At 37.6% G+C, this 57671-nt stretch carries 54 protein-coding genes (2 of these 54 cut by a window edge); 34 read left to right on the top strand and 20 right to left on the bottom strand.

The annotated features are described in order from the left end of the window. Positions 1-391: the final stretch of an ABC transporter ATP-binding protein gene (locus AB7942_RS03050; protein ID WP_369445726.1), read on the top strand. The gene continues 1625 nt to the left of window position 1, outside the view; the window shows 391 of its 2016 coding nt (coding positions 1626-2016); its start codon lies beyond the left edge, outside the window; the stop codon is at positions 389-391. 214 nt (positions 392-605) lie between these two features. Here AB7942_RS03050 and AB7942_RS03045 read toward each other — a convergent pair whose 3' ends face one another. Continuing rightward, on the bottom strand, positions 606-1226 hold the full coding sequence (locus AB7942_RS03045) for an NAD(P)-dependent oxidoreductase (protein WP_369445725.1): 621 nt from the start codon (positions 1224-1226) through the stop codon (positions 606-608). Between the two features lie 380 nt (positions 1227-1606). On the opposite strand from AB7942_RS03045, the gene fumC reads away from it, so the two are divergent. Then, the gene (fumC, locus tag AB7942_RS03040) at positions 1607-2989 is read left to right on the top strand and encodes a class II fumarate hydratase (protein ID WP_369445724.1); all 1383 of its coding nucleotides are present in this window, start codon (positions 1607-1609) and stop codon (positions 2987-2989) included. 76 nt (positions 2990-3065) lie between these two features. Here the strand turns inward: fumC and AB7942_RS03035 are convergent, their stop codons facing one another. The 9 genes from AB7942_RS03035 to AB7942_RS02995 form a co-directional block, all read right to left on the bottom strand. Next, a complete protein-coding gene (locus AB7942_RS03035) occupies positions 3066-3269 on the bottom strand; it encodes an alpha/beta-type small acid-soluble spore protein (protein WP_026566044.1) in 204 nt (67 codons plus the stop codon). 634 nt (positions 3270-3903) lie between these two features. Next, the gene (locus AB7942_RS03030; RefSeq protein ID WP_369445723.1) at positions 3904-5004 is read right to left on the bottom strand and encodes an ABC transporter ATP-binding protein; all 1101 of its coding nucleotides are present in this window, start codon (positions 5002-5004) and stop codon (positions 3904-3906) included. A 105-nt stretch (positions 5005-5109) separates the two neighbouring features. Next, complete coding sequence (locus AB7942_RS03025; RefSeq protein ID WP_369445722.1) at positions 5110-6021, bottom strand: PucR family transcriptional regulator; 912 nt, start codon at positions 6019-6021, stop codon at positions 5110-5112. 129 nt (positions 6022-6150) lie between these two features. Further along, positions 6151-6348 carry a hypothetical protein gene (locus AB7942_RS03020; RefSeq protein ID WP_335437833.1) on the bottom strand — a complete coding sequence of 66 codons (198 nt, stop codon included), beginning with the start codon at positions 6346-6348 and terminating at the stop codon, positions 6151-6153. A 75-nt stretch (positions 6349-6423) separates the two neighbouring features. Further along, on the bottom strand, positions 6424-6633 hold the full coding sequence (locus AB7942_RS03015; protein ID WP_088085981.1) for a YheE family protein: 210 nt from the start codon (positions 6631-6633) through the stop codon (positions 6424-6426). 85 nt (positions 6634-6718) lie between these two features. Continuing rightward, positions 6719-7765, bottom strand: coding sequence for a YheC/YheD family endospore coat-associated protein (locus AB7942_RS03010; RefSeq protein ID WP_369445721.1), 1047 nt, complete (start codon positions 7763-7765; stop codon positions 6719-6721). Next, positions 7762-9126, bottom strand: coding sequence for a YheC/YheD family endospore coat-associated protein (locus AB7942_RS03005; RefSeq protein WP_369445720.1), 1365 nt, complete (start codon positions 9124-9126; stop codon positions 7762-7764). The genes AB7942_RS03010 and AB7942_RS03005 overlap by 4 nt, the downstream gene beginning before the upstream one ends. Further along, entirely contained in the window at positions 9104-10207 is a 1104-nt protein-coding gene (locus tag AB7942_RS03000) for a YheC/YheD family endospore coat-associated protein (protein WP_369445719.1), read from the bottom strand. The genes AB7942_RS03005 and AB7942_RS03000 overlap by 23 nt, the downstream gene beginning before the upstream one ends. Position 10208: 1 nt before the next feature. Continuing rightward, positions 10209-11588: a YheC/YheD family endospore coat-associated protein gene (locus AB7942_RS02995; RefSeq protein WP_369445718.1), complete on the bottom strand. Its 1380-nt coding sequence runs from the start codon at positions 11586-11588 to the stop codon at positions 10209-10211. A 195-nt stretch (positions 11589-11783) separates the two neighbouring features. Here AB7942_RS02995 and AB7942_RS02990 point away from each other — a divergent pair, with 195 nt between their 5' ends. The 4 genes from AB7942_RS02990 to AB7942_RS02975 all read left to right on the top strand — a co-directional run bounded on the left by AB7942_RS02990 (position 11784) and on the right by AB7942_RS02975 (position 16090). Next, positions 11784-12131: a YlbF/YmcA family competence regulator gene (locus AB7942_RS02990; protein WP_168242412.1), complete on the top strand. Its 348-nt coding sequence runs from the start codon at positions 11784-11786 to the stop codon at positions 12129-12131. Between the two features lie 302 nt (positions 12132-12433). Continuing rightward, the gene (locus tag AB7942_RS02985; RefSeq protein ID WP_369445717.1) at positions 12434-13303 is read left to right on the top strand and encodes a Cof-type HAD-IIB family hydrolase; all 870 of its coding nucleotides are present in this window, start codon (positions 12434-12436) and stop codon (positions 13301-13303) included. Between the two features lie 221 nt (positions 13304-13524). After that, a complete protein-coding gene (locus AB7942_RS02980) occupies positions 13525-15144 on the top strand; it encodes a long-chain fatty acid--CoA ligase (protein WP_369445716.1) in 1620 nt (539 codons plus the stop codon). Between the two features lie 154 nt (positions 15145-15298). Beyond that, positions 15299-16090 (top strand): enoyl-CoA hydratase, encoded by a 792-nt coding sequence (locus AB7942_RS02975; RefSeq protein WP_369445715.1) that lies wholly within the window; start codon positions 15299-15301, stop codon positions 16088-16090. A gap of 37 nt (positions 16091-16127) precedes the next feature. Here AB7942_RS02975 and AB7942_RS02970 read toward each other — a convergent pair whose 3' ends face one another. Continuing rightward, positions 16128-16313, bottom strand: coding sequence for a YhzD family protein (locus AB7942_RS02970; RefSeq protein WP_335713274.1), 186 nt, complete (start codon positions 16311-16313; stop codon positions 16128-16130). A gap of 122 nt (positions 16314-16435) precedes the next feature. On the opposite strand from AB7942_RS02970, the gene AB7942_RS02965 reads away from it, so the two are divergent. From AB7942_RS02965 to AB7942_RS02940, 6 genes are all read left to right on the top strand, one after another. Continuing rightward, on the top strand, positions 16436-17335 hold the full coding sequence (locus AB7942_RS02965; protein WP_369445714.1) for an ABC transporter ATP-binding protein: 900 nt from the start codon (positions 16436-16438) through the stop codon (positions 17333-17335). Then, the gene (locus AB7942_RS02960; protein WP_369445713.1) at positions 17328-18581 is read left to right on the top strand and encodes an ABC transporter permease; all 1254 of its coding nucleotides are present in this window, start codon (positions 17328-17330) and stop codon (positions 18579-18581) included. Before AB7942_RS02965 ends, AB7942_RS02960 begins: the two co-directional genes overlap by 8 nt. A gap of 198 nt (positions 18582-18779) precedes the next feature. Beyond that, positions 18780-20000 carry a metallophosphoesterase family protein gene (locus AB7942_RS02955; RefSeq protein WP_369445712.1) on the top strand — a complete coding sequence of 407 codons (1221 nt, stop codon included), beginning with the start codon at positions 18780-18782 and terminating at the stop codon, positions 19998-20000. Between the two features lie 18 nt (positions 20001-20018). Continuing rightward, the gene (locus tag AB7942_RS02950) at positions 20019-23024 is read left to right on the top strand and encodes an AAA family ATPase (RefSeq protein WP_369445711.1); all 3006 of its coding nucleotides are present in this window, start codon (positions 20019-20021) and stop codon (positions 23022-23024) included. 50 nt (positions 23025-23074) lie between these two features. Beyond that, complete coding sequence (yhaM, locus tag AB7942_RS02945) at positions 23075-24019, top strand: 3'-5' exoribonuclease YhaM (RefSeq protein WP_088085995.1); 945 nt, start codon at positions 23075-23077, stop codon at positions 24017-24019. A 114-nt stretch (positions 24020-24133) separates the two neighbouring features. Continuing rightward, the gene (locus AB7942_RS02940) at positions 24134-24346 is read left to right on the top strand and encodes a sporulation YhaL family protein (RefSeq protein ID WP_088085996.1); all 213 of its coding nucleotides are present in this window, start codon (positions 24134-24136) and stop codon (positions 24344-24346) included. Between the two features lie 45 nt (positions 24347-24391). Here AB7942_RS02940 and AB7942_RS02935 read toward each other — a convergent pair whose 3' ends face one another. After that, a complete protein-coding gene (locus tag AB7942_RS02935; protein WP_088085997.1) occupies positions 24392-25264 on the bottom strand; it encodes a peptidylprolyl isomerase in 873 nt (290 codons plus the stop codon). A 207-nt stretch (positions 25265-25471) separates the two neighbouring features. On the opposite strand from AB7942_RS02935, the gene AB7942_RS02930 reads away from it, so the two are divergent. Both AB7942_RS02930 and AB7942_RS02925 read left to right on the top strand, forming a co-directional pair. After that, positions 25472-25558, top strand: coding sequence for a YjcZ family sporulation protein (locus AB7942_RS02930; protein ID WP_369445764.1), 87 nt, complete (start codon positions 25472-25474; stop codon positions 25556-25558). A 35-nt stretch (positions 25559-25593) separates the two neighbouring features. Then, positions 25594-25686, top strand: coding sequence for a YjcZ family sporulation protein (locus AB7942_RS02925; RefSeq protein ID WP_066251949.1), 93 nt, complete (start codon positions 25594-25596; stop codon positions 25684-25686). A gap of 94 nt (positions 25687-25780) precedes the next feature. Here AB7942_RS02925 and AB7942_RS02920 read toward each other — a convergent pair whose 3' ends face one another. Further along, entirely contained in the window at positions 25781-25960 is a 180-nt protein-coding gene (locus tag AB7942_RS02920) for a hypothetical protein (protein WP_088085999.1), read from the bottom strand. 242 nt (positions 25961-26202) lie between these two features. Between AB7942_RS02920 and AB7942_RS02915 the strand changes: the two genes are divergently transcribed. Further along, a complete protein-coding gene (locus AB7942_RS02915) occupies positions 26203-26538 on the top strand; it encodes a DUF1878 family protein (RefSeq protein ID WP_088086000.1) in 336 nt (111 codons plus the stop codon). Between the two features lie 7 nt (positions 26539-26545). On the opposite strand, the gene AB7942_RS02910 is transcribed toward AB7942_RS02915, so the two are convergent. Further along, positions 26546-27121, bottom strand: coding sequence for an HTH-type transcriptional regulator Hpr (locus AB7942_RS02910; RefSeq protein ID WP_369445710.1), 576 nt, complete (start codon positions 27119-27121; stop codon positions 26546-26548). A 337-nt stretch (positions 27122-27458) separates the two neighbouring features. Between AB7942_RS02910 and yhzF the strand changes: the two genes are divergently transcribed. Then, a complete protein-coding gene (yhzF, locus tag AB7942_RS02905) occupies positions 27459-27650 on the top strand; it encodes a membrane protein YhzF (RefSeq protein ID WP_369445709.1) in 192 nt (63 codons plus the stop codon). 57 nt (positions 27651-27707) lie between these two features. Here the strand turns inward: yhzF and AB7942_RS02900 are convergent, their stop codons facing one another. Next, entirely contained in the window at positions 27708-28235 is a 528-nt protein-coding gene (locus tag AB7942_RS02900) for a tryptophan transporter (protein WP_369445708.1), read from the bottom strand. A 148-nt stretch (positions 28236-28383) separates the two neighbouring features. Then, complete coding sequence (locus AB7942_RS02895; RefSeq protein ID WP_369445707.1) at positions 28384-28803, bottom strand: HIT family protein; 420 nt, start codon at positions 28801-28803, stop codon at positions 28384-28386. Positions 28804-29399: 596 nt separating this feature from the next. On the opposite strand from AB7942_RS02895, the gene AB7942_RS02890 reads away from it, so the two are divergent. The 3 genes from AB7942_RS02890 (at position 29400) to AB7942_RS02880 (ending at position 32168) form a co-directional block, all read left to right on the top strand. Next, positions 29400-30140, top strand: a complete 741-nt coding sequence (locus tag AB7942_RS02890) for an ABC transporter ATP-binding protein (RefSeq protein ID WP_335713565.1) — start codon at positions 29400-29402, stop codon at positions 30138-30140. After that, positions 30133-31344 (top strand): ABC transporter permease, encoded by a 1212-nt coding sequence (locus tag AB7942_RS02885; RefSeq protein ID WP_369445706.1) that lies wholly within the window; start codon positions 30133-30135, stop codon positions 31342-31344. Before AB7942_RS02890 ends, AB7942_RS02885 begins: the two co-directional genes overlap by 8 nt. 98 nt (positions 31345-31442) lie before the next feature. Further along, positions 31443-32168, top strand: a complete 726-nt coding sequence (locus AB7942_RS02880) for an EcsC family protein (protein WP_369445705.1) — start codon at positions 31443-31445, stop codon at positions 32166-32168. A gap of 16 nt (positions 32169-32184) precedes the next feature. Here AB7942_RS02880 and AB7942_RS02875 read toward each other — a convergent pair whose 3' ends face one another. Further along, positions 32185-33363: a M20 family metallopeptidase gene (locus AB7942_RS02875; RefSeq protein ID WP_369445704.1), complete on the bottom strand. Its 1179-nt coding sequence runs from the start codon at positions 33361-33363 to the stop codon at positions 32185-32187. A gap of 146 nt (positions 33364-33509) precedes the next feature. Between AB7942_RS02875 and AB7942_RS02870 the strand changes: the two genes are divergently transcribed. After that, positions 33510-34148 carry a phosphatase PAP2 family protein gene (locus AB7942_RS02870; protein ID WP_369445703.1) on the top strand — a complete coding sequence of 213 codons (639 nt, stop codon included), beginning with the start codon at positions 33510-33512 and terminating at the stop codon, positions 34146-34148. A gap of 39 nt (positions 34149-34187) precedes the next feature. On the opposite strand, the gene AB7942_RS02865 is transcribed toward AB7942_RS02870, so the two are convergent. Continuing rightward, positions 34188-35585 (bottom strand): hypothetical protein, encoded by a 1398-nt coding sequence (locus AB7942_RS02865; protein ID WP_369445702.1) that lies wholly within the window; start codon positions 35583-35585, stop codon positions 34188-34190. A 302-nt stretch (positions 35586-35887) separates the two neighbouring features. On the opposite strand from AB7942_RS02865, the gene hemE reads away from it, so the two are divergent. The 8 genes from hemE to AB7942_RS02825 all read left to right on the top strand — a co-directional run bounded on the left by hemE (position 35888) and on the right by AB7942_RS02825 (position 47202). Then, complete coding sequence (gene hemE / locus AB7942_RS02860; RefSeq protein WP_369445701.1) at positions 35888-36934, top strand: uroporphyrinogen decarboxylase; 1047 nt, start codon at positions 35888-35890, stop codon at positions 36932-36934. A gap of 171 nt (positions 36935-37105) precedes the next feature. Continuing rightward, the gene (gene hemH / locus AB7942_RS02855; RefSeq protein ID WP_369445700.1) at positions 37106-38038 is read left to right on the top strand and encodes a ferrochelatase; all 933 of its coding nucleotides are present in this window, start codon (positions 37106-37108) and stop codon (positions 38036-38038) included. Positions 38039-38068: 30 nt separating this feature from the next. Continuing rightward, positions 38069-39511, top strand: a complete 1443-nt coding sequence (gene hemY, locus AB7942_RS02850; protein ID WP_369445699.1) for a protoporphyrinogen oxidase — start codon at positions 38069-38071, stop codon at positions 39509-39511. A 393-nt stretch (positions 39512-39904) separates the two neighbouring features. After that, the gene (locus AB7942_RS02845; protein WP_483310829.1) at positions 39905-42268 is read left to right on the top strand and encodes a YhgE/Pip family protein; all 2364 of its coding nucleotides are present in this window, start codon (positions 39905-39907) and stop codon (positions 42266-42268) included. Between the two features lie 112 nt (positions 42269-42380). Further along, positions 42381-43115: an MBL fold metallo-hydrolase gene (locus tag AB7942_RS02840; RefSeq protein WP_369445698.1), complete on the top strand. Its 735-nt coding sequence runs from the start codon at positions 42381-42383 to the stop codon at positions 43113-43115. A 16-nt stretch (positions 43116-43131) separates the two neighbouring features. Next, on the top strand, positions 43132-44121 hold the full coding sequence (lplA, locus tag AB7942_RS02835; RefSeq protein ID WP_369445697.1) for a lipoate--protein ligase: 990 nt from the start codon (positions 43132-43134) through the stop codon (positions 44119-44121). Between the two features lie 151 nt (positions 44122-44272). Continuing rightward, positions 44273-45835 carry a fatty acid--CoA ligase family protein gene (locus tag AB7942_RS02830; RefSeq protein ID WP_369445696.1) on the top strand — a complete coding sequence of 521 codons (1563 nt, stop codon included), beginning with the start codon at positions 44273-44275 and terminating at the stop codon, positions 45833-45835. Positions 45836-45930: 95 nt separating this feature from the next. Next, a complete protein-coding gene (locus tag AB7942_RS02825) occupies positions 45931-47202 on the top strand; it encodes a M48 family metallopeptidase (protein ID WP_369445695.1) in 1272 nt (423 codons plus the stop codon). A gap of 161 nt (positions 47203-47363) precedes the next feature. On the opposite strand, the gene AB7942_RS02820 is transcribed toward AB7942_RS02825, so the two are convergent. Next, a complete protein-coding gene (locus AB7942_RS02820; protein WP_369445694.1) occupies positions 47364-47600 on the bottom strand; it encodes an IDEAL domain-containing protein in 237 nt (78 codons plus the stop codon). A gap of 192 nt (positions 47601-47792) precedes the next feature. On the opposite strand from AB7942_RS02820, the gene AB7942_RS02815 reads away from it, so the two are divergent. Next, the gene (locus AB7942_RS02815) at positions 47793-48368 is read left to right on the top strand and encodes a competence protein ComK (protein WP_369445693.1); all 576 of its coding nucleotides are present in this window, start codon (positions 47793-47795) and stop codon (positions 48366-48368) included. 21 nt (positions 48369-48389) lie between these two features. On the opposite strand, the gene AB7942_RS02810 is transcribed toward AB7942_RS02815, so the two are convergent. Further along, positions 48390-48755 carry a YhjD family protein gene (locus AB7942_RS02810; protein ID WP_088086020.1) on the bottom strand — a complete coding sequence of 122 codons (366 nt, stop codon included), beginning with the start codon at positions 48753-48755 and terminating at the stop codon, positions 48390-48392. 271 nt (positions 48756-49026) lie between these two features. On the opposite strand from AB7942_RS02810, the gene AB7942_RS02805 reads away from it, so the two are divergent. The 5 genes from AB7942_RS02805 to addA all read left to right on the top strand — a co-directional run. Further along, the gene (locus AB7942_RS02805) at positions 49027-49962 is read left to right on the top strand and encodes an LCP family protein (RefSeq protein ID WP_098932840.1); all 936 of its coding nucleotides are present in this window, start codon (positions 49027-49029) and stop codon (positions 49960-49962) included. A gap of 41 nt (positions 49963-50003) precedes the next feature. Next, the gene (locus AB7942_RS02800; protein WP_369445692.1) at positions 50004-50669 is read left to right on the top strand and encodes a TVP38/TMEM64 family protein; all 666 of its coding nucleotides are present in this window, start codon (positions 50004-50006) and stop codon (positions 50667-50669) included. Further along, entirely contained in the window at positions 50659-51213 is a 555-nt protein-coding gene (lepB, locus tag AB7942_RS02795; RefSeq protein ID WP_088086023.1) for a signal peptidase I, read from the top strand. Before AB7942_RS02800 ends, lepB begins: the two co-directional genes overlap by 11 nt. A 168-nt stretch (positions 51214-51381) precedes the next feature. Further along, positions 51382-54864: a helicase-exonuclease AddAB subunit AddB gene (gene addB, locus AB7942_RS02790; RefSeq protein ID WP_369445691.1), complete on the top strand. Its 3483-nt coding sequence runs from the start codon at positions 51382-51384 to the stop codon at positions 54862-54864. Then, positions 54861-57671: the 5' portion of a helicase-exonuclease AddAB subunit AddA gene (gene addA, locus AB7942_RS02785; RefSeq protein WP_369445690.1), read on the top strand. 975 nt of this gene lie beyond the right edge of the window; the window shows 2811 of its 3786 coding nt (coding positions 1-2811); the start codon lies at positions 54861-54863; its stop codon lies off the right edge, out of view. The genes addB and addA overlap by 4 nt, the downstream gene beginning before the upstream one ends.

Here is a 57671-nt window from a genome sequence, read left to right as displayed (position 1 = left end):
AGCAGAAAAGGTATTCAAAAATTTAGAAAATGGGTATGATGAACCTGTTCTTGAGAAAGGAAGCACCCTTTCGAGCGGGCAGCGGCAGTTAATTTCTTTTGCCCGCGCGCTTAGCTTTAATCCTGCGATTCTAATTCTTGACGAAGCCACTTCTAGTATTGATACAGAGACAGAAGCAGTGATTCAAGAGGCTATGGATGTCCTGAAAAAAGGGAGAACAACCTTTATCATTGCCCACCGGTTATCAACGATTCGAAATGCCGATCAAATTATTGTACTGGATCGAGGGGTGATTGTTGAAAAGGGCACACATGATCAATTGATGGAGAATAAGGGGAAATATTATCAGATGTATCAACTTCAGCAGGGCAGCACAGATCTAGCAGGATAGAAAAATGGCCTCTTAACGAAATTTGTTAAGGGGCCATTTTTTCACAAGATAAGTATAAGTTTTTGAATCTAGACAACTTTCTAGCTCCAGCGCCTAGTGTACTTCGCCCTTTTCCCTACGATAAGTCAACATCGGATCGCTAGCGCTCTCCGTGTTTCCTTTATCTCAGTCAAAGTGCTCAGACTACGCCGCTAAACGGGCGCTTGCACTTTTCTTAATAAGTAAGTCCCACTCGCGAGCCAATAAATTGATTGTTAAAAAGCTGCTTAAATACGAAATCAGCCGTATCATAAATCGAGATGGAAGAAGGATGATCAGGTAGAAAGTCTTTTTCATACCTGTAATCTCCTTTTCTTTCACCTACAGGTAAGTAGGTGGGACATACAACCGTCCAATCAAGTCCAGAATCTTTTAGCATTAAATAGGCTTTTAAGTGTTCCTCCGCATCACGAGTGCTTTTCCTTTTCGACTCAGATGATTGAAAACGATATAAATGTGGGGCAGAACGAGCCTGTAGAATTCCTGCTGTACCAATTGTAATAATTCGTTTTATTTCCTGCTCTTTCATATGTTTAATGATTAATGGCATCGATTCAGACAGTGTGGTGGTGCCATTTGTATTTAATGCACTAATAACCACGTCTGAACCGGTTAGGCTATTCGTAATGTCTGTTTCATTTAGGACATTACCTGTCTTAACCTTAAGACCTGCACCAATATTGTTTAGCTTTTTCATATCTCTCACTAGTGCAGTTACAGAATGTTGCTGGGACATAGCATTTTCTAAAATGATCGTGCCTACCCTGCCCGTTGCACCAAAAAGGCAAATGTTCACAAAATGTTCACCTCTTAGTCAATAATGTGTAATAATCATCACTTGTCAAACCCGCCGCTTGTGATATTTTAAAAATGTTTAAGTATTTAAATAATTTCGGGGTGGGATGTATATGTCAGAGTATTCAGTAGTACTATTGATCGGTAGTTTTTTAATCCTTTCTTATTATATCGGATATACAATCATTAAACATTAAATTATTAACTGCAGACAAGTGTCTGCAGTTTTTTTATACTCTTTGTAACTTGTCTGTCGATTTCCGCTCCAATCAACATAGTGCCAAAATCAACATGGTATTAATAATAGTAATTTGATTAATAAAATGGATAGGAATGGGTATATATATTGAAGTATACGAATTTGTGAGGTGTGGATGACACGTGGAGAATTATCGAATCGAAAAAGATACGCTTGGTGAGGTTCGTGTGCCAGTAGATAAATATTGGGGTGCGCAAACACAACGAAGTAAGGAAAATTTTAAAATTGGCACCGAAAAGATGCCATTGGAATTAATTTATGGTCTGGTTTTTATTAAAAAAGCTGCCGCAATTGTCAATTTTCAATTAGGAAAACTCAGCGAAAGGAAAATGAAAGCAATCATAAAAGTATGTGATTCCATTCATAACAGAGAGATAGATGAACATTTTCCATTGGTAGTTTGGCAAACAGGCAGTGGTACTCAATCCAATATGAACGTCAATGAAGTCATTGCCAATCGGGCGAATGAATATTTAAAAGAGCAAGAAGCCAATCTTGAAAAAATCCATCCGAATGATGATGTCAATATGTCGCAAAGCTCCAATGACACCTTTCCAACAGCAATGCATATTGCTGCCTATACAAAAATAGTTGAGGATCTCCTTCCTGCTATTTCAGAATTAAAAAACACGCTACTTGTAAAAGAGAAGGATTTTTCAAAAATAATCAAAATAGGGAGAACTCATTTGCAGGATGCAACACCACTAACGCTGGGACAAGAGATCAGCGGATGGAGGGTAATGCTTGAAAAATGTGAAAGGATGATAACAGAGGCAACCCAGTATCTGCTTGATTTGGCGATAGGAGGGACAGCGGTTGGTACAGGAATCAATGCTCCCTCACAGTTTGGAGACAAGGCTGCCGAGCAGATTTCCATGCTTACAGGTTATCCATTCCGTTCCTCTGGGAATAAATTTCACGCATTAACAAGTCACGATGAAATTGTTCATGTTCATGGGGCGCTAAAAGCTTTGGCAGCTGATTTAATGAAAATGGCTAATGATGTCCGCTGGCTTGCTAGTGGGCCGCGCAGTGGAATCGGTGAACTTAGCATTCCCGCAAATGAGCCAGGGAGCTCAATTATGCCGGGGAAGGTTAATCCTACTCAGAGTGAAGCGTTGACGATGATTGCGTGCCAGGTTTTTGGGAATGACGCCGCCATCGGTTTTGCGGCAAGCCAAGGGAATTTTGAGTTAAATGTGTTTAAACCAGTTATAATTAATAATTTTATCCAATCAATCAGGCTCCTTTCGGATGGAATTATTTCTTTTAATAAAAATTGTGCCTTAGGTCTCCAAGCAAATGAAGAAATGATCAAAGAGCATGTAAACCGATCTTTGATGTTGGTTACAGCGTTAAATCCTCATATTGGCTATGAAAAGGCAGCAGAAATTGCCAAACTTGCTTATAAAGATAATTGCTCATTAAGGGAAGCTGCCATAAAAATAGGTTATGTTACAGAAGAACAGTTTTCAAAATGGGTCATGCCTGAAAATATGATTTAAACAAAATGAAAGCCCCCTCCAAAAGGAGGGGGCTTAGCCATAATATTTATTTGTATTTACTGGGTTTTTCTAAAAATTAGCGTTGGAATCCGCCAAGTTGAGACTCTGCCATTGCTACAAGACGCTTTGTAATTTCTCCTCCAACAGATCCGTTGGCACGTGAAGTAGTGTCAGCACCAAGATTTACACCAAATTCTGAAGCAATTTCATACTTCATTTGACTAAGAGCTTGCTCGACGCCTGGTACTAGAAGTTGATTAGAGTTGTTGTTACTTGCCATAGTTGAATAACACTCCTCTTAATAAGTTTGGGGTCAGTATGGAATTGAACCATAATGGAGATTAAACCATTGCCGCCTTGGCCTAACCCATGTTATCAATATTACCTTTGATAAGCTTCTACAAATTGGAGATTCATTCATTGTCTTTTGTTTGGTTGGATGAGTCGGACTTGCACCGGCTATTACCCTTTTTGGTTTCATCCATCGTTGTAAGTAGGTGTTGCTTGCTTTGTAATACTTATTATGATTAAAACGGAAAGACTTATTCGAGAATTTAATTGGTAATTGATTCCATCACATATGGTTTGCAAGTTAACACAAACTAAGAATATCAACTAAACAAAAGGGTGATTTGTATGTCTGTATGCCCAATATGTAATGGTTTTCGGGAAGCTTACTTATTATGTACAAGTTGCGGTGAACCTATGATGGAGAGTGGACGTCTGATGGATTTTTATGATGATTATAGTCCATACATGGAAATAGATCTAATGAAGATGGAGGATGGGTATCCTGATACAAATTCAGGTCAAAAGTGTCCCCATGTGTATCGATGTCCTTCCTGTAATAAAGAAGAAGTATTCTTAATAAAAGAATAAGCCCCGTTTCGTAAACGGGGCTTATCGGTTCTTATTTATGGGCGGATTCTTGATTCTGTTTCAACATCAAAGAAGTGTGCTTTGTTCATATCAAAAGCTAGTTCTAATTTATCCCCAGGATGAATATCTCCACGGGAATCAACTCGGGCTACGAAATCTTGGCCGCCAATGCTTGAATAGATCATTAATTCTGCACCAGTTAACTCTGCAACATCAACGTTAGCATTAATTTTTGTACCTGCAGACGCATCAATGAAAACTGGCTCATCATGAATATCTTCAGGGCGAGTTCCAAGAATGATTGATTTTCCAATATAGCCTTGTTCACGAAGATATTTCATTTTTCCTTCTGGAACAGCTAAAGATGTTTTTCCAATCACAAATTTTCCATCTTCTAGTTTTCCGTTAAAGAAGTTCATTGCTGGAGAGCCGATAAAGCCACCGACAAAGACATTCTCAGGCTTTTCATACACTTCTTTAGGTGAACCAACTTGTTGAATGACACCATCCTTCATAACAACTAGTCGAGTAGCCATTGTCATTGCTTCAGTTTGGTCGTGCGTAACATAGATAGTAGTTGTATCTAAGCGGCGGTGAAGTTTTGCAATTTCAGCACGCATTTGAACACGAAGCTTTGCGTCTAGATTTGATAAAGGTTCATCCATTAAGAATACCTTTGCATCACGAACAATGGCACGTCCTAATGCTACACGCTGACGTTGTCCACCAGACAGAGCTTTAGGTTTACGGGTTAAGTAAGCCTCTAAACCAAGAATTTTTGCAGCATCTTGTACACGACGTTCAATTTCATCTTTAGGGAACTTGCGCAGTTTTAAACCAAATGCCATGTTATCATATACAGTCATGTGTGGATAAAGCGCGTAGTTTTGGAAAACCATGGCGATATCACGATCTTTCGGTGCTACGTCATTCACTCTTTTACCATCAATGTAAAAATCACCTTTTGAAATATCTTCAAGACCAGCAATCATTCGAAGAGTAGTAGATTTTCCGCACCCAGATGGTCCAACAAATACGATAAATTCTTTATCCTCAATATGTAAATTGAAGTCTTGAACAGCGGTTACTTTATTATCATAAATTTTATAAATGTGATCTAATTTTAACTCTGCCATTAGTAATTCCTCCCTTTATCTTGTTAACAATATTGTACAATTAGAGGGCGAAAATCAGTATGGACAGAGTGCACAAAGATTGAAAGCGCTTTTTTGGGCAGATTGTTACTTTTCTAGACTCTGCTCAAATAGTAAACACGCTAAAAACACTGTAAAGGCACCGTAAAAATCCTTTAATTGGATTCCAGATTTATCGATGAATTTATCGATCCGGTATTGAAGTGTATTTCTATGAATATACAATTTTTTTGCCGTTAAGCTGGCATTTAAATTATTCTCAAGAAAGACTTTTATTGTTGAATACATCTCTGTGTCTTCATTAAATACCCCAAAGATTACTTGATTGACCATTTGTTTTAAATCAGCCGGCAAGTGATAAGCTAAATAGGCTGGGAAAACACGCTCAAATGTAAAGATATTCAAGTGGTTCACAAGATTCGCAATCCCAAAAGAGAAGTATTCTTTCTCCTGAAGATATTTTGCGCGGAGTTGATTGGAAAAAGGATGGAACTTTCCGAAAAAAATAGAAATTTTTACATAAAAATCGCTTTCTAATGTTTCAGTCATTGAAATCAAATCTTCTTCTGTCAGAGCAATTGCGCTGCCTGCTTCAATGACAATACCTCGATTGCTGTTTTCCCAGATGACTATGACTTCTTCAGAAAAAAAACCTTTTAAGGCAGACTCAATTTCGCTTTGATTCGTATCATCGCTGTTAAATTGAAACTGAATGAAACGAAGATACGTCTCAGGTTTATACGTCGGGAGAGGACCATCCAATAATAAATAGGTATCCCATCCCTTCGCAGCGGAATTACTCGCAGGATTTTTATATTCAACTAATTGGTAAATTGTTTTAAGAAGGGTTAATTCCTTTTCAGTTACCACAGCTTTAGGAATAGCGATCCATTCGTTTTCAATCTCATTATAGAAGAAATAAAATTGTTCAGAGGGATTCACTGGCTTATCTGGAAACAAAATGGAATTCTCATAAATAGACAATAATTTTTTTAACATGGTTGATTTCCCCGTTTTTTAATATTTACTTGATTCATTTATTATACAGTAGTTGATAAAAGCAAGAAAATAATAAAGGCTAGCCATTGTTAATGCCGGCTAGCCTATCATATATGGTGGTAATATAGATTAGTCGCATTCATAGGGTGGTTGTTCTTCAAGAAACTCATGGGCTTCTTCGATATTAGTTGTATCATGGCGGGAATGAACGGAACCACCAGACATGCCTTCGTTAATCATACGGTCCACATCCATGAACACCTTATCTCTGCCTTCATAAGCCGAACCTAAATCCGTTACCTTGTCTTTTCCTTTATCCAAAACCATCATCCCTTTCCGTAAACTATTTCTAGTTTGTGGAAAAGGTGAGTTTTCATACACTTTAAAGATCCCGGCATTACATTATTCATAAACATGGTAAAGCATCAGCTCATGGATTTGGCTTGATAATGCCTCGATCTCATCTCGTTCAGGCACATTTGTTGTCCATTCTATATTCCCTGTTTGATGATAAATTCCGGTGACTCTTTGCTTTTTATGATAAAAGGAAAAATTCCATCCCGGAATATTTTTATTTTCAAATAATGGCTTGAATTGAAAGTGCATTAACATCGTGAAATCCCCCTTTTAATTTACTTACTATTAGCTTAACTTGTTTGGGAGATTTTTTAAATAGAATTTTCTGTCAATTTTTTCATTAGATCTGAAAATTTGAGAGTTGGAAGAATAAGCGGCAAAGTTGCTCAATTTTCTTTTCTTCTATTTCGTGTTCGTCAAAGCTCATGGGTTTGGAATTTACCTCGTAAATATAGTACTGCCCCGTTTTACTTACCCCAGCGTCGATGGAAAATTCACCGAAATAGCCAAATCGGTCAGATAATGCCCTTCCAATATAAGGGATAATTGTTTCGATAAATTGATCATGCTTTTCAGAATGCAAAATTTCATAGGGCAAGAGCCTCCCACCGGAGGGTATATGAGTAGTAATTCCTTGTTCTTGTGATTGCCTAATCCCAATCCCAGTTAAAATGTACTTACCTTCATCTGCGTGGGCAAGGATACGAAAGTCGAAACGATTACCTTCGTATTCAGCTGATGTTATTTCCTCTTGGGCTAGGTAGTTTTTCTCAAGTAGCTCCTTGCCCCAGATAGCCCAAAAATGATTAAAGGATTTATAAATTTCCTGAAGATTGATTCCTTCTAATTGAACCTTGGAAGAACCCATCAACTTTAAGCGGAAAATCCCTTTTCCTTTCGATGATTGCGCAGGTTTTAAATATATGCTTATTTGCTTCTGCAGAAAAGTGATCAAGTCCTTTTTTTGCTGGATGAGGATTGTTTGCGGCAAAAAGGTTTGCAAAAACGGATGGGTTTTAAGTAATTCATATAACTCAAATTTATCGATAAAACATGGATTGAAAAAAGGGATATTTTTCTCCTTTAAAACCGAAAAAAAACGTTGGTATTGCTCATTTTGTTCTGACTTTCTGAAAGGAACCCGATTATAAACCAGGTTTGGATAAGGGAATATTTCCTTAACCCAGTGATTTTTATCAGGTGAATAGGTATAGCCAGTAATATGATCTGTATCTACATCTTCCGGAGTAAAGACAAAGCTTATTCCATCAAGTGAAATAAGCTTCTTTTGTAATGCTATAAAAAGCGGGCCATTACCCGCAATAGAACCATTTGATTTTCTCGCTGACATAATACCAATCAGTGGCCCTGCTTGATTGGCTTTCATGTGAATAACTCCTCTGGGTGTAATAATGATTGCTCGGTAAGAAAGACAGCAAACGCAATGGACAATTTACGTGTTAGCAAATCAAAATCTTTCAATTCGGGATGAGAAAAGATGGTCCTTCCAGGTTTGGAATTTGCTTCAAAGAGCCAAACATCTCCATTTCGGTCGATACCTAAATCAAAACCAATCTCACCAATAATGCCTTCTACATTCCTATCCAAAGAACTGCTTAAAAGAAGGGCGGCATGAGAGAGTCTTTCTTTATACAAAGTACGTTCATCCCCTGAGAATATTTCTTCGAGCGTTTTAACAGCACCACCGCTTCTTTTATGAGTGGTTACGCTGCCAGGGCCAGCAATTTTCGCTGCAATCGCTGATACATGCCAATTTCCCAGATCATCTTTATTCGTGTGGACGCGAAAATCAATTGGTCTTGATTCGCTTCTGAGTAAATTAATGCCCTGCTGTACCAACATTTTTTCAAGTGATTGATTGGCGAATACGATACCCATCAATCGTTCTAAACTTGAAAATCTTCGCAAACGATTTACACCACTTTCATCTTGGTAGCGGCAAAAATAATCATCGGTGTGCTTGTCATATATTATTTGGTGAACACCTAAACCAAGACTGCCATTTTTAGGTTTAATAAAAACATGGCCATGGGTAGAAAGCATAGTCTCGATTGAGGAGAAGGATGTAAATGGCAGTGTTTCTGGTAGGAAGCTTGCAACTATGTCATCTTGAATAAGCCTTTCATGAATATCAAGCTTATTAAAAAATCCAGGATTATACCATGGAATAAGGTATTCCTTTTGCAAGCGGTCACGCACCTTAATTAATTTTGGGTTATTTTCACTTCTCCGATTGGGCAGCCGATCATAAATAACATTAGGAAAAGGCACTTCAAGCGTCTCCCATGCATTATTTTGAAAAATGTACCCTTCTATGATTCCTTGGTCCCAATCAATATGCTGTTCTCCAAATACAAAAGGTAAAGCACCCACCATTTTATTAACGGATAGAAGTTTTGAAAAGAACAATGTTCTTTCACCAATAGGTTCCAAAGGCAGTGAGGTAAATCCCGCTGTGAAAATACCTACAAGTGGACCGATAATAAGACTATGGTTATTGAAAAAGACATGAAGTGGAGTGTTGAGATTAGGAAAATGGAGTGCTTTTTGAATTTTTCTGCTTATCGAAACCCGGTCATCCTTATCAGGATGAGGAATAAAATCAACTTCTATGGATCTCGAACCAAAGGCAATCCTTGTGATCTCTTTATCTTTAAGAAATGATGGAGGACAGAAAACAACTAATTGATCATTTTGAGCAACTTCAATGAGATAATGTTTTCTCATAATAGCTCTTCCTTTCTTTTGAATCTATCAGGGTTAAGTGTTTCCCGTAAAGCAATGGGGCTAGGTTCAGAGAATCTTTAAGGTCTGGTTGAGTTTGCAAGAGCACTTTTCGCCCTGGTTTCGAATTTACATCCAAAATCCAGATTGAACCATTTTTCGCGATGCCAATATCTACTCCGAGTTCAAATAATGGTAAAAATGCATTTTCAAGAAGTGGAGGAAGATTGGTGAGAATGTATGCTAATTCTTGATTAATATATTCCCTAGTAGCAGGTGGGAGAGAAGGTGACCAATCGGCAAAGGGGAGGACGGTCCCACCAGCACTTAAATTTGATAAAATACCGCCAGTATTTCCTCTACGAATCCCTCTTCCTAATTCGCTCCATTTCCCATCCATATTTTTTTGCAGTAGGACGCGAATGTCGAAGGGCTGCAGTTGATTATTTGATAATTCAAGATATGGTTGCAGTAAGTATTGACGATTACAAATGAGCGATTGTAACCACTGGGTTAGCTTCGTTTCATTTGGGAAAATCCGTGAAATAATCTTCTTTTGTTTTTCAGTTTTAACATGAAAGGATTTTTCATTTTTTTTCAAATAGTAAATGCCATTCCCTTGCGATCCGTTAATGGGCTTTAAAATAATCCTTTTCTTTGTTGTTAATTCATTTAATACGATGTTAGTATCGGAAACAGATTGAGTTACAGGTAAGTAAGCTGATAAAACTGTTTTTCTTAATTCTTCATAGAGTTCTAGTTTATTTGGCAGCCCATATCCTAAAAAGGTTATGTCAGTTCTGGTCTTTAGCCAAGATACAATCGGAATGCATTGTTTGGAATGCTCATCATCACCGTAAAAACAACGGTCATAAATAATCGTTGGAATGTGAAATTCACTGTCGACCCAGGATTTTGTAGTTAAATTAAATTTTTCCCCTTTTACTTGAAGTGTCAGCGGATCTATTTTTGAAGGGATGAAGCGGTAGCATTCCATCCCACAGGATTCTGCAAGGTTCGCGATTTCGTTTATATAGGACTGTTCACTTTCCATGCTAACTGTCATTATTCCAAATGCAATCAATTTAATGATCCTCCTTTACAATTGTAGATTCAAATGCAAGCAACGTACAAAATTGGATGAGCGCCTTAGCTGACGGCCTTATTTTTCCTAACCCATCCTCAAAGTTTTTAGAAGGTTTAGAGTTTACTTCTATTATCCACAGCTGTCCCTCTTGATCGACCCCGATGTCGATCCCTAATTCTCCGGTTATCCCTGTTGAAGAACCACTAATAGTCGAAGCCGTTTCAAGCGCTAATTTCTTCATAAGTGCAAACACTTCTACAGATTTTTTTTGGTCGAAACAGGTACGTAGAACATTTAAGGGTTTGAGGATTCTCCCGCCCCTAGCGATGTTGGAAACGAACTCATCTTCCGCTGCGACCCTTGCCACAATCGAGGTAACTTGCCAATGGTTGTTTAGATTTTTGTGACACAAAACTCTAAAGTCCATGGCACAGGATTCATAAGTAACTAACTCTATCCCCTGTTGAATTATATAAAAACGATTATGAAGTATTTGCTTTATAAGTTGGTGGACTTCATCTAAAAGATAATTATTTCTAGATCTATCGTTAAGAGCAGCGATAGAGGTTTGTAAAGAGAATTGGCTATCTTCTTCCTTTTTCAATTTCATAATATTTCTGCCTTGACTGCCATGAACTGGCTTGATAAATACCGTTTCAAATTCTTGAGTAAGTTCATATAAGTGTTCTTTTGTATAAATTTTGGTTTTTGGTAAAAACGGAAAAAGATGTTTCTCATGAAATATTTGATTATATACTTCCCATTTTGAAAGAAAGCGTTCATTAAAAAGTGGGATCAGCAAGGCTTCAAGTTTATTACGGAAATGCTTGAATGGCTCAGAGTGTTCAAGTTTGCGGGAATGGATTCGATTGTAAATTACATCTGGCAAGGGATGTTCAAAAGGACTCCATTTCCCATTTATAAGGTAATACCCACGATTTAAAAATTGATCATAGGAAAAAACATAAAAAAAGCCGCCAATCTCGGTAATTCCATGATGAAGCTCCTCGCAAAAAGCGTGAATAGAACGAAAATGGGGTTCCTCTTCCATATTTGAAGGGAAATCAGTTAATAGTCCAATCACAGGCCCAAGCTCAAGTGTAAGTAAATCAGGATGATAGATAGCCTGAAATTTATATTCCTGAATGGGGAGACAAAAATCTTTTAAGATATTTTCGGGTATAAGCATCATATTTGGGTCCATTTCAATCGTTTTGACTTTTGTTTTTATCGTCTTGTGTCCTAATTTGATATTTAAGTCAAGGTTATGATTCACTAGTAAATTGGTAAACAATTGGTTAGACATTTGCACAAAGCAGTCATTTTTATTTTTTTGTTTCCTTGGTTTAATCGTTATTGGAGTTATTGGAAAAAACATAAGCATTCCTCAATTTCTACCTAGAGCTTATAGGCATTAGTTGATATAGTAATGTATGTAACATTAATCTAGATGGTGATATTAACATTCTCGCATTTAAGTGAATAGTTTGTTATAGTTGATTCAGAATAGAAAAGCGGAAGCGCCCGTTTAGCGGCGCTGGAGCTAGACATCATTAAAAAGGAGTGGATAACAATGGCAGTTAATTTATATGATTCCGCCTATGCGTTAGAAACAGCCATTCGTCAAAGTGAAGAATATACCCAACTACAGCAAGCTTATAAAGAGGTAAATGCTGATCCAGCAGCAAAACAGATGTTTGATAAGTTCCGTCAAATCCAAATGGACCTGCAGCAGAAACAAATGATGGGGCAGGATATATCAGAACAAGAGGTCCAACAAGCACAATCAACTGTTGGACTCGTTCAGCAAAATGAAAAAATTGCTCGGCTTATGCAAGCAGAACAACGGATGAGCATGGTTATTGGGGAATTAAACAAAGTGATCATGAAGCCATTAGAAGACCTTTATGGAAAAATGTAAACTCAGTTAGAAAAGCCTTGGGAAAAGTAACCGAAGGCTCAGGTTGTCGAAAAACTTTCGATAGCCTTTTCTTTTATTCCCCTTCTTTAATAATTCACCGCGTTAATTTGTAATAATAATATATAGGATTATCAATAGGCCAGTTAGCAGGGACAATCAATTAATAATTTCACCCCTACCTAACGACTATGCTTTGGTCAATATGCCTGCAAGGTAAAGCTTCCGCTTTTCTGTTCTATAAATGCCTAAAAAATCATAAAAGTGATATAAAGGCTAATTCACCAAGAACAGGGGGCAACGTAATGATTTATCGCTTGCTTGCTTTAAATATTGATGGCACACTTCTCCAAACAAATGGTAAAATCCATAGATCAACAAAAGAGGCAATCGAATATGTTCAACAAAAAGGGATCTATGTCACACTCGTAACATCAAGGAGTTTTCCTTCTACAAGGAAAGTAGCGAAGGCCTTAAAAATAAAATCACCATTAATCACTCATCAAGGCGCTTTTATTGCCAGTTCAGAGGACAAACCAATTTATGTGAAAAGGATAAATGAAGATATAACCTACGATACAGTAAGCTTCTTAGAGGCCCTGCCATGTCAAATACGTCTAGTCCACGAACAATTTTCATTAGCAAATAAATTAAAATTAAATAATAATTTGTTGGCTAAAACCGTTTTTACCTCAGGAGATCCAGTCTTCTATTCGCAGCAATTTGTTTCATCACTATCTGAATATTTACATGACCAACCAGTGAGCCCCCCTAAGATTGAAGTATATTTTGAAGAAGAGAGTGACCTTCAAGATGCCAAAAAGGCACTTAGAAAAATGTTTACGGAGATTGAATTGATTGAGCTTGACTCGTTACGGTTAGATATTGTACCCGTGGGTGTTTCAAAGTTATCAGGGTTATCCTACCTAGCGAGCCAACTTGGAATCCATCGAAAAGAAATGGTCTATATCGGTGATGGTCTAGATGATATTCCATTGCTTGAAGCCGTAGGTCTTGGAGTATCAATGTGGAATGCCGATTTCGAAGTAAAGAGAGCATCCGATTGGGTTACCAGGTCAGAGAATGAACATGGTGTAGCTTATATGGTCAAAGAACATTTTAGAAAGCAGCAACCAATTGAGTTTTTAAGAAGGATGAACATTATTAAAAAATAACCCTTGTAAAGATATCAGTGGCAGTGCCGTTGATATCTTTTTTGTTTTGAATTATTTATCCAGAATAACTTCTACTATATGAATTTATTTTATGGGATTTTTCGTGTAATCTCGTTTCTTATAAAGGAATAATCTATCGTAATGACGAATAATTTATAAAGTTGACCATATTTTTTGTATTCATTTAGGTAAACGCTTTCATATTTGGAGGGGATATATCTATGATGCAAACCGCTTTAACGATGACACAAATGATGGAAAGGGCAGAAAAGTATTTTCCAAAGAAAAAAGTTATATCAAGGACTGCAAGTGGCATCCATACATTTACTTACAAACAAATTGCTGAAAGAACAAGAAGGCTTGCAAGCAGCTTGGTAAAGTTAGGCGTATCAAAAGGCGAACGGATCGGAACACTGGCATGGAATCATCACCGCCACCTAGAATCTTATTTTGCTATTCCGTGTATGGGGGCTGTTTTACATACAATAAACCTTCGCCTTTCCACACAGCATATTTCCTATATTATTAATCATGCAGAAGATAAAATTCTCCTCGTTGATTCGGACATCCTTCCATTGCTTGAAAAATGTGCCTCTGAATTGAAAACCGTTAAAGCTTTTATCATTATGACCGATGAAAAAGAACTACCTAAAACAACACTCTCCCCAGTCTATCATTATGAAAGTCTATTATCCGAAGCCGATTCTACTTTCCAATACCCTGTTGATATTGATGAAAATGATCCGGCTGGAATGTGTTATACATCGGCTACTACTGGTAATCCAAAAGGAGTGGTATATTCGCATCGAGGTATCTTTCTACATAGTATGGCGCTTGGACTTGCCGACAGCGCAGCTTTAAGTGAAAAGGACATTGCACTCCCAGTGGTCCCAATGTTTCATGTCAATGCATGGGGGATGCCATTTGCAGCGGTCTGGTTTGGAACATCGCTTGTTTTGCCAGGCCCATATTTCACACCTAAATTGATTGCAGAACTCATTGAACAGGAACGAGTAACAATAACGGCTGGGGTTCCAACCATTTGGCTTGGATTATTAAAAGAGCTAGATGAAGGATCCTATGATATGAGCAGTTTAAGAGGGGTATTATGCGGTGGGTCTGCAGCACCTAAAGGAATGATTAAATCCTATGAACAACGGCATAATATCCCATTCATGCATGCCTATGGGATGACAGAGACTAGTCCCTTAGTTGTTATTTCAAATTTAAAAAGCTATCAAGAAGAGTTAGATGCAGAGGAAAGGCTAGAAATAAGAGCCAAACAGGGAATTCTTGTCCCAGGCTTAGATTTAAAGGTGGTTGGCAAAGCTGGAGAGGTCAAATGGGATGGTAAAGAAATGGGCGAATTGTGTATCAAGGGTCCATGGATTGCTTCTGAATACTATAAAGATGAACGGACAAAGGATGCTTTCCGTGAAGGCTGGCTTCATACTGGGGATGTTGTCACAATCGATGAAGAAGGTTTTGTCAAAATTGTCGATCGCACAAAGGACTTAATAAAGAGCGGTGGCGAATGGATATCTTCGGTTGATTTAGAAAATGCATTAATGGCACATGAGGCTGTTTTTGAAGCGGCGGTTGTTGCTGTACCACATGAGCAATGGCAAGAACGTCCAATAGGCTGTGTCGTTATAAAAGAGGCATATAAGGGGAAAACAACGAAAGAAGAACTATTGGATTTTTTAAAGCCGCAATTTGCAAAATGGTGGATTCCTGATGATATCCTCTTCCTAAATGAAATTCCTAAGACATCGGTTGGTAAATTCCTGAAGATGACTTTAAGGGATCAAGTGCAAAAAGATAGGATTCGAAAAGCATAAGTAAGGAGGACAAGGGATATTCCTTTGTTCTTTCGGCTGTGCATAAGAATAAAAAATAAAATGTGGAAAATTCACTATATTTAAAAAACTTTTATTTATTTATCCCATCAATTCCCTATATAATGGAATTGACAAGAGGATTGGAGGGTTGGGCATGTCGATTAATTTTATTACTGATAAGGTGAATGTGAAGGTTGCTGGCCGTGTTGCAACATTAGAAATGAATAGACCCGAAGCTTTAAACGCAATGGACCTAGATATGATTAGGGGGCTTGTCTGCAAGCTTAAAGAAATCAGTGAATCCGATGAAATTGATATTGTTGTAATAACCGGAAAAGGTAGAGCCTTTTCCGCTGGCGGTGATATTAAAACAATGATTTCAAGCATGAATGAAAACGAACTTTATCTAGTCATGGATAGCATTAGTGAGCTTATTATTACTCTTTATAGTATGCCGAAATTAACGATTAGCGCTGTATCAGGGGCAGCAGCAGGCTTGGGATTCAGCCTAGCATTAGCTACAGACCATATCATTGCTGAAAAGACTAGTAAGTTTGCAATGAATTTTATCGGAATTGGTTTGATTCCTGATGGAGGTGCCCATTTCTTTTTAGAGAAAAAATTAGGAGAAGCAAAAGCGAAACACGTAATCTGGGACGGTAAAATGATGAATGCTGCTGAGGCATTGGAGTTGGGGTTAATTGAAGAGGTAGCGACTGGAACGCTTCAGGAGACATTAGATGCTAGAATCGCAGATTGGTTAAGCAAACCGGTTCAAGCAATGATAAAAACAAAAAAAATATTAGCAGACATGAATCGTCCATATTTACTAAAAATATTAGAATTAGAAAAACTCTCCCAACAAAAAATGCGTGAAACGATTGACCACCAAGAAGGGATTCGAGCATTTATTGAAAAAAGGCCACCTAGATTTATAGGAAAGTAAACAAAGAAGCCACCCGGCTTCTTTGTTTTTAGCCTTTTTAAGAATGAAACAGTACTAACTTTCCACTTGGCGAGGTGCAGCGATGTGTACGTTCTAATAAGTTTTTTTCAGTTAACATCTTTTCGGCTAATTCTTTTGCAGCCTCATCATGTTCAGCCTGAATAGATTCATCTAAAATCTTTTCTCCATTGGTTTCAAATGCTGTTAATTTATAAGTCTTCATTCCACCAACCCCTTAATAAACTAATGTTACTTTATATTTTCACATAATTTAAAAAAAAGCGCAAAAAGAAAGTGAAACCATTTTGTGCAATATTCGTAATTAAATGGAGAGGAGTGTGTGAAATGGGTCTGATACTTGAAAATGTCACGAAAAGGTTTGGAGATTTTGTTGCTGTTGACGATTTATCTTTAGAAATACCAGAGAAAGAAATGTTTGGCTTTTTAGGGGCAAATGGAGCAGGAAAAACAACGACATTCCGTATGATATTAGGTCTACTCGATTCTAGCGGTGGAAAGATTACATGGGACGGGAAGCCGATTGATTATTCTTCGAGTCACTTAGTCGGTTATCTTCCGGAGGAGCGAGGCTTGTATCCAAAACTTAAAGTCCGTGACCAAATTGTCTATTTAGCAAGATTAAGAGGGATGCAAAAGACGGAGGCACTTGCAGAATTAAGGTCATGGCTTGAGCGATTTAAAATTCAAGAGTATGAAAATAAAAAAGTCGAAGAACTTTCCAAGGGGAACCAACAGAAAATTCAATTCATTGCTGCTGTCGTGCATAAACCGAAATTATTAATTCTCGATGAGCCATTTAGCGGGCTTGACCCGGTAAATGTGGAAATGCTGAAGGAATCAGTTTTATCCTTAAAAGAAAGTGGAGCAACCATCGTGTTTTCGAGTCACCGGATGGAACATGTAGAAGAAATGTGTGAGCATCTTTGCATTTTACACAAAGGAAGTCCAGTGGTCCATGGTTCATTAAAAGAAATAAAGCGATCGTTTGGTAAAAAGAACTTGGTTATCCATGCTGATTTTTCGTTAGATTCCTTAAAAAGTTATTCTGGTGTTGTTAAGTCAAAACCTACTATGGAAGGAATTCATCTACAAATTGAAGGAGAGTACATAGCCGAAAAAATTCTTAAAGAGATAGTAAATCAAGGGTTTATTCGGAAATTTGCTCTTGAAGAGCCTTCTTTAAATGATATTTTTATTGAGAAAGTAGGTGACTCTTATGAATAGTTTCTGGATTATTTTGTTCCATACTTATTTAAACAAATTAAAAACAAAATCCTTTATCATCACTACCCTTTTAACGGTTGTAATCGTCTTAGTCTTAACTAACTTATCAAATATCATTGATTTATTTGATAAAAATGATGGGAAAGAAATGGTTGTTGTTTTAGATGAAACAGGACAATTATACAAACCATTGGAAAAACAAGTTAGATCAATTAATAAAAATATTAAACTGTCTCTTTACGAGGGCAGTGAAGCTGAAGCTGAAAAAGCGGTAGAAAAGGGAGATTATCAAGGAATTCTTCTGCTTAGTTTCAATGATGAAAAACTGCCAGAAGCACAATTTAAAGCCATGAGTATTGCTGATTCAGCCTTGTTTACTGATCTTCAAACGAGCCTCCAGCAATTAAAAACAATGCTTGCAGCTTCTCATATCAATCTGACACCTGTCCAGCTTCAAAAGCTTTATGAACCCGTTTCTTTTGAGAAAATTGCTCTTGAGAAGAACGCAAAAACAGAGGAGGAATTAGATCAAGCAAGGGGTCTTGTCTACGTCCTGCTATTTATCATTTATTTTTCAGTTATTATGTATGCAAATATGATTGCCATGGAAGTTGCGACAGAAAAATCTTCAAGGGTAATGGAAATCTTAATATCAAGTGTCTCACCGATTAAGCAAATGTTTGCAAAAATAATCGGAATAGGTCTTTTAAGCCTGACACAACTTGCTGTCTTCCTGTCTGTAGGCTATTTCTCACTTAAACAAAATATGGAATCCTTAAAAGGAGGTTTTTTTGGTGTATATGGTTTTGGTGATATCCCTGGAGATACGATCGTGTACGCGGTCATTTTCTTTATTCTAGGCTATTTTCTTTATGCAACACTTGCAGCATTTCTCGGGTCACTTGTCAGCAGAATTGAAGATGTTCAGCAAATGATTACGCCAATGACCATGCTCGTTGTTGCTGGATTTATGATTGCTATGTTTGGCTTGGGAAAGCCTGATGCACCGTTCATCACGATAACATCTTATATACCGTTCTTTACACCAATGATCATGTTTCTGCGTGTTGGAATGTTGACAATTCCAGTCTGGGAGGCTCTATTAGGAATAGCTATCCTTGTAACAACTATTATTTTCTTAGCGATATTTGGAGCCCGCGTATATCGTGGCGGCGTCTTAATGTATGGACAGTCAAACTCCTTTAAAGATATTAAAAAAGCATTACAGTTAACTAAGAAAGAATAAAGGTGAACTTTAGCTTTTACCAAGGTTAAAAGTTTGAGCTTTTACCAAGGTTAAAAGTTTGAGCTTTTACCAAGGTTAAAAGTTTGAGCTTTTACCCCAGGTAAAAGCTCTTTATTTTTTCATCCCACTATTAACAAGAACGTGCATTCGTATTTCAGAGGTGCTACAATGGAGAAAAGATGAGGAAAGGAATTTTTTATGAAAAAGATATCGTTTATTCATGCCGCTGATCTGCACTTAGACAGCCCGATGGTTGGATTAAAGTATTTGCCGCATAACATCTTTTTACGAGTGAAAGAAAGTACGTTTACAGCCTTAAAAAAGGTTACGGCAGCTGCGATTTATCATCAGGTTGACTTCGTTATATTAGCAGGCGATTTGTTCGATGGTGAGGACCGCAGCTTGCGGGCACAATCCCGCTTTCGGACCGAGATGCAAAAGCTTGCAGAAAAAGAAATTCCTGTTTATATCGTCCATGGTAATCATGATCATTTAAACGGGTCCTGGGTTCACCTCGACATGCCACCAAATGTACATGTTTTTAATAATGAGGTAGGAACCAAAGTTTTACATACAAAGAGCGGAGAAATCATCCATCTATATGGCTTTAGTTATCCGACGAGACATGTCTTTGATAGAAGAATAGATGATTATATAAAGAAAGAAGGAGCCGACTTCCATATCGGAATTCTTCATGGAAATGAGAGTTCTGGGGTTGAGCATGATAACTATGCTCCTTTTACAGTTAGTGATTTGCTTCGAAAAGATTTTGATTATTGGGCATTGGGCCATATCCATAAAAGAACGATCCTATCTGATAAACCGCCGATCATTTATCCAGGCAATATCCAAGGTAGAAATAAGAAAGAAACAGGAGTAAAAGGAATTTATTATGTTTCGTTAACCGAACTTGATCTGAAAATGACCTTTTTAGAAACAGCTGATATTATTTGGGAAGAGGCAGTGGTTGATGGATCTTCAGCCAGAAGTTTTCATGAACTATTACAATTATGCCAAACTCAAATCAATAGTGTACGGAAGGAACAGAAGGGGACGCTATTATCTCTTGTTTTGAAAAATATTCAATTAGACGATGAACGGGAAAAAAGAAGCGTTGATGCCGATCTTTTAGAGCTTCTCTTAGAGGATGAAAAAGATGAGGAATCATTTGTTTGGATTGTCGACTTAACCATCACAGTTAGTCAGCAAATAGATAAAGAACAAATGAAAAGGGACGCTAATTTTTATGCAGAGCTCTTTGATACCATTGACCATTATGACGATGTGGAGCATGCTTTGGCTCCATTGTACGAACACCATTTAGGGAGAAAATATTTAGCTCAGTTTACGGCTGCAGAGCAAAAAGAACTAGTCGGAAAAGCAGAGAAGTTGCTTATACAATTACTTTATCAAGCTTAGGGAAGGTGTGAGGAAGATTTGAAAATCCTCGAACTACACATATACGGGTATGGGCAATTAGAGAATGTCCAAATTACCAACCTTCACGATTTTCAAGTTTTCTATGGAGAAAATGAAGCTGGTAAGTCCACAATTATGGCGTTTATCCATGGCATCCTATTCGGTTTTCCTACAAAACAACAATCATTAGTGCTCCGATATGAGCCAAAACATAGTACCAAATACGGCGGAAAAATTAGAATTTATCATGAAAGTCACGGCGGGGCTGTGATTGAACGTGTTAAAGGAAAAGCTGCCGGCGATGTCAAGGTCGTTTTGGACAATGGTAGGATGGGCGGCGAGGAATTACTTAAAGAATTAACTGGAAACTTTGATAAAAGCTTATTTCAAGCTATTTTTTCTTTTAATTTGCAGGGTTTGCAAAATATCCATCAAATGAAAAGTGAAGAGATAGGGAAATTCCTATTTTCCACTGGAACATTAGGAACTGAAAGGCTGTCAAAAACAGAAGGTTTCCTGCAAAAAGAGTTAGATGCGCGCTTTAAGCCTTCAGGAAAGAAACCTTTATTAAATGAAAAGTTACAAGCACTTCATGAAATCAATGAAGAATTGAAAATAGCAGAAGCAAAAAATAAAAATTATTCAAATTTAGTAGAAAAGAAAGAGATGCTCCAGGAAGAACTAACCGGAATAAACGGGTCTATACAGGAGCTTGGGACAATGATTGAAAAACTAAATGAATGGAAAAGGATCGAATCCACCGTCAAGGACGAAAAGTGGACATCGAAGGAGCTAAAGGAACTAGGAGAGATTGGGTTTCCGGCACGTGGTATTGAACGGGTCGAAAACATAAATCAACTCATCCATCCTTATCGTGCTGAGATTAACAGTATGACCGAAAGAATTGGAATTTTAAAAAAAGAAATAGCGATGATTCAGCCAGACCATTCTTTTCTAAAAAACGAGCCGGCTCTTCTTTCCCTGCTTGACCAAGTCCCGCTCTTTGAGCAATTAAAACAGGAGAAACTGAAATGCGAAACGAAACTTTTAACTATTGAAGAAGAGCTTTCTATAACTAAAGAAAAGCTTCATTTAAATTTAAATGAGGAAAATATCTTTTCTATTAATACAAATATTTATATGAAAAACCAAGTTGATGTAGTTTCTCGGAAAGTTCAAAGGCTAGAAGAAGTAAAGGAAGAATTAGAAAATCAATATCAAGAAGAAAAAGGCAATTTAGAAGAAATAGAAAAAGAGGTCCGACTAGCAGAGAGACATGTTCTAACTGTACAGGAACGGTTGCGGCTTGAAGAGAAGTTAGTTTCGGGAAATGATAAGAAGAGCATTGAAGGAGAACTAAGGGCCTTACAAGACAAAATAGAATTCTATCAACAGATAAATGAACGAGATAAAGCTACTTCAGCAAAGCAAGATAAGCAGAAGAAACTTCAGTTTTATCTTTTTGAGTTTATTCTAGCTGCTGTAACACTTTATGGCATACTTTCAAAGCAGTGGTTTTTAGTTACTTTAGGTTTACTAGGGTGTATTTTAATAGCCATTTTTATGACTAAAACAAAGAAGCAATCGAAGGAAGTAGACCTAAATCAAACATTAAACGGTTTACGAGAAAAGGAAAAAGAGTTAACGAAAATACTCCAATCAGCTGAATATATAGAAATAACAAATCTTGAGGAGCAGTTAGAGCTTGATAACCAGAGGAAAGAAGAACTGCAAATAGTAAAAATGAAGTTAAAGCAGCAGCAAGCTCAATATGAAAAGGTCATTGCAAAATTTGAACAATGGGAATTGGAGTCAGCTCAAAATAAAGGAAAGCTGTTATCAATTAGCAATGAATTAAGGATTCCTGAATATATTGCAAATTCCTTTTTACTTGAAGCATTTGAACTAATTGAACACTATAAGTTGATTTATAGAGAGAAAAAACAATTACATTCAAGAATTGAGCAAATAAATCAGCAGCAGGAAAAAATATTAAAGAGTCTCCATCATTTTGAGAAGCTTTATTTAAATGAAAAAGGTTTAGATTTGTATAATGCTGCCTATGTATTGCGAAACAAGTTGAAAGAAGAACATAGCAAGCTAATAACGAGTCAAGAGAGACTAGCTAAGCTTACCGACCTTGAAGCTGATTTAAGTCAAAAGTCTCAGGAGTTGTCTCATCTGCATTCAGAATATAAAAAACTTATCTCTTCTGCACAGGTGGAAACGGAACACCAATTTTATGAACTTGGAGCAAAGGCAGAAAAGAAAGTAAAGCTGACTGAAAGATTAGAATCACTGCAGAGCCAACTACAATATTCCATTCTTTCTGAACAGGAACGGGAAAACTTCCTCAAAATGCGACCTAGTGATGAATTACTGACTGAATGTAATCAGGAGGTCCAATTATTACAAGCAAAATTAAAAAAAATTCTGGAAGAACAAGCTTCCATTAAGTATGAAATTCAAGTCCTAGAAGAGGGCGGCATTTATTCAGATATTCTCCATCACTACAAGCAGAAAAAATTTGAATTTGAAGAGGCAGCGAAAGAGTGGTCCGTCTATTGTTTAGCACAAGAGATCCTCTCAGATACGATTGAAAAGTATAAAAATATTCATTTACCAATGATGCTCTCCAAAGCAGAGGAATATTTATTGTTTCTCACTGATGGCAACTATCATAGGATTCACTTACAGGACACAGGATCGGGTTTTTTAGTTGAGCGCAAGGATCGTACTATATTTGAAGCAAATGAACTAAGCCAAGCTACAACGGAACAATTATACGTAGCCATTCGACTTGCCTTTGCAGTTACGTTATATGAGAAACATCTGCTCCCAATTATTATTGATGATAGTTTTGTAAATTTTGATGCAAATAGAACAGAAAAAGTGATAGAACTACTAAAAGGGCTGGAGCGAAATCAACTATTATTTTTCACTTGTCATAAACATTTGCTTCCACATTTCCCAAGGGAAAATGTTCTTTTTTTAGAAAAAGGTGCTGTTCAGATAATTTCATAGAGTGATAATTGGATATGTTATACTCTTACTAGTGGAAAGGACGTGAAATTATGGGTAAAGGAATATTAAAGCATGAAGTAGGGGAACAGGTGGAACTTTTTTTATTAATAAAAAGTTCTACTAAAGGAATTGCAAGTAATGGCAAACCTTTTTTAACACTAATTCTCCAAGATAAAAGCGGGGAAATAGAAGCAAAGCTTTGGGATGTTAATGAAGAGGATGGAAAGAGTTATGCACCACAAAGCATTGTAAAAATACAAGGTGATGTGCATAGTTATCGAGGGAAAAGTCAGCTTAAAATCCGTCAAATTCGCCGTACTGGGCCGTCAGATGGCGTAAAATTGGATGACTTCTTGGAGACCGCTCCACTAAGCCAAGAAGAAATGTCAGGCAAACTCACTCAGTATATTTTTGAAATGAAAAATCCTAATATCCAAAGAATTACACGACATTTAATTAAGAAGCATCAGGCGGCTTTTTTAGAGTTTCCAGCAGCAACTAAAAATCATCATGAGTTTGTGTCAGGACTTGCATATCATGTTGTCAGTATGCTTGATCTGGCCAAATCAATTGCCATGCTTTATCCAAGCCTTGACAAGGATTTACTCTATGCAGGGGTTATTTTACATGATATGGGTAAAGTATTGGAACTTTCCGGTCCCATTTCGACGGTCTACACGATTGAAGGGAATCTGCTTGGGCATATTACGATTATGATTAATGAAATAGGCAAAGCAGCTGAAGAACTCGGTATTTCTGGGGAAGAAGTCCTTATTCTCCAACATCTTGTTCTAAGTCATCATGGAAAAGCAGAATGGGGCAGTCCAAAACCGCCAATGATTAAAGAAGCTGAGATTTTACATTATATCGATAATCTTGATGCAAAAATGAATATGCTTGACCGTGCATTAGAAAGAGTGAAGCCAGGTGAATTTACCGAGCGGATTTTCGCCTTGGATAATCGTTCCTTTTATAAGCCAGTTTTTCATAAATAAAATAACCCTCATTTGGGTTATTTTTTTTGCTTTAAAAGGTAATATGAATAATTTCATTTTAAGTGAATATCATTTAATAAAGGTGGACAACCACTAAGAAAGGAGCAAGAAAAATTGACTATTCCTATTTGGGTATATGCTGTTGTGGTTGGTATTGTAGTGAGTGCACTAATGGCACTGAAAACAGGAAGAGAAGAGCGACTAATGGAAATGGAAAACATTGAGCAGGAAGGCGAGATCTATATGAAACGCCTGGAGAGAGAAAAGGAATTGAAGGAAGAACTTAAAGAAGAACTAAAAGAAGAACTTAAGGCAACAGGTGAATAAGAAAAGCGGAAGCGCCCATAGGAGGCGTTCCGCTTTTTTCATTTCTTATTGTGCAGCAGTTGCTGCTCCTGTTTGTGGTTTAAGTGCGTCTTTTAAGTCTTTATCACTAACCTTTACATCAGCAGCCTTTAGTTCACGTTCCATAGCTTTATTAATTTCTTCTGTAGTTAATTTAGATGATTTTACTTGAGTTTCAATTTCGTCCTTCATTTCTGCGTATGGTTTTTTCTCTTTTTTATCTGTTAATTGGATAATATGATAACCAAATTGTGATTTTACTGGAGCACTAATTTCATTGACTTTTAAAGCATATGCAGCTTTTTCGAAGTCAGGGTCCATCTTTCCAGTTCCAAACCAGCCTAAGTCCCCGCCGTTTGCTTTAGAACCTTCATCTGTTGAATACTGTTTTGCCATATCTTCAAATTTTGCTCCACCATCAAGCTTTTTCTTCACTTCATTTGCTGTTTTTTCATCAGCAACAAGGATATGACGAGCCTTTATTTCAGGTTGATAAGTAGCGTAGTAATCCTTTAATTCCTTTTCAGTTACCTTAACGCCTTTCATCGCAGCTTTTTCCTGCATCATGCCGAGCTTCATCGTTTTCTTCAAGTCATCTTCGCTTTTATAACCATATTGTGCAAGCGTAGATTCAAAATTTGCACCAAGATCTGTTTTTAATTGGTCGATTTTCGCATTTAATTCCTTATCAGTAACCTTGTATTTCTTAGATAGAACTTTTTCATATACAAGCTGCTGAAGGGCTTGGTCTCCGTATTTATCCTTCATTGTGTTGTAAAGTTCTTCTTGGGTAACGTTACCAACTTTGCTCTCTGCCACTGTATCAGATCCGCTTTGATTACATGCAGTTAATGCAAGTACTCCACCAGCCAATGAAAGGGCTAATAACCATTTTTTCATGATGAAATCTCTCCTAAACAGTAAATTCTTGTCCACAAACTCTACTATAACATAAATGGGAACTACTGCAAAAATAATAGCTATGTTTATTTTTTGAAATTTATTAAAAAGGCAACCTAAAACATTTCAAAAAAAATGGGAAGTGCCTAAACGAAATGAATATGGTTTGAATAGTATATCGTAGTAAATGAAAAAGGAGGTATTACGATGAGCCATGGACATGGAGCGGGCTTTGCTCTAATTGTAGTACTTTTCATACTATTAATTATTGTCGGAGCTTCTTGGATTTGTTAAGACCAAATTAAACATTTATGAATGGAGGTAAATATATGTCTGGTGGAGCAGGTTACGGTGGAGGATTTGCCTTAGTGGTTGTCCTTTTCATTTTATTAATTATCATCGGAGCTTCTTGGGTTTATTAATAAAAGTATCAAACTAAAAGCGATGAGAAATGCTCTCATCGCTTCTATTTTTAATGAATACAAATCCCTTCGTTCGCTAAGCGTTCTAATTGGATTATGTATATAAAATTTCCAAATATGAAGAGATCAGAAGAATCGTAATTAGGATATTAATGGTACGAAATACCTTATGTTGGTTTTCTTCAGGAATTTCTTTTTGGATACAGAGTGAATTGGTCATTTTATTTACATAAAACAAGATAAAAATAGCGAAGACAATAAAAATGGAGATCATCAATGATTCCCTCCCTGATGTACGTGTTATGATTAATACAATATCAAAAATCACCCAAAAAAGATAGTCAAAAAGAATGGAAGAATGTTAGGCTCTTAATGGATGCATTAACCATTTATATTCTGTCTGGAACACCTAATTAAAAATTTTACCTGATATTATTAAAAATGGTTTACCCAATGTTTTAAAAGGTTAATAATAAACATATAAAAATGTTAAAGTTCTGAAAAGAGGGCAATAGGATGAATGAATATGAATTACTGGAAAGAATAAACTTGCTTGAATATCATCAAAAGCTATTATTAAAGTTGCTTAATGATCCAAAACTTGAATTATATAAACTAATAATTGAAAATGGGATTACCGAACAGGAAATAGAGAAGTTTTATTCTTTATGTGACAAAATGAACCTAAAAATGGAAGAACAAAAAGCGGAGGGGTATGTGTACTTCCATCCGCTTTTTCATGAATTATCTGTATCATTACCATCTACGCTAAATATTAGAGAAGTAATTAACGCGTGTTTAACGCAAAAGCTTTACTTACCCCTTTTTCAAGAGATGGTAAAGTACTTATAAAACAATATTAAACGATTTCTTGTTCAGTATTTTTTGATTTTCTTAGCTTCCCATCTTCTTCAACAAACCTACTTTCAATATTATGAAAGGAACGTTCAAAGATTTCCATGAAATCTTCCCCATAAATGTTACGGACGATCGCCATCATTTCAACAATCTCTGGAAACTTGCCGTATAAGTCACGAAGCGGCAAAGCACCAGAAAATACAGCATTGCCATTTGGCTCATAGGTTTCCATTAGTTGAAGTAAAATCTCGTCACCCTTTTCAGTAAGCTGGATATAAGTATTACGTTTGTCATTTTCCTTTTTTGAAAATTGAAGCAAACCTCGTTCTTCTAACTTTTTCGAAAAGTTAAATGCTGTTGAAACATGCATAACCCCGAACTTGGCCACATCCGATATAGAAGCCCCATTTAAATGGTAAGCAATCCATAGAATATGATGTTCATTAATATTTAAATCAAAAGGCTTTATCCATTGCTGCCAATCTTTCTCAATCGATTTCCACAAGGCTTTACTTAATTGTGCAACTCTCTGAGTAAAAATCATCGCTTCCTTCATTGAATATTGTTTTTCAGTCATCCCCATTTTCACCCACTTTATATTTCTCTATTTTCATTATGCCAATAAAGTAAAAATTAATAAAGTATAAATTCACAAAATTTTAAAAAATAGAATAATATACTATTGAATTTTAAAAAAATATGCTTATTTTTGAAAAGAATCATATGTTTTGACAAGATCCACGGAAAAATAGAAACATTTAGAAAATTCGCTCTAAAATTTTATTTTAAAGTAAAGTTTCCAGTCATCCCTTTATTAACTTATTAGACCCTGTTCATAGGAATGGACGGCTAAACATATAAATAGTTACATCAAATGGTCGAATTTTTTGAAACTAAATAGGGGGATAAGATAGATGAAGCTTGCTGCAACCCTTTTTTTTATTTTTGGTGCGATCCTTTTATGGGGAGCAATAAAATATTTTTTAAGATTAACAAGCCCCGGTGTATATCCACCTAAACAAATATTAAAGAAAAGAACATTTGCATTAGCTGGAGGTGGAGGGATTTGTCTGTTAATTGCTGTTATCATCACTTATTTTTTATAGAAAGTATATTAAGAAAAGAACCCCTCTGGGTTCTTTTCTTAAAAAGGATCCCGTTCATTACTTTTGAATGACGGAAGGTGTTGTTAATTTAGTCCGCTTAACAATTGATAGAGCTACTGGATACAAAATAATCATTATAACGGTATTGAGTGCAATAGCTGGCAGAACACCTGCAGCAAATAGTGCCGCGAAGGACGCAGGTAAACCTACTAAAAAGAATGCTGCTGTTAAAAAGATTGTACCTGATACAAGAGTTCCGATGGCAGTTAAAACTCCAACACTAACAATAGAGTTTCGGTATTTTTTTAAAGCTAAAAATAAACCGAGGAAGACTAAAGCAGTGATAGGTTTATCAATGATATTTGGAATTTGTCCGCCTGGAAATCCAGTTGTTAATGCAGACAATACTCCAGTCACGATGGCCAAAAGCATGACACTCTTTATCTCAGGAATAAGGATTATTCCTAAAAACATCATCGCCAGCATCATATCTGGTTTTATTCCAAGAAAACTTGGCATTACCGTGTGTAAGACTACACCAATCCCCGCTAAAAGTGCTAAAACTACAATGTTCTTTGTATTCATTTCTCTTCTCTCCTCTGCTATACTAATCTATTTGTTTCTCCTGCAGTGCGCTATTTGCCTGCAGCGAAAAACCTATTTTCATTATAACATAATTATATAATAATAATAAAGATATAATTTTCTGATAATTTAAAAATATCTAAGTGGATTATACTTGTTTATTAATATTTCCAGCCATTTCCTGTAACATTTGAGGAGTATAATCACTTTGATTACTTTTCCAAACGGCTCCAAATCCATCGCCTTTTCCATAACGCGGAAGTAAATGCATATGATAATGAAATACGGATTGACCGGCATGTTCACCATTATTATTTAGCGTATTTAATCCAATCGGTTCAAATTCTTTTTTTAAGGCATTCGCAATGGCAGGGACCACTTCAAAAAGGTTTCTGGCAATTTCTGGAGTTAGTTCAAATAAGTTTTCCTTATGTATTTTCGGAATAACTAATGTATGTCCTTTAGTTACCTGTGTAATATCCAAAAAGGCTAGTACATGCTCATTCTCAAAAACTTTTGCGGATGGAATTTCTCCATTAACAATTTTACAAAAAATACAATCGCTCATTACATACACGATCCCTTCTAATTGGTTTGTATTATTTTACCATACAAACTCCAAAAAGAAAAAGGCAGGATCCGCTTGGAATCCTGCCCTCTCGAAGGGGAATTGCTTCAAAAGGTACGTTCAATAGGAGTGTTCTTTGATAAACACCTCATTTTTCATAGAGTGTTTTTTATAAAGAGACATTATTGTTCAAGCTGACCATCCCCTATAGTGTTTTTATATGTTTTCCCAACTTATAAAAACAGGTAGCGATCTGCGGTAAACACCTCATTTAATGTTTATTTTTTTAAGATAAACAGCTACTTGGTGTTACTAGAACTCAAAATGGTTACCGTGCACATGGTACAAAACAACCATCCCCTTATCTGAAACGAATTGGAAGCTCACTTATTTGAAATGTAAATTGTCTTTGACAGACACCTCATCTCAAGTTTTGATGAATCGCTTCATCGAAGTAAGTTATTTCCCCTTCGAATATTATGATGTCCGATGTGAAAAGAAATATACAAAAAAAAGATAAAAATTTGAATTTCTATTTTTATCAAGGACAATTTGTTAAAATAATAAAATAATCGTGCTTAGGAAGGACGTTGCAAATGTCTTTATTAATGATCGAAAATCTTGTCGGGGGATATACCCGAAACCCTGTCTTAAAAGATGTTTCCTTTGAAGTAAAGGAAAAAGAAATTGTCGGCCTTATTGGATTAAATGGGGCGGGCAAAAGTACAACCATAAAACACATTATTGGATTAATGGAACCACACCGTGGTGCAGTAAAAATAAATGGACAAACCTTTACAGAAAATAAAGAAGCTTATCGTAAAATGTTTACGTTTGTTCCAGAAACCCCGGTTTTATATGAAGAATTGACCCTTGAGGAGCATTTGAAACTTACGGCAATGGCGTACGGACTTGATGAGGCTACTTATAAAGAGCGTATTACTTCATTGCTGACAGAATTTCGTATGGAAAAGCGTTTAAAGTGGTTTCCTGCCCATTTTTCTAAGGGCATGAAACAAAAGGTAATGATTATGTGTGCATTTTTAATTCAGCCGTCTCTATATATTGTTGATGAACCTTTTGTTGGTCTTGATCCACTTGGTATTCAATCCCTACTTGATTTAATGAAAAAAATGAAAGATAACGGTGCAGGTATTTTAATGTCCACTCATATTTTGGCCACTGCGGAAAAGTATTGTAATCGATTTGTGATTTTGCATGAAGGAAAAATACGTGCAAAAGGGACGCTTGAGGAGTTGAGGGAGCAATTTTCCATGCCAGCTGCTTCTTTAGATGATTTGTATATTCAATTAACAAAGGAAGAAAATTATGTTTGATGAAAAAAAGCTTTGGAAAGACCGAGCTAGCGGTCGTATTAAAGATTTAGGCAGGTATTTACGCTATATTTTCAATGGGCATCTGGTCGTTGTTTTATTGTTTTTAATTGGAACGGCCTCATTTTATTATCAAAAGTGGATTGAAACCCTTACAGATGGTTTTCCTGCAGAAATAATTATCGCTGTATTGATAGGTATCTTCTTAACCTATAGTCCAGTTTACAATTTCCTGCTTGAAGCCGATCAGGTGTTTATACTCCCGCTTGAGGAAAAATTAAAAGGGTATTTTCTTCGTTCAGGAGGAGCGAGTCTTGTTTTTCAAGGGTATCTTCTCCTTATGGTGTTGGCAGTATTGATGCCAATGTATGCCCAAATAAGTAGTAATGGCTTCCGTTCATTTATCCCCTTTCTAGTTATACTTTTGGCCTTAAAGGCTTGGAATTTAGCGACTAGCTGGCGAATCGACTTTTTCGTACAATCTTCTATCCATAGGTGGGATATCTTTGTTCGCTATTTAATAAATGCAACTTTTACATATTTGTTATTTAAACAAGCGAGTATTTTTATCCTATTGCTAATTGTTGTAGTTTGTATTTTTTATTACTTTTACTTTTATGTTCAAACTAAGAAAATGGGCCTTAAATGGGATTTATTAATTAATCAAGAAGAGAAAAGGATGGCGTCCTTTTACCGGCTGGCAAATATGTTTACAGACGTGCCAAAATTAAGGGATACGGTAAAAAGAAGAAAATGGTTAGATATATTCATTAACAGAATTGCCTTTTCCCGTGATAAGACCTATCATTATTTGTTTTCGAGAGCCTTTTTACGGTCATCTGATTATCTAGGACTCTTTACGCGCTTAACAGTAATTGGTGCACTTGCGATTTATTTTATTTCTTTTGGGTTAGGTCAAATTTTACTTGGAATTTTATTCTTATATTTAACGGGTTTTCAGCTTCTTCCACTTTGGAATCATCATCAAAATAAACTATGGGTAGACTTATATCCGGTGGAACAAAAATATAAAACAGGAGCATTTTACTCTTTATTAATGACCATTTTAGCGATACAAGCAGTCATCTTTTCATTATTTATATTGTTTAAAGGTGATTTGTTCATATCGATGTTATCTTTAGGTGCTGGACTTGTTTTTAGCTATGTTTTTGTTTATTTTTACGCTAGTAAACGATTGAAATCATAATCGGAAATCCCCTTTTAAAACATAGAAGGGGATTTTTTTGAAACTATTGAGCGGAGAACTTCGAATGTAAGCATATTATTATTGTGGAGGGGTTGCCAATGAACGAGTATGAATTAAAGGTTTTTGAGGAAGTCGAAGAGTGGAAACGAAAATTAACGAGACGTTCAGGGATGATGAACCGATTATCGAAAAAAGCTCAAGGGAAAATAAATGAATTAATTCCTGAAAAGGTTCATGAGGTAATGACAGAAAGTATCAAAGCAATGGTAAAAGCAACGCTATTCGGATCGCAGGTGACAACCAGTAAAGATCAGGCACGTGGCTTAACGCTTGCAGAAAGAGATGAGTTAGCAGTTAAAAAAATTGCTTCTTTTCAAAAGACAGCGATGATTGAAGGTGCGGGGACTGGGGCTGGTGGTATTTTGCTTGGACTTGCTGACTTTCCGTTACTGCTTTCCATTAAGATGAAATTTCTATTTGAAGCAGCATCCATCTATGGGTTTAATACAAAGGAATATGCAGAAAGACTTTTTATTCTTCATGTTTTTCAGCTTGCATTTTCAAGTGAGGACATCCGTAAGAGTACACTAGATGAAATTGAAAACTGGGAGAATCGAAAGTGGGTTCTTGTGGAAATGGATTGGCGCAAGTTTCAGCAGGAGTATCGGGATTATATCGACTTAGCTAAAATGCTGCAACTAGTCCCGGGCATTGGAGCTTTTGTCGGTGCTTATGCCAATCACAATCTCCTTAAGCATTTAGGAGAAACAGCTATGAATGCCTATCGATTAAGACTACTGCAAAAATCCCCTGACCCAATTTGAGTTCAGGGGATTTTCCTTAATCATTACCATGAATACTTAAAGCGGCCACACCCAATGTTTTCGCTGCAATTAGCATTGCCTTTTCATCAATATCAAATTTGGGGTGATGATGAGGGTATCCTGTTTCGCTGCCTACCGGCTTTGCTCCAGTGAAGAAGAATGTACCTGGCACGTTTTGCAAATAATAGGCGAAATCTTCACCGCCCATTTGCGGCTCGCTTTCTTCGATAGTGGTTACTTCTGCAACCTTCTGTGCACAGGAAGTTAAAAAAGCAGTTTCTTTCTCATGATTGACCACCGCAGGGTAGCCCCGATCAAACCTAAATTCATACGAACTGCCTGACATAGAGCATGTGCCAGCAATAATTCTTTCCATTTCATCCTCGATAAATTGACGGACGCTATCATTAAAAGTCCGCACAGTGCCAATGAGATGCGCTTTGTCAGCTATAACGTTGAAGGCATTCTGTGCAGTGAAAGAGCCAATGGTGACAACAGCGGAATCAATCGGATTAATCCTGCGACTGACAATTTGCTGTAGATTTAAAACAAGCTGAGAAGCAATTACGATGGCATCTACCGTTTTATGTGGCTGGGCACCATGACCGCCTTTACCCTGGATGTCAATTTCAAAGCGGTCAGCCGCCGCCATAATTGGTCCGGTTCGATATTGGATGGTTCCCGTCGGTTCACTTGCCCATAAATGAGTACCAAAAATCACATCAACACCATCTAAACATCCATCTTCAATCATTGAAATCGCACCACCAGGAGCATACTCCTCAGCGTGTTGATGGATAAAAACATATGTGCCTTCCAAATCCTCTTTTAAATCGTTGATTGTTTTTGCAAGGACGAGGAGAGTAGCCGTATGACCATCATGTCCACAAGCATGCATCACTCCTGGAACTAAGGATTTGTATGGAACTTCCTTTTCATCCTGAATGGGTAATGCATCAAAATCAGCGCGTAATGCAACAGTTTTACCAGGCTTCTTTCCATAAACCCTAGCAACTACACCATTACCACCCACGTTAACTCTTACTTCAATTTGAAGCTTCTCATAAAAGGATTGAATGAATTTTGCTGTATTATATTCCTTAAAAGATAACTCTGGATGCTGGTGCATATAACGGCGTAAGGCAACCATTTCTTCATATGACCCTTCTAAGGCAGCAAACAGCTTGTTTAACAAATCGATTCCCCCAAACGTATCAGAAATAAAGAATGTATTTTCAAACTATTTTATCACTTTTATCCTATAAAGTAGATTTTTATATTCCTTTTCATTATACTTTTATTAGAATTTCTACTAGATAGATGCAGGAAAGGGTTTGGGGAATGGGGAAAAATCAAAACAAGTGGAATCCTTCTTTTATTTTTATGTTTATTGCTGTATTAATTGCCTTATTTACTACAATCAAAGTCGGTATCCACAGCCAATTTTGGATTGATGAAAAGATAGCAGGGCTATTCTCACATGTACCTGAGACAATCATTCCATTTTTTATTCAACTAACAGAAATGGGAGATAAAAAAGGGATTGGGGTTGTGGCCTTGCTTGCGTTAGCCTGGTTACTACTAAAAAAAAGGAACTATGTTGGTGCTGCCGTCCTGGCCTTATCAATAGCATTAGGTAATGAAATTAGTAAGCTTTTAAAAGATCTTTTTGAGCGCCCAAGGCCAGACCTTGAACATCTTGTCAATGTGAAAAGCTACAGTTTCCCGAGCGGTCATGCCATGGTAGGGATGATTGTTTATTTTATGATTGCGTATCTTTTAATTGAGGGAACAAAATCAAAGGCAGGAAAAATAACCATTGCTGCAATTACAACCATCTTACTATTATTAATAGGTGCTAGCCGAATTATTTTACATGTTCATTATCCTTCAGATGTCCTTGGAGGATATGCTTTCGGTTATCTTTGGGTAGTGATTTGGATTCAAATATATACCTATTTTAAAAAACGTATAAAATAAGTAAAGAGGCTGATCACTGGATCAGCCTCTTTACTTGGATTAAATGAGAAACATTGCTGCAATCGTTGTCACGACGAGACCGATCACAACAGGTAGGAGGTTGCGTCTTGCTAGTTCAAATGGATCAACATTACAGATAGCGGCAGCCGGGATTAACGCCCATGGTACAAGTGTTCCGCCGCCTATCCATATAGCAGCGATTTGCCCGAGTGCAGTCAGTGTGGCAGCACCTTTACCTATAGCCACAGCAAATAGGCTGGCAACGGATCCAGCAAGCGATATGCCTGAAAAGCCTGAACCATCCAGACCAGTGATGGCACCTACAGTAGTTAGGGTAATCGCCCCAACTTCTTTGCTTAAAGGAACGATATTCGCGAGAGCAACGCCTAAATCATTGACAATCCCATGGGAAGCCTTCGGTAAAAAGTCACCAATGATTTTCCCAAATCCGGCGTCACCCAAATAGAAGAACGCGGCAATTGGAATAACAGGACCAAAAACTTTAAAACCAAATTGGAATCCTTCTATTAAATATTGGGTTGTTTTTTCTAAGCCTTTATTTTTATGGCTCGTTAAAGAGATTAACAGAAGAATAAGAATGGAGGTACCACCAATTAATGCTGTGGCATCACCACCTGCTAAATCAAGGATGGTCATAGCGGCAACATCTGCAGCAAATAATAATGGCACTAATATAGCAAAGAAGCGTTTTTGAGCAAGTGATAAAAGCGCAGGATGGTCAGTGCTGCTCGAAGGCGAATCCGAGTTGACAGAAGTTGTAGTGGTTAGAACTCCACGCTTCATATCCCTTCGTAAGAAGTAGAATGCCGTAACGGTTGTAACAAGACCCATAATAAATACTAATGGAATGCTGGCATTAATGACATCTTGAATTGGAATACCTGCTGCATCAGAGGTAAGCTTAGGGGCAGCCTGAATCACAAAGTCACCCGATAAAGCGATTCCATGACCAAACAAGTTCATTGCCATGGCAACACCAAGGGCAGGAAGTCCTGCTCGAATCGCAACTGGAAGAAGGACGGCACCTAAAAGTGCAACAGCAGGGGAAGGCCAGAAGAACCAGGAAATAATCATCATTAGAATTCCTATTGTCCAATAGGCGAGAGTTGGGTTACGAATAAGTTTTCGAAAAGGTGAAATCATGACATCATTAATTCCGGTTACCGTTAATGTATTGCTCATCGCTACAATTATTGAAATAACAAGGATAGTAGATAATAATTCTGTAATGGCATAACTGAAACTGTTGAAAATACTACTTATCGAATGACTTAACGAACCGGTTGCTGTGATAGCAATTAGGAAAATACCTACGATACAAACAATGGATGTGTCCCTTCTCATTACCATAAACCCAATAATAAGAACAATAAAGGTCACATATATCCAATGAAGAGCAGTAAGCTCGACAATCATACAATTTCCTCCTTTCTTTCACCCAGGGGGGCTATAGCCCTGTTGGATGTAATACAGAATATGAAAATAGCATCAAGTGGTGAGAGCTAAAAGTGAAAAAAACATTGGGAAGTAAGCCTGCAGATTTAACGAATTTTAAAACATAAAAACGACTTTTTTTTGACAGTTAATAGCGTTACCTATACACAAATAGGATTAATAGATATAGTAAATACAGTTTAGAAAGAATCAGTAAGTTTTAAATTCATACTAGATATATTAAAATGGACAACAGACATGTTTTTGAAAGGTGGACTACCCTAATGACAAGATCGATTAATGAAACATTTTTAAAAGCAGCCAGAGGTGAGAAAACTGACCATGTACCTGTATGGTATATGCGCCAAGCTGGTCGTTCACAACCAGAGTACAGAGAGATTAAAGAAAAGTATTCCTTATTTGAAATCACTCACCAGCCTGAGCTTTGTGCGTATGTAACGCGCTTGCCTGTTGAACAATATAACGTCGATGCAGCCATTTTATATAAAGATATAATGACACCTCTGCCAGCGATTGGCATGGAGGTAGAAATAAAAGGTGGGATTGGACCAGTTATTGACAATCCGATCCGTTCTTTAGCAGATGTTGAAAAACTAGGCGAAATTAATCCAGAAGAAGATGTTCCTTATGTATTGGACACAATTAAATTATTAACCCAAGAGCAATTATCCGTGCCATTAATCGGTTTTTCTGGTGCACCATTTACTTTGGCAAGTTATATGATCGAAGGCGGCCCTTCTAAAAACTATAATAAGACCAAAGCGTTTATGTACACCGAGCCAAAGGCATGGTTTGCACTTATGGAGAAACTTGCGGACATGATCATTACATATGTAAAGTCGCAAATTAAAGCTGGTGCAAGGGCCATCCAGATTTTTGATTCATGGGTGGGAGCACTCAATGTAGTGGATTATCGTTATTTCATTAAGCCTGTCATGAATCGTATCTTTACTTCATTAAAAGAGGAAAATGTTCCGTTAATTATGTTCGGCGTTGGTGCTAGCCATCTTGCATTAGAATGGAATGACCTGCCACTTGATGTTGTAGGTTTAGATTGGCGCTTGCCAATTCACGAGGCAAGGGAAATGGGCATTCATAAAACCGTTCAAGGCAATCTTGACCCGGCGATTTTGTTAGCTCCATGGGAAGTAATCGAAGAAAGAGCGAAAGCAATATTAGACCAAGGAATGGCACAAGATGGTTACATCTTTAATTTGGGTCACGGTGTATTCCCTTCAGTTAACCCAGAAACGTTGAAAAAATTAACTTCATTTGTCCATGAGTATTCAGCATCAAAACTCAGTCGTTAAGTTTCCATCTTAAGTCTTTAAATTGGTAAGCAGTCCAATTTTTTGGCACAATAATATGGGCTGCTTGAAATTGGGTCATTAAGAGCACTCCAGCTTTTATTGGCCCCCAACCTAATCAGTCGTCCAACATTGAATAATGCAAAGTGAGAGACTTGAAAATGAGGTGCGGACATGACAAAAAAGAAAATGGGTCTGCTGGTAATGGCATATGGTACCCCATATAACTTAGATGATTTAGAGGGGTACTATACACATATTCGCCACGGCCGGAAGCCAACTCCAGAAATGATTGAAGAGCTTCGCAGTCGATATGAAGCGATTGGCGGGATCTCCCCTTTGGCAAAGATCACACTCGAGCAAGCAGAAAAACTCGAAGAACATCTAAATAAAATCCAACAAAATATAGAATTCAAAATGTATCTTGGTCTAAAACATATCCAGCCGTTTATTGAAGATGCTGTTCATCAAATGCATGCTGATGGGATCGAAGAGGCTGTAAGTATAGTTCTTGCTCCGCATTTTTCAACCTTTAGCATAAAATCCTATAATGGAAGAGCCCAAGAAGAAGCAGAAAAATTAGGCGGGCTAAAGATAAGAACAATTGAAAGCTGGTATCAGGAACCACAGTTTATCGATTATTGGGCAGGAAAGATTAAAAAAATCTTTGACCAAATGCCTGAAGAAGAAAAGGCTGATGCAGTTCTCATCGTTTCAGCGCATAGTCTGCCAGAGAAAATTTTGCAGTTTGGGGATCCATATCCGAGTCAACTGAAAGAAACAGCTGACTTAATTGCTGAACAGGCTGGGGTAAAAAAATACGTTGTTGGGTGGCAAAGTGCTGGGCAAACTCCTGAGCCTTGGCTGGGTCCAGATGTTCAGGATTTAACAAGGGATTTATATAAAGAGCATCATTATAAGGCATTTGTTTATGCACCTGTAGGGTTTGTATCTGAACACCTTGAAGTGCTTTATGATAATGATTATGAATGTAGAAAAGTGACGGAAGAATTAGGTGTAAGCTATTATCGACCGGAAATGCCGAATGCAAAGGAAGAATTTATTGATGCATTGTCGACAGTTGTTCTTAAAATGACAGCTGAATAAGATTCAGATTAGTGGAAGAAGGTGAGTACCGTGGCAGAAGAAAAACAAAAGATTATTATCATTGGGGGAGGAATTGCTGGGCTCACATCAGCTTTTTATCTTCAAAAAGCAATTCAAGAACATAATCTCCCGTATGAAATTAAACTCATCGAAGCATCACACCGTCTCGGTGGCAAAATGCAAACCGTTGTCAGGGATGGTTATACGATTGAGAGAGGCCCGGATTCATTTTTAGCACGAAAGACAAGTATTTCCAGGTTAGCTGCGGAAGTAGGGATGGATGATCAATTAGTCCATAATTCCACGGGAAAATCATTCGTTTTAGTTAACGAGAAACTTCACTCAATGCCCGGTGGTTCGATCATGGGAATTCCAACGGAAGTAGGACCTTTTCTCACAACAGGTCTTTTTTCTATTCCTGGTAAACTAAGAGCTGCGGCAGATTTCCTTTTACCTCGGTCCGAAAGCGGAAGAGACCAATCATTAGGAGAATTCTTCAGAAGAAGACTAGGCGATGAGGTTGTCGAAAATTTAATTGAACCATTATTATCAGGGATTTATGCCGGTGATATAGATCAATTAAGCCTCATGTCTACTTTCCCGCAATTCTATGAGGTAGAACAGAAATATAGAAGCCTGATCATTGGCATGAAAAAATCTACCCTTGCCCAACCCAGCAAACCTGAAAGTAAGGAAAAAGCTAAAGGCGCTTTCTTAACATTTAAAACGGGGCTTCAATCCTTTGCAGAAGCCATTGAAGCAAAATTGGATCCAATATCTATCTTAAAAGGACATCGTGTAGACAAAATCACCAAAGTTGAGAATAAGTTTGAAGTTTACCTCAATAATGGGGAAACAATGGTGGCAGATAGCGTCATTGCAGCGACTCCTCATAAAATAACACAGGCGATGTTTGCAGAGTATAGTTTTTTTGATCCTTTGAAATCAGTCCCTTCTACCTCAGTAGCAACAGTAGCTTTAGCATTTCCGGAAGAGGCAGTGAAAAATGACATTGATGGAACAGGTTTTGTTGTTTCTAGAAATAGTGATTATTCGATCACTGCATGTACTTGGACACATAAAAAGTGGGATCATTCAACACCGAAAGGGAAAGTATTACTCCGCTGCTATGTTGGGAGGTCTGGAGATGAAACCATCGTTGACCTCTCTGATGACAGAATTATTAAGATTGTACTAGATGACTTGAAGAAAACGATGGACATCACAATGAATCCGGATTTTGCAATCATTTCACGTTGGAAAAATTCAATGCCCCAATATACAGTGGGACATAAACAACGTTTAGCTGACATTTTAAAGCATATGAAAACGGATCTACCTGGTGTATTTTTAGCAGGTTCTTCTTATGGTGGTGTTGGACTTCCGGATTGTATTGATCAAGGAGAGGCAGCTGTCAAAGACGTCCTGGAGTTTTTAACAAGAAAAGATTTTTCAAAAGGAGCTGTTCATTGATAACAGCTCCTTTTTTCTGCTTGCAAACAGGCAGGAATCATTGTATACTCTAAAAGTATTAAATGACCGAATTGTTCAAGTGGTCATAATTTGCTATGTGGGGTAATAGTCAATTATAGGGTTGTCTATGGGATAGTCCTTATTTTTTGCTATGTTAAAGCTCATTGTTGAATTTGGCACATGTTGATTGGAGCGGAAGGCGCGAAGACTCCTGCGGGAGGACGGGGCAGGGGAGACCCCGCAGGCGCTTAGCGCCGAGGAGGCTCCCCGGACCGCCCGCGCGGCGCTGCGCGCCTGGAGCGGAAATCAACAGCCAAGTATAACAGAGCCTATTTTTTAAACAAAAATGACTAAATGAACAAAATAGTCATAAATTTAAAAGGAGGGTCATAAGTGAAAAACATGCTATTTAAGGAAGAGCTCCTTGCTATTGTAAGAAATAAAAAAGTGTTAATCCCAATTATTGCTGTCATGTTTGTCCCCGTATTATATGCAGGAATGTTTTTATGGGCATTCTGGGATCCATACGCAAAACTTGATGAACTTCCAGTTGCCGTTGTCAACGAAGATGCGGGTGCAACGCTCGATGGGACCCATTTGAAGCTTGGTGATGATTTAGTATCTAAGCTAAAGAAAAATAAACAATTTGGGTTTGAGTTTGTCGATAAAAAAGAGGGCTACGATAACTTAAAAGAACAGAAATATTATATGGTCATCGAAATCCCCAAGGATTTTTCAAAAAATGCGACAACTTTATTGGATGAGCAACCGGAAAAGCTGGAATTGGTTTATACACCTAATGAAAGTTATAACTTCCTGTCTGCGCAAATCGGCGCCACGGCAGCAGAAAAAATCAAAACAGCTGTTGCTGAAAAGGTAACTGAAACTTATGCTGAAACCATGTTTGATAAAATCAGTGAGCTTGCCGATGGTGTTGTAAAGGCGAGCGATGGTGCAGTCCAGTTAAGTGATGGTTCTGTTGACCTTGAAAAAGGCTCAAAGGATTTAAATGAAGGGCTTGCAACCCTTGCTGAAAAAACAAGTGAATTTAACGATGGAATGAAAGCAGCTGATGCCGGATCTAATAAGCTTGCAGTTGGTTCGAAGGATTTGTATAACGGACTTTCTACTTTAGCCAAAAAGTCGATTGAATTCGACAATGGTGTGAAGGCAGCAACTTCCGGCTCTAAACAAGTAGCCACAGGATCGACTGAGTTGAAAAAAGGGCTAGCCAAAGCTGATGCCAATCTTCCGTTGCTTATTGATGGAACGAAGGAGGTATCTGCAGGTGCAGAACAATTAAAACGTGACCTTCCCGCAGGGATTGCTGCAGGAATTGAAAAAGAATTGACTGGAAGTGTTGGAGAACTTAATTCGGGTATTGATCAATTTCAATCACAGTTAACTAACACATTAGCATCCCAAATTGCGGATCAAACAATAACGCAACAAACAGAGAAAATGCAGAAACTAGCCCAAACCTTAATTGAGAACAAAGTGGATCCAGCACTGGTTCAAGGAATAATGGCTAATGAGAAAAAAAATGCACCAACGAAAGAACAGTTAGAGCAGCAAATTTTATCAGAACTTAACCCTAAAATGGAGGCTGGTTTTAACCAATTCAAAACAGGGGTAGATGGAAAATTAGCAGGTTCATCGAAGGGCTTAGAGGATAAAATTAAAGCTCAAACCACCCCTTATTTTGATCAATTAATTGCCGGCATTGGCAAAGTTAATGGCGGTCAGCAGGAATTGCAAAAAGGGATCCATGATTTATATGCAGGTTCATCAAAATTAACAGATGGCACCAACAATCTTTCTGAAGGAATGAGTCAGTTGGCAGATGGTGCTGATAAAATTACCACAGGAACCGGACAATTAGCATCAGGTTCGGGAGATCTGAAAAAAGGGGCCGCGGATCTTACAAATGGTATGAATCAATTAACAGCGGGTGCGTCTGCCCTAACAGCTGGAACGGGACAATTGGCAGATGGTTCCGGGCAGTTAAAAGACGGTACATCCAAACTTTCTAATGGGGCCAAGGAATTAGCAGATAAACTATCAGAAGGTGGAAAGGAAGTTGCAAAGGTTCACTCAAATGAAAAGACTTATAATATGATGGCAGATCCGGTAAAGCTCGATAGTGAGAAAATTAATCATGTGCCAAACTATGGAACGGGATTTACACCATATTTCCTATCGCTAGGCTTGTTTGTAGGTGCACTTCTTCTCTCAATTGTCTTTCCACTTCGTGATACAGCGATTGCTCCGGCCAATGGATTTAACTGGTTTTCTAGTAAGTTTTCAATCATGGCCGGGATTGGAATTTTCCAAGCTTTATTGGCAGATGTGATTCTCCTTGGAGGATTAGGTCTAGATGTACAAAGCGTACCAAAATTTATTCTTTTTTCAATAATAACAAGCTTAACGTTTATCGCGTTAATTCAGCTCCTTGTCTCGGTATTTGCCGATGCTGGCCGCTTTATTGCGATTATTATCTTGATTTTACAATTAACTACCAGCGCCGGAACATTCCCGCTTGAGTTAATCCCGAACTTCTTACAGCATTTCAATGCCTATCTGCCGATGAGCTATTCGGTTCAAGGCTTTAAGGCTGTTATTTCAAGTGGCGATTACAGTTTCATGTGGCAAAATTTCATGATTCTAATAGGCTTTATGCTTATTTTCTCTGTAGGAACCATTGCTTACTTTACAATAAGATTGAATCACAAATATAAACATCAAATGAATGAATAATTAATGAAAAACCAGCCGTGAAAAAAATGCGGCTGGTTTTTTGTACTATACTGAAAAGAAATCATTTTTTGAGTATATTAGAAATATAAACATTGAATTGGAGGAGTTTAATTTGAAACTTACGGTTATTGGTTTTTGGGGTGGATATCCGAAACTGAATGCGGCTAGTTCGGGTTATTTACTTGAACATGAGGGATTTCGTCTATTAATCGATTGTGGAAGCGGGGTACTTTCTAAGCTCCAAAATATTATCCAGCCCGAAGAACTGGATGCTGTTTTACTTTCGCATTATCACCCCGATCACATTGCAGATATTGGTGTTTTGCAGCATGCGAGATTAATCCAAGGGTTTTTAGGAAAGAAGACCCCAGCACTAACTCTATATGGTCATGATATGGATCCATATGAATTTAGCAAATTAACCTATAAAGAGATTACAAAAGGAGTAGCCTATAATCCTAGTGAGATTCTCACAGTTGGTCCATTTCAGGTTTCATTTCTAAAAACAGACCATCCAGTCCCTTGTTATGCAATGAGAATAGAGGCAAATGGAAAAGCAATCGTCTACACTGCTGACAGCTCCTTTAAGGAAGAATTTATCGAGTTTAGTCGGAATGCGGATGTATTATTGTGTGAGTGCAACTTTTACGGACATCAAAACGGTAAGTCGGCAGGACATATGAATAGTATCGACGCTGGAAAATTTGCTCAAAAAGCTGATGTTAAGCAATTAATTCTTACCCATTTGCCGCATTATGGCTCAATAACTGAGTTAATCACAGAGGCTGCCAGTGAATTTACTGGTATAATAATACTTGCAGAAGAATTTCAATCTATTTCACTATAAGAAGGGGAAGTAAACTATGTTATTCATCGATAATAAAGGGATCACCGATCCGCAGATAAATTTGGCAATCGAAGAGTACGCACTGAAGAATCTTGATATTAATGAAACGTATTTATTATTTTACATAAATGAACCTTCTATCATAATTGGAAAGAATCAAAATACTATTGAAGAAATTAATACGGAGTATGTGGAAGGAAATGGAATTAAAGTGGTCCGCAGGCTTTCAGGCGGTGGAGCGGTTTATCATGATCTTGGAAATTTAAACTTTAGTTTTATTACCAAGGATGACGGGGAAAGTTTTCACAACTTCCGTAAATTCACAGAACCGGTCGTGGCAGCATTGAAAAAATTAGGAGTAAATGCGGAATTAAGCGGCAGAAATGACTTAGAGGTTGGAGGTCGAAAAATCTCTGGTAATGCCCAATTTTCAACAAAGGGCAGAATGTTTAGCCATGGTACATTGATGCTTAATTCAGAAATCGAAAATGTAGTATCAGCTTTAAAAGTAAAAAAAGATAAAATCGAATCAAAAGGAATTAAATCAGTCCGCAGCCGGGTTGCCAATATTTCTGAGTTTCTTACTGAAAAGGTGGAAATTGATGAATTCCGGTCTTTATTGTTAAAGAATATTTTTGAAGGGCAAGATGAAATACCAGAATATGTTTTGACGGACGAGGATTGGGAAAAGATTTACCAGCTATCAAAAGAACGCTATCAAAACTGGGAATGGAACTATGGGAAATCACCTAAGTTCAATCTACAGCACTCTCACCGTTTCCCAGTAGGCTCCATTGATGTCCGCCTTGAAGTTAATAAAGGTGTCATTGAAAATTGTAAAATCTACGGTGACTTTTTTGGTGTTGGTGAGGTAAGTGAAATTGAGGAGAAGTTAACAGGCACTCGCTACGGAAAAAATGAAATTGACAAGGCGCTTGCAGATATTGATACAACCCATTACTTTGGAAGTATTACGAAAGATGAGTTTTTAAACTTACTATACTAAGACCAGGGCACAGCGTTTATTGCGCTGTGTTTTCCTTTTTGTGTGAATTTTTAGTATTATACTTGAATAGATTACTTTCTTTTAATATAATATATTTAGAAAATTGTAACAATTTTATGAATGAGTATTCATTCAATTTAGGGGGAGAAATATGAATCTTTTATCACAGTTTGAAGAATCTGCGAAGAACTTTTCCACTAAACCGGCCTATCATTTTATGGACCAAATATGTACTTATGCTGAATTGGATGGGGCAATTACGAAATTTGCATCGGGTCTCGAAAAATTAGGGGTGAAAAAGGGGGATCATATCGCATTATTGTTGGGTAACTCCCCTCACTTTGTAATCAGCTTATATGGGGCATTACGGTTAGGGGTAACTGTTATTCCTGTGAATCCCATTTATACTGCAGATGAGATTAGCTACATATTAAATAATGGCGATGTCAAAGTAGTGATCGCTCTTGACCAAGCGATCCCGTTAGTCGAAAAAGTGCATACTTTCCTACCTAAAATTAAGCATTATATTTTTTGTGAAACGACCCCAAATAGCAGAATAGAATCGGAAATTGAAAACCTCTCAGGCTCTTTAAAAATGAAATCGTTTACAGCGATCGTGGCTTCTGGAGAATTAAACTTTAAGGGACCAAATCTCGGAGACGATGATACAGCCATTATTCTTTATACCTCGGGTACAACTGGCAAACCAAAAGGTGCTATGTTAACTCATAAGAATTTGTATAGTAACGCTAAAGATGTCAGCGAATATTTGAAAATGAATCCCGATGATAGAATAGTAACGGTTCTGCCGATGTTCCATGTTTTCTGCTTGACAGTTGCTTTAAATGCACCTTTATTAAGTGGGGCGACACTATTAATTGCACCCAAATTTAGTCCAAAGGTAATTTTTGAGCTTATCAAAGATAATCAGGCGACTGTTTTTGCTGGTGTCCCGACCATGTATAATTTCCTCTTCCAATTTCCTGATGGCAATCCTGAAGACCTAAAATCCTTACGCTTTTGTATTTCAGGTGGAGCTTCATTGCCTGTTGCCCTCTTAAAGAATTTCGAACAAAAGTTTAATGTTGTAGTATCTGAAGGTTATGGTTTATCGGAGGCTTCACCTGTTACTTGCTTTAATCCGCTAGACCGCCCGCGCAAGCCCGGTTCAATTGGAACATCTATCCTGCGTGTCGAAAATAAAATTCTGAATGAGCTTGGTGAGGAAGTACCCGTTGGTGAGGTGGGTGAACTTATTGTTCGTGGTCCCAATGTAATGAAGGGGTATTATAAAATGCCAGATGAGACGGCGGCGGCCATTCGGAATGGGTGGCTTCATACCGGTGACCTCGCCAGAATGGATGAAGATGGGTATTTTTATATTGTCGACCGAAAAAAGGATCTAATCCTTGTTGGAGGCTATAATGTCTACCCGCGAGAAGTGGAGGAGGTTATTTATAACCATTCGGATGTTGTAGAAGTGGCTGTCCTCGGCGTCCCAGACCCAAATCTTGGTGAGGCTGTTAAAGCCTATGTTGTAAGTAAGAATCCAGGGCTAACGGCAGAACAATTACTAGATTATTGCAGGGAACACTTGGCTAAATATAAACTTCCATCTTCGATTGAATTTATCGAAGAACTTCCAAAAAATACAACTGGGAAAATATTAAGGAGGGCACTAAAGGCACAAGTAGCCCAAACTGTCAGTAACTAATTCTTAAATAGTTGGGCAGGTCACTTTTACAGTTCTAATTTGTCCTTTTTTAACTAAACTAAGTATAGAGAGTCTGTACACAAAGGAGGACAAATATGGCGAGAAAAATGGGAGTCTATGCGGTTATGGGCTACATTCTATATGGATTATTTTTTTATTGGTATTTATTCCATTTTGCCAGTACAAACCTGCCATTTGAATTCGAAGGATCAAAGGGGGACCCGACAACCTTTTTAAATGGCAGGGAACTTATGCTGAGCGAGGAGTATTCAAAAATAAGGAATTTATTATTTTTCCTATCTACTCCGTTTGAATGGCTTTTATATTTCTTAATTTTATTATTTGGTTTTTCCAAGGCATTCAAGCGCTGGGCAGAAAACTCATCAAAATATAAGCTCCTTCAAACAGCCATTTATCTTATTTGGTTATCGGTATTCGCTTATTTGGCGACATTTCCTCTCAGCTATATTAGTTTTTCTTTATCAAAAACATATCATATTTCAACTCAAACCTTCGCTTCCTGGATGAAGGATGAGTTGATTGACTTTTGGCTTAATTATGGGACATGGTTGATCATTGTCCCCGTATTATACTGGCTCATGAAGAAAAGTCAAAAGCGGTGGTGGCTTTATGGATGGCTTTTATCGATTCCATTTACCTTATTTATGATGTTTCTCCAGCCAGTTGTTATTGACCCGTTATACAATGACTTTTATCCATTAACAAATAAGGAATTGGAAACGAAGATACTGGCTTTGGCCGATAAGGCTGATATTCCAGCACAAAATGTTTTTGAAGTGAATAAGTCAGAGGAAACGAATGCTTTAAATGCCTATGTTACAGGAATTGGCTCTAATGCTCGGATTGTCCTGTGGGATACTACCTTAAATAAATTAACAGATGATCAAATTTTATTTATCATGGCTCATGAAATGTGCCATTATGTCGAGAAACATATTTACTTTGGAATTGCTGGATATTTGCTAATTTCGCTGTTCGGATTGTATTTGACGTATCGGATTATGAATTGGGCAACAAGACGCTGGGGGAAGGAATTAAATATCTCAGATGTTAGAGATATCCGATCACTTCCATTATTTTTTATGATTCTTTCGATGCTCCTATTTGCTGCAAGTCCACTGACGAATTTTACTTCTCGTTATCAGGAAACACGCGCTGACAAATATGCGATTGAGATGACCAAAAATCCAGAAGCAGCGATTACTTCTTTTCAGGAATTAACCCGCTCTGGATTAAGTCAAGTAAATCCACCGCTATTGGTGAAAATTTTCCGCTATACCCATCCTTCAATGCTTGATAGAATTTCGATGCTTGAAGATTATGAAGTTAAACAAAGGAACAAATAAATACAATCCATGGGAAGGCTGAGACATTTTGATATGTCTACAGTCTTTTTTTTTACAAAAATATGTTATTTACGAGCCATCGTCCACTTACATTTTCTATTTATGCGTTAGAAAAATATACAATGAAAAAGCCGTCAATCTATGACGGCTTTAACAAAATTCTACGTTCCAAATCGTTTGTTGATTTCATTGAGCTGTCCGGATAGAAGGAGGAATGACTTTTTGTCTTGACAATCAATGGCCGCATCAATTTTCTGTAATAATTTTTCTTTTTCTACTTTTAGTTGAATTTCGGACAACAGCATTTCGATGTATAAATCTTGGACGAAGTTCTCCTTCAGACGATTTCGTTTCATGGCTCCTAGTTTCATTAATTCCGTGTATGATTTTTCATTCATGAAAATCACCTCTGTTGCTTTTTAAAATTATATGGTTTTTTTTGAAGAATATCATTAGTTTTTATAATTTTCTGATAAATATTTCTTTGACATGAATTTTGTGAATAAATTAGGAACAATTCAGAAAAGTGAGGGAATTAAAAACCAGTAGTGGTAAGATATGGTGGATAATATGAAAAGGAGTTGAATGGGTTGAAGCATCCTCAAATCGAAGAATATGAGATAAATACGTGGACGATGTTTGTAGAACCGGTGACATATGGAGGGAAAATTTATTCACGTGCAGTAGAATTAGAAGATGAATTCTTGTCACCCTTTAAGCCATTGGATATCATCAAAAAAGGCTGCGTTTATTTTGGTGTTGATTACGAAAGCAGGAAAAAGGGAACAAGACAACTAATTGGCTATACTCGAAAAATCCCAATTGTTATTGAACCAATTAACCACATCTATTTTTTTCCTACCGTATCGCCGCTAACTCCTGAGTGTATATGGATTTCACTTGAGCATGTGGAGTGTTATCGTCGCGTATCCTCTAAGAAAACGATGATTATTTTCCGCAATAAGCAATCTCACATTTTTCCAGTTCCAATTGGTACAATTGAGGGGCAAATGTTAAGAACCTCATTACTAAAAACAAAACTTTTGCAAAGAATAGAAGGTAATGGGAGAAAGTTATTTTATCAGCCTAACGGGCCCCAATCGTTAAATGCCTTGGAAAGATCCCGTGAATATGATGCTGATTCCCATTCAAAAGACCCGAAATAAAGAGTTGAATTTTCTTAACTATTAACGGGACAGATGTTTTTTTAATAAATAGGCCTCCATTAATTCTTGGACTTTGTTGCGGATTCTTGGATTAAAGTAATTATGATTTTCTTCATAGCCTTTATAAATAAACCTGTACAACGTAAAAGCATCGTCCCGTTTTGTTTCAATCACCTGAAGCTTATTCTTTTTCATATATAGTTTTACCTCAGCAAGTTCCCTTTGGATCTCCTTCATCGTTTCCTCAATCAAATCCAAATATGGTTGTTTTAATTTAAACGGGCTATTTGCAACTACAGTTAAATCCCTGTTTAAGATAATTAGAACCATTGGTAAATACATAGCCTTTTCCATTATGTCTCGATCATCTTCGGGGATTCTGGTCATTTTTTCAGTCACACCTTTCTATATTAAACGAACAAATGTTCTTCTTTATTTTACAAAAAAGAACCGTCAAAAGCAATAGGACTTTCCATTTACAAAAACTCGTCATTGGGCGAGTTTTATTTATTGAAATGTTTAGTTGATATATGAGAAAGTTTTTATTAATAGAAGGATATCTGATAGGGGAAAATGAATTAAATGAAGAAACACTGAAAAAGAAAAAACAGTTATAAATTTAGGAGAATAAAAAACCTGGATGAATAGGTGATAAACAATGAGATCTGATAAATATCAAACCAAGAAAAAGAGAAGATGGCCATCCGTTTTACTTGTCTTCTTACTGATAATAGGTGCAGGGGCAGGTTATGCTTATTATCAATACAAGCAGGGCGTTAACCAATCATTAAAAAAAATGAATAACAAAGCATCTAATGTTGTCTATGATTTCGAAGGAAAAAAGGATCAGTATGGGGGGACAAATATCCTCGTGCTTGGTAGTGATGCTAGAGGAAAGGAAAAATCTCGGGCAGATACAATCATGATTGTTCATTATAATGAAGACAAAGGAACATTTAAACTAACTTCTATTATGAGGGACAGTTACCTTGAGATTCCGGGGCATGGAAAGCATAAAGTTAACTCCGCATTCGCACGCGGTGGTCCAGAATTAATGAGACAAACTATTAAGCAAAATTTTGATATTGACCTCCAATACTATGTCATTGTGGACTTTCAAGGATTTGTGCAACTAATTGATGAAGCATTTCCCAATGGTGTAGAAATCGATGTGGAAAAGAAAATGTCAAAAAATATTGATGTCACTTTAGAACCAGGTCTGCAAAAATTAAATGGAGCAGAAATGCTCGGGTATGTCCGCTACCGTCATGATGCGATTGGTGATTTTGGAAGGGTAGAACGTCAACAAAAAGCGGTTAAGGCCATTGGGGACCAATTGATGGGCCTCCAAACGATTCCAAAACTCCCGAAGCTAATTGGTGTTGTCACGCCTTATGTGAATACAAATATGAGCACTTCCGACATAACATTTATGGCTAAAGATTTCTTTTCGAATGATCGAGGAAATATCGATACGTTACGGATTCCTGTTGAAAACAGCTATTCCGATGCTCGAGTCTCAGGGGAGGGAGCCGTATTAGAGATCGATGTCGAAAAAAATAAAGAGGCACTCCATCAATTCATTACAAAGTAATCATCGGCACAGCTAATTAGTAAAAAATGAGGAGAAACCGGATGGATATTGAATCATTAAAAGCATGGTTTACGCTTGAACATATTATGAGTCTTATTCAAGAATACCGAGCCCTTGGACCCATACCAGGCATATTGCTTATTGTCATTGAAGCATTCTTGCCATTTCTCCCATTGTTTTTATTTGTAATGGCTAATGCCAGTGCCTTTGGACTTTGGTTAGGATTTTTGTTTTCATGGCTTGGAGCCTGTATCGGGGCAATGCTCGTATTTTCGCTTATTAGAAGGTATGGGCAAAAAAGGTTATTATCTTTTTTACCTAAGCACCCTCAAGTCCGTAAGCTAATGGACTGGGTAGATCGTCATGGGTTTGGCCCACTCTTTCTACTGCTTTGTTTTCCATTTACACCCTCGGCAGTTGTTAACATTGTCGCTGGTCTTTCCAAAATTCGATTTTCCCAATACATGCTGTCCGTGTGTATTGGGAAAATGGTGATGATTTTCACGATTAGTTTTGTTGGCTATGATATTCAGTCATTACTGACGAAGCCTCTTCGGACTGTTGTAGTATTGCTTGTTATTTTCATTCTTTGGTATGTTGGTAAAAGAATTGAAGGCAGAATGAATAAGGGCACGGAAACTGACCATAATGGTGAAATAGATAGAAATTATAAGCAGGAGAAACGGAGGAGCTTTAATGAAGATTGAATGGAAAAAGGAAGGCATGGAATGGGCAAAGGCTTTTGCGATTGGTATCATTATTTTTGCTTTTATTCGTACATTTTTCTTTTCAAATTATGTGGTAGAAGGCGAATCGATGATGCCGACGCTGCAGGATGGTAACAAACTGGTAGTCAACAAGCTTGGTTATCAAGTCGGGGAATTGAACAGATTTGATGTCATCGTTTTTCATGCTAATGAAAAAGAGGACTTTGTCAAACGTATTATTGGGCTGCCAGGGGATAAAATTGAATATCGTGATGATCTACTGTATATAAATGGGCACAAGTATGAGGAGCCATTTTTAAATGTTTATAAACAAAAATCACCTGGAATCAGGATTACTGGAGATTTCAGTTTAAAGGAAATAACCGGTGAAAATATAGTTCCTGATGGAAAATTGTTTGTCCTTGGTGATAATCGATTAGGTAGTTGGGACAGCCGCCAATTCGGTTTTATCTCAGCTAGTCAAGTTGTCGGCAAAGTTGATTTACGTTATTGGCCAATAAATGAAATGGACGTCCATTTTTAGATGAATAGATTAAGGAAGGAGCACGATGATTAAATCGTGTTTTTTTCTGTCATAAATTACCATTTTTGCCTCTAATCTGTGTTATCGCAATACAAACGTTTGTGCTTGTTTTATGTTAGAATGAGAGATATAAAGTTTATGAGTGGTTGTGGAAAGCGAGGTTTTTACATGTCATTAAGAATGGTAATCGGTCGGTCAGGAAGCGGAAAAACAGCTATGTTCCTTGATGAAATAAAGGGGCGGCTTGTGGAAAAACCAGATGGGACACCGATCATTTATATCGTTCCAGAACAGATGACGTTTTTATCTGAATATCGCTTGGCAACTGACCCGGCAATTAGCGGAATGATTCGTGCCCAAGTTTATAGTTTTTCCCGCTTGGCGTGGCGTATCTTGCAAGAAACCGGCGGGATTAGCCGAACACATTTAAGTAGTGTCGGGATAAGTATGTTAATACGCAAAATCATCGATGAGCAAAAGGAACAACTAAAGCTTTTTCAGCGAGCTGCAGATAAGAATGGTTTTATCCAGAAGCTTGAGCAAATGATAACAGAATTTAAACGTTACTGTATTACGCCAGAGGAGCTAATTCAAGGCTCATCCTTATCGGGTGAAGATACCAATGCCTTAAATGATAAACTACAAGATTTAGAAATGATCTATAAAAAGTTTGAGGACGAAGTTTTTGGTAAATATATCGATTCGGAGGATTACTTTCAACTCCTATCCGAGAAAGTATCCTTCTCTTCATATTTAAAAGATGCAGAAATATATATTGATGGTTTTTATAGTTTTTCACCGCAGGAATATCAAGTAATGATCGAATTGATGAAACATTGTAGAAACGTTTCAATTGCATTGACGACTGATCACCTCTCGATTGATTCTCCACCGGACGAGCTTGATCTGTTTCGCTTATCAGGTGAGACTAGTTATTCTCTCTATGATTTAGCTAAAGTTAATGGTATTGAAATCGAGCAGTCTGTTGTTCTAAAAGAACAAAGAAAATGGACAGAGCCGTCTTTAAGTCATTTTGAAGAAAAATTTGATGCCCGGCCTGCAGTATCATATGTTGGTGAGACAAAAATTAATATTTGCCAAGCCGTAAACCGTAGAGCTGAGATTGAAGGGATTGCAAGAGAGATTCGCCAATTAGTCAGGACAAAGGGATACCGTTACCGGGATATCGCTTTATTAATTCGAAATGGCGGGGACTATCATGAGATTGTTGAGCCAGTTTTCGACGATTATCAGATTCCCTATTTTATTGACCAAAAAAGAACAATGCTGAACCATCCATTGATCGAATTCATTCGCTCAAGCCTTGAAGTCATTAATTCCTACTGGCGCTATGAGCCGGTGTTCAGAGTGATCAAGACAGAATTGCTATATCCACTACAAGAAAAGCCGGCAAAAATGCGTGAGAAAATGGATAAACTAGAGAATTATTGTTTAGCTTATGGAATTAACGGAAGTAAATGGACGAAAAAAGAGCGTTGGAGCTATCGACGCATTCGAGGACTGGAATTAGAGGTAAACTCGCAAACAGATCTAGAAAAAGAAATGGAACAAGAGTTAAATGAATTAAAGCTTATGGTAACTGCACCCATTTTACGGTTATCAAGACGTTTGAAAAAAGCGGATTCAGGTCGAAAGTTTTGTGAAGCCATCTATTTGCTGCTAGAGGAATTGGATGTCCCAACAAAGCTTGAAAAATGGAAAGCAGCTGCCGAAGAAAAAGGTAATCTTGTAAAAATGCGGGAGCATGAACAAGTATGGAATGCTGTGATTGATCTCCTGGACCAATATGTTGAAATTCTAGGGGAAGAGCAAGTCACATTAAAGGCGTTTACTGCTGTTTTAGAGTCAGGATTCGAATCCTTACATTTTTCACTTATTCCGCCGGCACTTGATCAGGTACTGATTGGGGATTTAGAAAAATCAAGGCTAAATGAAATCAAAGTAGGATTCGTAGTTGGCGTCAATGAAGGAATTTTGCCTGCAAAAATATCTGATGAAGGAATCCTCTCTGATGAAGACAGGGAAATGCTCCTAGCAACAGGTGTTAAAATCGCATCAAGCAGCCGGACACGTTTGCTGGATGAAAATTTTCTTGCTTATAAAGCTTTTACAGCACCATCAGAAGCCCTTTATGTTAGTTATCCACTTGCGAATGATGAAGGAAAAGCGTTAATTCCATCTTCGTATATTAAGAGAATAAAAGATATGTTTCCTGATGCTAATGAGCTATTTTATTTGACAGACCCATCACAAGTTTCGGAGCCCAGTCAACTAGGCTTTATTTCAAATTTTACAACGACGTTATCTTTCCTTAATGCGCAGCTTCAATGGAAAAAGCGAGGGTACCCCATTTCAAATTTATGGTGGGATGTATATAACTATTACCTTGGAAGTTCGGGAAAGGGCAAAGCTCAAAAAGTGTTTTCAAGCCTTTTTTATACAAATTCAGCCGTACAGCTCTCTAAAGATTCAGCGGATGAATTATATGGTGAGGCCATTCAAGCCAGTGTTTCTAGAATGGAATTATATAACTCCTGCGCATTTTCTCATTTCGCTCAGCATGGACTAAAGCTTCGTGACCGGCAAGTGTTTCGTTTGGAGGCTCCGGATATTGGGGAGCTGTTTCATGCGGCATTAAAGCAGATTGCAGATATTGTTAATGAACAAAATCTTTCTTGGGCCGAGCTGTCGAGGAAACAATGTGAAAACCTTTCTAAGGAAGCGGTCAAGTCATTAGCCCCTAAATTGCAAAACGAAATATTGTTAAGCTCAGAGCGCCATCATTATATTAAACGGAAATTGGAGCAAATTATTACACGAGCTTCTGTCGTGTTAAGTGAGCATGCAAAAGTAAGTGGATTCTCACCGATTGGTTTGGAATTAGGCTTTGGACCCAATGGAAAACTGCCGCCACTAACATTTTCACTGAAAAATGGAAAGAGAATGGAATTGGCCGGAAGAATTGACAGAGTCGATCAGGCAAAAGCAGAAGACGACAGCGTCTTTTTACGAGTGATTGATTATAAATCAAGTGAAAAGGATGTCAATTTTAGCGAAGTATATTATGGACTTGCTCTGCAAATGTTAACCTACCTTGATATTGTCATGACCCATTCGAATGAATTGGTTGAGATGAAAGCTAGTCCTGCAGGTGTCCTCTATTTTCACGTTCATAATCCATTCATTAATACAACTAAAATGCTAACGATTGATGAAATTGAAAAGGAAATGATGAAAAAGTTTAAGATGAATGGATTAATGTTAAGCGATCAAAATGTGATCCGGCTTATGGACCAAACACTTGAATCAGGTGATTCACATATTATTGCCGCAGGAATAAAAAAGGATGGAAATTTATCCAAAAAATCCAAGGTTGCTAGTTTATCGGAATTTGACGATCTGAAAACGTATGTCCGGAATTTATATAAGAGAACAGGTAACGCCATTATTGATGGTCAAATAGACATTGCTCCTTATAAATTAAAGGACAAAACACCTTGTACATTTTGTTCTTATAAATCAGTATGTCAATTTGATGAATCAATTGAAACGAATCAATTCCGGGTTCTCACACCCCACTCGAAGGAAGATGTTTTAGAACTAATTAGGAAGGAGGTACGTCAATCTTGAACAATTTCGTCATACCGCCTAAGCCAGAAGACGTGACATGGACAGACGACCAATGGAAAGCAATTATGGCAAAGGATAGAGACATCCTAGTTGCTGCAGCAGCAGGTTCGGGAAAAACAGCAGTCCTAGTGGAAAGAATGATCCAAAAAATTCTCGCAAAAGAAGATCCGATGGATGTCGATGAATTATTGGTGGTGACCTTTACGAACGCTTCAGCTGCAGAGATGCGCCATCGGATTGGGGAAGCGTTAGAAAAAGCCATTGATGAAGACCCGTGGTCGCGCCATTTAAGAAAGCAACTGAGCTTATTAAATAAAGCATCGATTTCAACACTTCATTCCTTTTGTATGGAAGTGATTCGAAAGTATTATTACTTAATCGATGTCGATCCCGGATTTCGAATTGCCGATGAAACAGAGGCACAATTAATCCGAGATGAAGTGATGGACGAGTTGTTTGAAGAAGAATACGGGAAAAAAGATAATGAGGCATTCTTCAACTTGGTCGATTCATTCACAAGTGATCGAAGTGATGCCGCATTAATGGATATTGTTCGATCGATATACGATTTTGCACGCTCTAATCCCTTACCGGACCAATATTTAAAGTCAATCATTCGTATGTATGATGTTTCAGCTATTAATAATCTAGCCGAACTCTCCTTTATTCAGGCACTTCTTTTTGATATTGAGTTGCAACTAGAAGCTTCTAGAGAAATGATTAAGCGGGGATTAGAAGTAACAAAGCTCCCTGGCGGACCGGCACCGAGAGCTGAAAACTTTTTAGATGATTTAAAGATGATTGATACTCTTCTTCTTGCCAAGCAGGACTCATGGGAAACTCTATATCAAGCAATGCAGACCTGGTCTTTTTCACGGGCAAAGCAAGTGAAAGGTGACCACTATGATAAAGAGCTGACAGAAAAGGCCCAAAAACTCCGAGAAAAAGCGAAGAAAAAAATCCAAGATATCAAAGAAGAGCTATTTACGCGAAAGCCTGAAAGCTTTTTACGTGATATGGATGAGATGCGGCCGTTAATAGAAACGCTAGTTCATATTGTCAAAGAATTTTCTCTGCGGTTTGAAAAGGTAAAAAGAGAAAAAGGGCTTGTAGACTATGCAGATTTAGAGCATTACTGCCTAGCAATTTTGACAAAGGAAATCTCAGCAGAGGGAGAATTTCTTCCATCCGAGGCGGCACTCGCTTACCAAAGGCATTTTAAAGAGGTCTATTGCGATGAATATCAAGACACAAATATGGTCCAGGAAACGATCCTAAAGCTTGTAACTAAAAAGGATGAGTTAAATGGAAATATGTTTATGGTCGGAGATGTTAAGCAGTCGATTTATCGCTTTCGTTTGGCTGAGCCGAACCTTTTCTTAGGCAAGTATAATCGCTTTAAAGCCGATGGAGATACTACGGGACTACGTATTGATCTAGCAAGAAATTTCCGAAGCCGAAAAGAAGTGCTCGATGCAACCAATTATTTATTTAAACAAATTATGGGGATTAAAGTTGGTGAAATCGAATACGATGAGGCGGCAGAATTGCGTGCTGGCGCACCGTATCCAGACGATGAGCCCTATCCGGTAGAACTTTTGCTTATTGATCAAAATGCACAGGATAATGGGTCGCCTGTAACGGAAGGCGAGACAGAGGTGTCAGAACTAGAAGAATTTGATGCTATCGGTCTTGAACAATCCCAACTCGAAGCGAGGATAATTGCTTCTAAAATAAAAGAACTAGTTGCAAGTGGAGCACCCGTATATACTACAAAAACGAAATCCAATCGGCCACTTATGTATCGGGATACGGTCATCCTGCTCCGTTCAATGACTTGGGCTCCGCAAATTATCGAAGAGTTTAAGCAACAAGGGATTCCTATTTATGCTAATCTTTCAACAGGGTATTTTAATGCAACCGAAGTGGCAATTATGATTTCATTACTACGAGTTATTGATAATCCCTTCCAAGACATACCGCTTGTAGCCGTTTTACGCTCACCCATCGTTGGGTTGAACGAAGAAGAACTATCAATCATCCGCATTCATCAGAAGCGAGGTTCCTTTTGGGAGGCTGTTACCGCTTTTTGCAAGAGTAAAGAAGCCAAAAATACGGCCGAATTTTACGAAAAGCTGCGCCGCTTTTATGACTTTCTAGCAGAGTGGCGCGAGGTGGCAAGACAGGGTTCGTTGTCTGAGTTAATTTGGCAGCTCTACCGTGATACCCAGTTTTATGACTTTGTCGGCGGTTTACCAGGGGGAAAACAGCGCCAAGCTAATTTACGGGCATTATATGACAGAGCTAGACAATACGAACAAACATCGTTCCGTGGACTGTTCAGGTTTCTTCGTTTTATCGAGAGAATGATTGAAAGAGGGGACGATCTTGGTGCAGCAAGGGCACTTGGTGAGCAAGAAGACGTTGTCCGGATTATGACCATCCATAGTAGTAAAGGACTTGAATTTCCCGTTGTATTCATGGCGGGAATGGCACGGACTTTTAATATGGCCGATGTTCGGAAACCATATATGCTCGATAAAGAATACGGATTTGCATCTAAGTATGTAAATGCGGAAAAAAGGATTTCTTACCCATCCTTACCGCAAATTGCTTTTAAGCGAAAAAAGAAAATGGAGATGCTTGCGGAAGAAATGCGCGTGTTATATGTGGCGATGACAAGGGCGAAAGAAAAACTTTATTTAACGGCTACGCTTAAAGATGCGAAAAAAAAAATCGACCAATGGAATGAAGTTTCCTCCCATACAGAATGGTTGTTAAAGGATTATGAGCGGGCAGCAGTTTCA

It is taken from the genome of Neobacillus sp. BF23-41 (assembly GCF_041106275.1).
This window is presented reverse-complemented; position numbering and strand designations above follow the sequence as displayed.

Coding starts and splice junctions, on each gene's coding strand:
- AB7942_RS02870 (WP_369445703.1), top strand. CDS start 33,510: ATGGGGAAAAATCAAAACAAGTGGAATCCTTCTTTTATTTTTATGTTT.
- addB (WP_369445691.1), top strand. CDS start 51,382: ATGTCATTAAGAATGGTAATCGGTCGGTCAGGAAGCGGAAAAACAGCT.
- AB7942_RS02830 (WP_369445696.1), top strand. CDS start 44,273: ATGAATCTTTTATCACAGTTTGAAGAATCTGCGAAGAACTTTTCCACT.
- AB7942_RS03005 (WP_369445720.1), bottom strand. CDS start 9,126: ATGAGAAAACATTATCTCATTGAAGTTGCTCAAAATGATCAATTAGTT.
- AB7942_RS02895 (WP_369445707.1), bottom strand. CDS start 28,803: ATGAGCGATTGTATTTTTTGTAAAATTGTTAATGGAGAAATTCCATCC.
- AB7942_RS02955 (WP_369445712.1), top strand. CDS start 18,780: ATGAAAAAGATATCGTTTATTCATGCCGCTGATCTGCACTTAGACAGC.
- AB7942_RS02930 (WP_369445764.1), top strand. CDS start 25,472: ATGAGCCATGGACATGGAGCGGGCTTTGCTCTAATTGTAGTACTTTTC.
- AB7942_RS02995 (WP_369445718.1), bottom strand. CDS start 11,588: ATGTTTTTTCCAATAACTCCAATAACGATTAAACCAAGGAAACAAAAA.
- AB7942_RS03030 (WP_369445723.1), bottom strand. CDS start 5,004: ATGGCAGAGTTAAAATTAGATCACATTTATAAAATTTATGATAATAAA.
- yhaM (WP_088085995.1), top strand. CDS start 23,075: ATGGGTAAAGGAATATTAAAGCATGAAGTAGGGGAACAGGTGGAACTT.
- AB7942_RS02965 (WP_369445714.1), top strand. CDS start 16,436: ATGGGTCTGATACTTGAAAATGTCACGAAAAGGTTTGGAGATTTTGTT.
- AB7942_RS02865 (WP_369445702.1), bottom strand. CDS start 35,585: ATGATTGTCGAGCTTACTGCTCTTCATTGGATATATGTGACCTTTATT.
- AB7942_RS02900 (WP_369445708.1), bottom strand. CDS start 28,235: ATGAATACAAAGAACATTGTAGTTTTAGCACTTTTAGCGGGGATTGGT.
- AB7942_RS02910 (WP_369445710.1), bottom strand. CDS start 27,121: ATGACTGAAAAACAATATTCAATGAAGGAAGCGATGATTTTTACTCAG.
- AB7942_RS02810 (WP_088086020.1), bottom strand. CDS start 48,755: ATGACCAGAATCCCCGAAGATGATCGAGACATAATGGAAAAGGCTATG.
- AB7942_RS03035 (WP_026566044.1), bottom strand. CDS start 3,269: ATGGCAAGTAACAACAACTCTAATCAACTTCTAGTACCAGGCGTCGAG.
- AB7942_RS02820 (WP_369445694.1), bottom strand. CDS start 47,600: ATGAATGAAAAATCATACACGGAATTAATGAAACTAGGAGCCATGAAA.
- AB7942_RS02920 (WP_088085999.1), bottom strand. CDS start 25,960: ATGATCTCCATTTTTATTGTCTTCGCTATTTTTATCTTGTTTTATGTA.
- AB7942_RS02990 (WP_168242412.1), top strand. CDS start 11,784: ATGGCAGTTAATTTATATGATTCCGCCTATGCGTTAGAAACAGCCATT.
- yhzF (WP_369445709.1), top strand. CDS start 27,459: ATGAAGCTTGCTGCAACCCTTTTTTTTATTTTTGGTGCGATCCTTTTA.
- AB7942_RS02960 (WP_369445713.1), top strand. CDS start 17,328: ATGAATAGTTTCTGGATTATTTTGTTCCATACTTATTTAAACAAATTA.
- AB7942_RS02915 (WP_088086000.1), top strand. CDS start 26,203: ATGAATGAATATGAATTACTGGAAAGAATAAACTTGCTTGAATATCAT.
- AB7942_RS02890 (WP_335713565.1), top strand. CDS start 29,400: ATGTCTTTATTAATGATCGAAAATCTTGTCGGGGGATATACCCGAAAC.
- AB7942_RS02985 (WP_369445717.1), top strand. CDS start 12,434: ATGATTTATCGCTTGCTTGCTTTAAATATTGATGGCACACTTCTCCAA.
- hemH (WP_369445700.1), top strand. CDS start 37,106: ATGACAAAAAAGAAAATGGGTCTGCTGGTAATGGCATATGGTACCCCA.
- AB7942_RS02885 (WP_369445706.1), top strand. CDS start 30,133: ATGTTTGATGAAAAAAAGCTTTGGAAAGACCGAGCTAGCGGTCGTATT.
- AB7942_RS02805 (WP_098932840.1), top strand. CDS start 49,027: ATGAGATCTGATAAATATCAAACCAAGAAAAAGAGAAGATGGCCATCC.
- AB7942_RS03025 (WP_369445722.1), bottom strand. CDS start 6,021: ATGTTAAAAAAATTATTGTCTATTTATGAGAATTCCATTTTGTTTCCA.
- AB7942_RS02880 (WP_369445705.1), top strand. CDS start 31,443: ATGAACGAGTATGAATTAAAGGTTTTTGAGGAAGTCGAAGAGTGGAAA.
- AB7942_RS02980 (WP_369445716.1), top strand. CDS start 13,525: ATGATGCAAACCGCTTTAACGATGACACAAATGATGGAAAGGGCAGAA.
- AB7942_RS02935 (WP_088085997.1), bottom strand. CDS start 25,264: ATGAAAAAATGGTTATTAGCCCTTTCATTGGCTGGTGGAGTACTTGCA.
- AB7942_RS03020 (WP_335437833.1), bottom strand. CDS start 6,348: ATGGTTTTGGATAAAGGAAAAGACAAGGTAACGGATTTAGGTTCGGCT.
- AB7942_RS02970 (WP_335713274.1), bottom strand. CDS start 16,313: ATGAAGACTTATAAATTAACAGCATTTGAAACCAATGGAGAAAAGATT.
- AB7942_RS03010 (WP_369445721.1), bottom strand. CDS start 7,765: ATGAAAGCCAATCAAGCAGGGCCACTGATTGGTATTATGTCAGCGAGA.
- AB7942_RS02975 (WP_369445715.1), top strand. CDS start 15,299: ATGTCGATTAATTTTATTACTGATAAGGTGAATGTGAAGGTTGCTGGC.
- lepB (WP_088086023.1), top strand. CDS start 50,659: ATGAAGATTGAATGGAAAAAGGAAGGCATGGAATGGGCAAAGGCTTTT.
- AB7942_RS02800 (WP_369445692.1), top strand. CDS start 50,004: ATGGATATTGAATCATTAAAAGCATGGTTTACGCTTGAACATATTATG.
- hemE (WP_369445701.1), top strand. CDS start 35,888: ATGACAAGATCGATTAATGAAACATTTTTAAAAGCAGCCAGAGGTGAG.
- lplA (WP_369445697.1), top strand. CDS start 43,132: ATGTTATTCATCGATAATAAAGGGATCACCGATCCGCAGATAAATTTG.
- AB7942_RS02925 (WP_066251949.1), top strand. CDS start 25,594: ATGTCTGGTGGAGCAGGTTACGGTGGAGGATTTGCCTTAGTGGTTGTC.
- AB7942_RS02825 (WP_369445695.1), top strand. CDS start 45,931: ATGGCGAGAAAAATGGGAGTCTATGCGGTTATGGGCTACATTCTATAT.
- AB7942_RS03015 (WP_088085981.1), bottom strand. CDS start 6,633: ATGTTAATGCACTTTCAATTCAAGCCATTATTTGAAAATAAAAATATT.